Annotated in this window: 50 protein-coding genes (1 of these 50 running past the window's edge); 12 read left to right on the top strand and 38 right to left on the bottom strand. The window is 46.9% G+C overall.

Annotated features, from left to right (window positions below; all coding sequences use genetic code 11):
• From B9N89_RS02655 to ubiE, 15 genes are all read right to left on the bottom strand, one after another.
• Positions 1–836, bottom strand: partial view of an amino acid permease gene (locus tag B9N89_RS02655; RefSeq protein WP_132315645.1) — the start only. The gene continues 1,324 nt to the left of window position 1, outside the view; only the first 836 of its 2,160 coding nucleotides appear in the window; the start codon lies at positions 834–836; its stop codon lies beyond the left edge, outside the window.
• A 10-nt stretch (positions 837–846) separates the two neighbouring features.
• Positions 847–1,644, bottom strand: coding sequence for a tryptophan synthase subunit alpha (trpA, locus tag B9N89_RS02650; RefSeq protein WP_132315647.1), 798 nt, complete (start codon positions 1,642–1,644; stop codon positions 847–849).
• Positions 1,641–2,855, bottom strand: a complete 1,215-nt coding sequence (gene trpB / locus B9N89_RS02645; protein WP_132315649.1) for a tryptophan synthase subunit beta — start codon at positions 2,853–2,855, stop codon at positions 1,641–1,643. The genes trpA and trpB overlap by 4 nt, the downstream gene beginning before the upstream one ends.
• A complete protein-coding gene (locus tag B9N89_RS02640) occupies positions 2,818–3,438 on the bottom strand; it encodes a phosphoribosylanthranilate isomerase (RefSeq protein ID WP_132315651.1) in 621 nt (206 codons plus the stop codon). Before B9N89_RS02640 ends, trpB begins: the two co-directional genes overlap by 38 nt.
• 4 nt (positions 3,439–3,442) lie before the next feature.
• On the bottom strand, positions 3,443–4,234 hold the full coding sequence (trpC, locus tag B9N89_RS02635) for an indole-3-glycerol phosphate synthase TrpC (RefSeq protein WP_132315653.1): 792 nt from the start codon (positions 4,232–4,234) through the stop codon (positions 3,443–3,445).
• Positions 4,231–5,238: an anthranilate phosphoribosyltransferase gene (gene trpD / locus B9N89_RS02630; RefSeq protein WP_132315655.1), complete on the bottom strand. Its 1,008-nt coding sequence runs from the start codon at positions 5,236–5,238 to the stop codon at positions 4,231–4,233. Before trpD ends, trpC begins: the two co-directional genes overlap by 4 nt.
• A gap of 12 nt (positions 5,239–5,250) precedes the next feature.
• Complete coding sequence (locus tag B9N89_RS02625) at positions 5,251–5,820, bottom strand: anthranilate synthase component II (protein WP_132315657.1); 570 nt, start codon at positions 5,818–5,820, stop codon at positions 5,251–5,253.
• Complete coding sequence (trpE, locus tag B9N89_RS02620; RefSeq protein ID WP_132315659.1) at positions 5,820–7,331, bottom strand: anthranilate synthase component I; 1,512 nt, start codon at positions 7,329–7,331, stop codon at positions 5,820–5,822. The genes B9N89_RS02625 and trpE overlap by 1 nt, the downstream gene beginning before the upstream one ends.
• A gap of 259 nt (positions 7,332–7,590) precedes the next feature.
• Positions 7,591–8,826, bottom strand: a complete 1,236-nt coding sequence (locus B9N89_RS02615) for a BaiN/RdsA family NAD(P)/FAD-dependent oxidoreductase (RefSeq protein ID WP_132315661.1) — start codon at positions 8,824–8,826, stop codon at positions 7,591–7,593.
• Complete coding sequence (locus tag B9N89_RS02605; RefSeq protein WP_132315663.1) at positions 8,819–10,183, bottom strand: AMP-binding protein; 1,365 nt, start codon at positions 10,181–10,183, stop codon at positions 8,819–8,821. The genes B9N89_RS02615 and B9N89_RS02605 overlap by 8 nt, the downstream gene beginning before the upstream one ends.
• Positions 10,176–11,162 (bottom strand): enolase C-terminal domain-like protein, encoded by a 987-nt coding sequence (locus tag B9N89_RS02600; protein ID WP_159455092.1) that lies wholly within the window; start codon positions 11,160–11,162, stop codon positions 10,176–10,178. The genes B9N89_RS02605 and B9N89_RS02600 overlap by 8 nt, the downstream gene beginning before the upstream one ends.
• Positions 11,159–12,061 (bottom strand): 1,4-dihydroxy-2-naphthoate octaprenyltransferase, encoded by a 903-nt coding sequence (menA, locus tag B9N89_RS02595; protein ID WP_132315667.1) that lies wholly within the window; start codon positions 12,059–12,061, stop codon positions 11,159–11,161. The genes B9N89_RS02600 and menA overlap by 4 nt, the downstream gene beginning before the upstream one ends.
• Positions 12,058–13,767 (bottom strand): 2-succinyl-5-enolpyruvyl-6-hydroxy-3-cyclohexene-1-carboxylic-acid synthase, encoded by a 1,710-nt coding sequence (gene menD, locus B9N89_RS02590; RefSeq protein ID WP_132315669.1) that lies wholly within the window; start codon positions 13,765–13,767, stop codon positions 12,058–12,060. The genes menA and menD overlap by 4 nt, the downstream gene beginning before the upstream one ends.
• The gene (locus tag B9N89_RS02585; protein ID WP_159455091.1) at positions 13,745–15,085 is read right to left on the bottom strand and encodes an isochorismate synthase; all 1,341 of its coding nucleotides are present in this window, start codon (positions 15,083–15,085) and stop codon (positions 13,745–13,747) included. The genes menD and B9N89_RS02585 overlap by 23 nt, the downstream gene beginning before the upstream one ends.
• 47 nt (positions 15,086–15,132) lie before the next feature.
• Positions 15,133–15,840, bottom strand: a complete 708-nt coding sequence (gene ubiE / locus B9N89_RS02580) for a bifunctional demethylmenaquinone methyltransferase/2-methoxy-6-polyprenyl-1,4-benzoquinol methylase UbiE (protein WP_132315673.1) — start codon at positions 15,838–15,840, stop codon at positions 15,133–15,135.
• 248 nt (positions 15,841–16,088) lie between these two features.
• Here ubiE and B9N89_RS02575 point away from each other — a divergent pair, with 248 nt between their 5' ends.
• The 3 genes from B9N89_RS02575 (at position 16,089) to B9N89_RS02565 (ending at position 20,159) form a co-directional block, all read left to right on the top strand.
• Positions 16,089–17,057 carry a polyprenyl synthetase family protein gene (locus B9N89_RS02575; protein ID WP_132315675.1) on the top strand — a complete coding sequence of 323 codons (969 nt, stop codon included), beginning with the start codon at positions 16,089–16,091 and terminating at the stop codon, positions 17,055–17,057.
• 1 nt (position 17,058) lies between these two features.
• A complete protein-coding gene (locus tag B9N89_RS02570; RefSeq protein ID WP_132315677.1) occupies positions 17,059–17,622 on the top strand; it encodes a GbsR/MarR family transcriptional regulator in 564 nt (187 codons plus the stop codon).
• Positions 17,623–17,807: 185 nt separating this feature from the next.
• Entirely contained in the window at positions 17,808–20,159 is a 2,352-nt protein-coding gene (locus tag B9N89_RS02565; protein WP_132315679.1) for a hypothetical protein, read from the top strand.
• Positions 20,160–20,207: 48 nt separating this feature from the next.
• Here B9N89_RS02565 and B9N89_RS02560 read toward each other — a convergent pair whose 3' ends face one another.
• The 4 genes from B9N89_RS02560 to B9N89_RS02545 form a co-directional block, all read right to left on the bottom strand.
• Positions 20,208–20,609, bottom strand: a complete 402-nt coding sequence (locus B9N89_RS02560; protein WP_159455090.1) for a PaaI family thioesterase — start codon at positions 20,607–20,609, stop codon at positions 20,208–20,210.
• 52 nt (positions 20,610–20,661) lie between these two features.
• Entirely contained in the window at positions 20,662–21,639 is a 978-nt protein-coding gene (pfkA, locus tag B9N89_RS02555) for a 6-phosphofructokinase (RefSeq protein WP_200820650.1), read from the bottom strand.
• 61 nt (positions 21,640–21,700) lie between these two features.
• A complete protein-coding gene (gene thpR, locus B9N89_RS02550; RefSeq protein ID WP_132315685.1) occupies positions 21,701–22,246 on the bottom strand; it encodes an RNA 2',3'-cyclic phosphodiesterase in 546 nt (181 codons plus the stop codon).
• A 3-nt stretch (positions 22,247–22,249) separates the two neighbouring features.
• Complete coding sequence (locus tag B9N89_RS02545; RefSeq protein WP_132315687.1) at positions 22,250–24,061, bottom strand: ABC-F family ATP-binding cassette domain-containing protein; 1,812 nt, start codon at positions 24,059–24,061, stop codon at positions 22,250–22,252.
• A gap of 209 nt (positions 24,062–24,270) precedes the next feature.
• Here B9N89_RS02545 and B9N89_RS02540 point away from each other — a divergent pair, with 209 nt between their 5' ends.
• Positions 24,271–25,233 (top strand): outer membrane beta-barrel protein, encoded by a 963-nt coding sequence (locus B9N89_RS02540; RefSeq protein WP_132315689.1) that lies wholly within the window; start codon positions 24,271–24,273, stop codon positions 25,231–25,233.
• A gap of 42 nt (positions 25,234–25,275) precedes the next feature.
• Here the strand turns inward: B9N89_RS02540 and B9N89_RS02535 are convergent, their stop codons facing one another.
• Positions 25,276–25,920 (bottom strand): DUF4337 family protein, encoded by a 645-nt coding sequence (locus B9N89_RS02535; protein ID WP_132315691.1) that lies wholly within the window; start codon positions 25,918–25,920, stop codon positions 25,276–25,278.
• 160 nt (positions 25,921–26,080) lie between these two features.
• Here B9N89_RS02535 and B9N89_RS02530 point away from each other — a divergent pair, with 160 nt between their 5' ends.
• The 5 genes from B9N89_RS02530 to B9N89_RS02510 all read left to right on the top strand — a co-directional run bounded on the left by B9N89_RS02530 (position 26,081) and on the right by B9N89_RS02510 (position 36,113).
• Complete coding sequence (locus B9N89_RS02530) at positions 26,081–27,082, top strand: Ppx/GppA phosphatase family protein (RefSeq protein ID WP_132315693.1); 1,002 nt, start codon at positions 26,081–26,083, stop codon at positions 27,080–27,082.
• A 624-nt stretch (positions 27,083–27,706) separates the two neighbouring features.
• The gene (locus tag B9N89_RS02525; protein WP_132315695.1) at positions 27,707–29,512 is read left to right on the top strand and encodes an OmpL47-type beta-barrel domain-containing protein; all 1,806 of its coding nucleotides are present in this window, start codon (positions 27,707–27,709) and stop codon (positions 29,510–29,512) included.
• Positions 29,491–32,544 (top strand): OmpL47-type beta-barrel domain-containing protein, encoded by a 3,054-nt coding sequence (locus tag B9N89_RS02520; RefSeq protein ID WP_132315697.1) that lies wholly within the window; start codon positions 29,491–29,493, stop codon positions 32,542–32,544. Before B9N89_RS02525 ends, B9N89_RS02520 begins: the two co-directional genes overlap by 22 nt.
• Complete coding sequence (locus B9N89_RS02515; RefSeq protein WP_132315699.1) at positions 32,544–34,376, top strand: hypothetical protein; 1,833 nt, start codon at positions 32,544–32,546, stop codon at positions 34,374–34,376. The genes B9N89_RS02520 and B9N89_RS02515 overlap by 1 nt, the downstream gene beginning before the upstream one ends.
• A gap of 15 nt (positions 34,377–34,391) precedes the next feature.
• The gene (locus B9N89_RS02510; RefSeq protein ID WP_132315701.1) at positions 34,392–36,113 is read left to right on the top strand and encodes a tellurite resistance TerB family protein; all 1,722 of its coding nucleotides are present in this window, start codon (positions 34,392–34,394) and stop codon (positions 36,111–36,113) included.
• Here B9N89_RS02510 and B9N89_RS02505 read toward each other — a convergent pair.
• The 11 genes from B9N89_RS02505 to pilM form a co-directional block, all read right to left on the bottom strand.
• Positions 36,100–36,417: a hypothetical protein gene (locus B9N89_RS02505; protein ID WP_132315703.1), complete on the bottom strand. Its 318-nt coding sequence runs from the start codon at positions 36,415–36,417 to the stop codon at positions 36,100–36,102. The two genes, B9N89_RS02510 and B9N89_RS02505, sit on opposite strands and share 14 nt — an antisense overlap.
• A 197-nt stretch (positions 36,418–36,614) precedes the next feature.
• Complete coding sequence (locus B9N89_RS02500; RefSeq protein WP_132315705.1) at positions 36,615–37,313, bottom strand: purine nucleoside phosphorylase YfiH/LACC1 family protein; 699 nt, start codon at positions 37,311–37,313, stop codon at positions 36,615–36,617.
• Positions 37,310–38,161 carry a ParA family protein gene (locus tag B9N89_RS02495; RefSeq protein WP_132315707.1) on the bottom strand — a complete coding sequence of 284 codons (852 nt, stop codon included), beginning with the start codon at positions 38,159–38,161 and terminating at the stop codon, positions 37,310–37,312. Before B9N89_RS02495 ends, B9N89_RS02500 begins: the two co-directional genes overlap by 4 nt.
• Before the next feature lie 93 nt (positions 38,162–38,254).
• Positions 38,255–38,725, bottom strand: a complete 471-nt coding sequence (locus B9N89_RS02490; RefSeq protein WP_132315709.1) for a type II 3-dehydroquinate dehydratase — start codon at positions 38,723–38,725, stop codon at positions 38,255–38,257.
• Positions 38,703–39,644, bottom strand: a complete 942-nt coding sequence (locus tag B9N89_RS02485; protein WP_165931688.1) for a tetratricopeptide repeat protein — start codon at positions 39,642–39,644, stop codon at positions 38,703–38,705. Before B9N89_RS02485 ends, B9N89_RS02490 begins: the two co-directional genes overlap by 23 nt.
• A 26-nt stretch (positions 39,645–39,670) precedes the next feature.
• Positions 39,671–40,222, bottom strand: coding sequence for a hypothetical protein (locus B9N89_RS02480; RefSeq protein WP_132315714.1), 552 nt, complete (start codon positions 40,220–40,222; stop codon positions 39,671–39,673).
• An 8-nt stretch (positions 40,223–40,230) separates the two neighbouring features.
• On the bottom strand, positions 40,231–43,440 hold the full coding sequence (locus tag B9N89_RS02475; protein WP_132315716.1) for a secretin N-terminal domain-containing protein: 3,210 nt from the start codon (positions 43,438–43,440) through the stop codon (positions 40,231–40,233).
• The gene (locus B9N89_RS02470) at positions 43,427–44,344 is read right to left on the bottom strand and encodes a pilus assembly protein PilP (RefSeq protein WP_132315718.1); all 918 of its coding nucleotides are present in this window, start codon (positions 44,342–44,344) and stop codon (positions 43,427–43,429) included. The genes B9N89_RS02475 and B9N89_RS02470 overlap by 14 nt, the downstream gene beginning before the upstream one ends.
• Positions 44,344–44,934: a type IV pilus inner membrane component PilO gene (locus B9N89_RS02465; protein WP_132315720.1), complete on the bottom strand. Its 591-nt coding sequence runs from the start codon at positions 44,932–44,934 to the stop codon at positions 44,344–44,346. The genes B9N89_RS02470 and B9N89_RS02465 overlap by 1 nt, the downstream gene beginning before the upstream one ends.
• Before the next feature lie 5 nt (positions 44,935–44,939).
• A complete protein-coding gene (locus B9N89_RS02460) occupies positions 44,940–45,701 on the bottom strand; it encodes a PilN domain-containing protein (protein ID WP_132315722.1) in 762 nt (253 codons plus the stop codon).
• Entirely contained in the window at positions 45,698–46,780 is a 1,083-nt protein-coding gene (gene pilM / locus B9N89_RS02455) for a type IV pilus assembly protein PilM (RefSeq protein ID WP_132315724.1), read from the bottom strand. Before pilM ends, B9N89_RS02460 begins: the two co-directional genes overlap by 4 nt.
• Positions 46,781–47,120: 340 nt before the next feature.
• On the opposite strand from pilM, the gene B9N89_RS02450 reads away from it, so the two are divergent.
• Together B9N89_RS02450 and B9N89_RS02445 are read left to right on the top strand one after the other, a co-directional pair.
• Positions 47,121–48,467, top strand: a complete 1,347-nt coding sequence (locus tag B9N89_RS02450; RefSeq protein WP_132315726.1) for a cystathionine beta-synthase — start codon at positions 47,121–47,123, stop codon at positions 48,465–48,467.
• A 48-nt stretch (positions 48,468–48,515) separates the two neighbouring features.
• Complete coding sequence (locus B9N89_RS02445; protein WP_132315728.1) at positions 48,516–49,082, top strand: cyclic nucleotide-binding domain-containing protein; 567 nt, start codon at positions 48,516–48,518, stop codon at positions 49,080–49,082.
• Positions 49,083–49,125: 43 nt separating this feature from the next.
• Here the strand turns inward: B9N89_RS02445 and B9N89_RS02440 are convergent, their stop codons facing one another.
• The 7 genes from B9N89_RS02440 to B9N89_RS02410 all read right to left on the bottom strand — a co-directional run bounded on the left by B9N89_RS02440 (position 49,126) and on the right by B9N89_RS02410 (position 57,211).
• Entirely contained in the window at positions 49,126–51,474 is a 2,349-nt protein-coding gene (locus B9N89_RS02440; RefSeq protein ID WP_132315730.1) for a FliG C-terminal domain-containing protein, read from the bottom strand.
• Positions 51,475–51,610: 136 nt separating this feature from the next.
• Complete coding sequence (locus tag B9N89_RS02435) at positions 51,611–52,588, bottom strand: DsbA family protein (RefSeq protein ID WP_132315732.1); 978 nt, start codon at positions 52,586–52,588, stop codon at positions 51,611–51,613.
• On the bottom strand, positions 52,585–53,595 hold the full coding sequence (locus B9N89_RS02430; protein WP_234996066.1) for a L,D-transpeptidase family protein: 1,011 nt from the start codon (positions 53,593–53,595) through the stop codon (positions 52,585–52,587). Before B9N89_RS02430 ends, B9N89_RS02435 begins: the two co-directional genes overlap by 4 nt.
• Positions 53,596–53,652: 57 nt before the next feature.
• Positions 53,653–54,681: an RluA family pseudouridine synthase gene (locus B9N89_RS02425; RefSeq protein WP_132315736.1), complete on the bottom strand. Its 1,029-nt coding sequence runs from the start codon at positions 54,679–54,681 to the stop codon at positions 53,653–53,655.
• Positions 54,648–55,442 (bottom strand): helix-turn-helix domain-containing protein, encoded by a 795-nt coding sequence (locus tag B9N89_RS02420; protein WP_132315738.1) that lies wholly within the window; start codon positions 55,440–55,442, stop codon positions 54,648–54,650. The genes B9N89_RS02425 and B9N89_RS02420 overlap by 34 nt, the downstream gene beginning before the upstream one ends.
• Positions 55,443–56,516 carry a MinD/ParA family ATP-binding protein gene (locus B9N89_RS02415; RefSeq protein WP_132315740.1) on the bottom strand — a complete coding sequence of 358 codons (1,074 nt, stop codon included), beginning with the start codon at positions 56,514–56,516 and terminating at the stop codon, positions 55,443–55,445. It lies immediately after the preceding gene.
• A gap of 152 nt (positions 56,517–56,668) precedes the next feature.
• Positions 56,669–57,211 carry a hypothetical protein gene (locus B9N89_RS02410; protein ID WP_132315742.1) on the bottom strand — a complete coding sequence of 181 codons (543 nt, stop codon included), beginning with the start codon at positions 57,209–57,211 and terminating at the stop codon, positions 56,669–56,671.
• Positions 57,212–57,287: 76 nt separating this feature from the next.
• Between B9N89_RS02410 and B9N89_RS02405 the strand changes: the two genes are divergently transcribed.
• The coding region (locus B9N89_RS02405; RefSeq protein WP_132315744.1) for an FAD-dependent oxidoreductase at positions 57,288–57,671 on the top strand (384 nt) is incomplete at its 3' end.

The raw sequence follows: 57,671 nt of genomic DNA, 5'->3' as shown, positions 1-57,671 counted from the left end.
ATGGACGTCAGAGTGAGAACTCCTAAAATACCTGCGACCATCCCAGCGTACTCACCACCAAGCTGATGGGCTAGGGTATAAACTGGCTTAAGGTCTTTAGCAAAGGACTCTGCCTCGAAGTTTCCAACGAAGACAAAGCTCAAGCCGGTGTAGAGGGTCGTGATGATCGCAAGAGACAATAGAATCCCTCTTGGAAGGTTCTTCCCTGGGTCCTTCACTTCCTCGGCAATCGCTGCAACCTTATCAACACCAGCGAATGCAACGAAGACAAAGCCAGTCGCAGAAATCAGGCCATAAGCTCCCTTGGGGAACAACGGACTTAGATTAGATGGCTGGAAGGTAAAACTGCCACCAATAACTAGGGTGCCTAATGCTACCAGAACCAAAGTGACAATAGCCAAAACCGCCTTGCTCAGCTTACTGATACCGACGAGGTTTATACCTACGATAAAAATCAGCAGCCCCAAGGCAGCATACTGAACAGGAGCATCGGTAAATACAGAAAGGTAGGCTCCAAAGCCTACCAGAGAGAAGGTACTCTTGAGCAATAACGAAAGCCAGAGTCCAAGCCCCGCAATCGTACCCACTAAGGGGCCAAAGGTTCGCTCAAGATAGATGTAGGTTCCGCCAGAGGTTGGCATAGCTGTCGATAGCTCAGACTTCGAAACTGCTGCTGGAAGGATACAGATCCCAGCACATAAGTAAGCTAGCCAAACCGATGGCCCTGTAAGTTCAGAAGCAATTCCAGGTAGAACGAAGATTCCACTGCCGAGTGCTGCACCGAGACAGATAGCTACGACAGAAAGCAATCCGATTCTTCGCTCTAGTTGACTCAACCCGGCTCCTTCAGCTCTTCAGGACGTTAGAGATACCCTTTACAAAATCTGCTATCTTGTCAATCGTATTAGCTTGATCGTGGTAGTTTTCTACCATCTTTACGATAGCACTGCCAATGACAATTCCCTCTCCTAGAGCTCCAACTTTCTTGGCTTGCTCGGGAGTGGAAATACCGAAGCCGATCACGACAGGCTTCTTAATGGAATCTTTAAGATTGGCAATCTCTTGGTCGAGAGTTTCAGAAACATCTTGTTGTACTCCTGTGACTCCCGTTCGCGAAACGTAGTACACGAAACCGCGAGACTCCCTATTGATCAATTCTAATCGCTCCCGGGTGGTCGTTGGAGAGGCCAAAAATACCGTATCGAGTTCTTGACTCCGCATGGCTTCTATGTAGTCCTCCGCTTCTTCAGGGGGAAGATCGAGAACCAACGCTCCATCCACACCGGAGCTACGGCAAGCTTTCGCAAAGCCTTCGAAACCCATCGCAAAAATGGGGTTAAGATAGGAGAATAGGACGATTGGAGTATCGAATCCCTCATCGCGAAGTTCCTTGACGGTTCTAAGGATGCTTTTTAAATCCGTTCCTGACGCTAAGGCTCGCTCAGAAGCTTTTTGGTTGGTAGGTCCATCGGCCAAAGGATCGGAAAAGGGAACCCCAAGTTCGATGATATCCACTCCTGAAGAAACTAGAGTTCGGCAGAGTTCCTTTGTGGTATTTAAGTCAGGATCTCCCGCGGTGATATAAGCGACAAAAGCCTTTTTTTCATCGCTCTTAAGCATTTCGAATACTCTGCTGATACTCATGATGCAACTCCTTCCAGATCCTTGTCACCGCGGCCAGAAACATTGATAATCATAATTTTGTCCTTGGCTAGCTCGGGAGCACGTTTCAAAACATAGGCTACTGCATGCGATGTTTCTAAAGCAGGGATAATGCCTTCGTAGCGAGATAAGGCTCGAAAACCATCTTTTGCTGCCTCATCGTCAGCATAGGTGTAGGTCGCTCGCCCTAGCTCAGCTAGGTTTGCGTGTTCGGGTCCCACTGCCGGATAATCGAGACCAGCCGAAATACTATGGGTTTCCTGAATCTGACCATCATGATTTTGCAGCATGTGAGTGTAGGTGCCGTGGAGGATTCCAGCGCTACCACCAGAAAAACGAGCCGCATGCTTGCCGGAAGCGATACCATAGCCACCGGCCTCGACCCCCACCATGGCCACAGACTCATCATCAAGGAATGCATGGAATAGGCCGATAGCATTGGAGCCACCACCCACGCAGGCGACTAGCTCATCAGGCAGTCGTTGCTCAGCCTTTAAAATCTGCTCACGAGCCTCTTGTCCGATCACCCGATGAAAATTGCGAACCATTTCTGGATATGGGTGTGGACCAAGTGCCGAACCCAAGCAGTAGAACGTGGTCTTGACATTCGTCACCCAATCCCTCATAGCCTCGTTAATCGCGTCCTTCAAAGTTCTTGTACCACTGTCAACTGCAACGACTTTGGCACCTAGTAGATTCATACGCTTGACATTCAAGGCCTGACGTTCCACATCAACGGCTCCCATATAAACAATACACTCAACACCTAGCAAAGCTGCCGCCGTTGCAGTGGCCACTCCATGCTGACCAGCACCAGTTTCAGCGATGATGCGATGTTTACCCATTCGCTTCGCTAGCAGAACTTGGCCAATGGCGTTATTGATTTTATGAGCGCCGGTATGAAGCAAATCCTCTCGCTTCAGGTAAATCTTCGCGCCACCGAGATGCTCCGTAAGTCTCTTTGCATAAGATAATGGAGTCGGTCGCCCTACGTAGTCGCGGAGAATTTCATCTAACTCTTGTTGGAAGTCATCATCACCACAATACTTGCGAAAGCCCGCTTCAAGCTCCTTGACCGGCTCCACTAAAGTTTCCGGTACAAAGCGGCCACCGTAGCGCCCAAAATAACCTTTTTCATCTGGAAATTGCTTCACTTTATATCTCCTCTCGGAAAAGACGTCGTAATTTTTCATGATCTTTGATGCCTGGTTCTTGCTCTACACCGGAAGATAAGTCGAGCGCCCAGGGCTGAACAGCATCCCAAGCAGCCTTGACTGTTTCAGGATCCAGCCCACCGGAAAGAATCAAAGGCGCGCTGCTTGACTTTGCCTTTTTAGCCAGTTCCCAATTAGCAAGTTGCCCAGTTCCCCCATACTGCCCTTTCACTGCTGCATCAATCAGTAAATAGTCAATGATCCCATCAAAGGCGGCTACGGACTCAAGATCAGTCTCGCTAAACAAACGCACAGCTTTGATGGATCCAGAGAATTGCGTACAAAGCTCAGGGGCTTCGTCCCCATGGAGCTGCACGCGATCAATTCCAGTCAGTTTTTGGATCTTCCGTATATCGTCCACATTTTCATTCACGAAAACGCCGATACAATCGGGAGGGTTTTGTGAACGCCGTCGCACCGCTTCGATAATTGAGGCAGCAGCTTCTGGAGCCACATAGCGAGGGCTTTTTGGGTAGAAAATGAATCCTAAAGCCCAGGCTCCAAGGTCAGCAGCAAGCAGAGCATCCTCTTCTTTGGTAAGGCCACAGATTTTGATCCTCATGAGTCTATCCTTCGATGAGTTTTTTTAGTGCCGAGCCCGGTGTGCCAGTTTTCATAAGGCTCGTACCAACCAAAAAGCCTTGGTAGCCAATGCTTTGAAGGCTCTTTATATCGGAAAGAGTTTCTATTCCACTCTCACTAATGGCTAGCTGATCGTCTGGGATAAGCTTTTTCAACCTGCGGCTCGTTTCTAAGGTGATGCTCAGATCTCGTAGATCACGATTGTTGACGCCAAGTAAGTCAGGTTGAAGAGATAAACCGCATGCAAGCTCTTGCTCATCGTGAACCTCCACCAGCGTGGTGAGCCCTAAGTCTTGTGCCTGACTATGAAGCTCTAAGGCTCGCTCCTTACCTAACAATCCCACAATAATCAGAATCGCATCTGCACCTGCGTCGAGGGCCTGATAGAGTTGATACTCATCGACAAAAAAATCCTTCATCAAAATCCGAGCTTTTGGATGGGCAGACCTTATCTGACGAATATAATCCAAATCACCGCGGAAGTAGCTTGGTTCCGTCAGGATCGAGAGTGCTGTTGCGCCAGCATCTAAGTACTGGCCGGCAACGTCTAGTGGCTTAAGCTCCGGCGCAATATCTCCCTTTGAGGGACTAGCTCGCTTAAACTCCGCAATCACTGATACTCTATCGGCCTCCCGAAAAGGAGCTGTGAAATCTTGGGGTTTATAAGATCGTTTGCCTGCCTGTTCTTTGAGTTCGGCCAAAGATGTCGTCGTTTTTAAATCATCAATACGGCGTTGGACGGTGGCACCAATTTTATGCAGAATACTTTCGCTCATGCTCCACCTCCCCTTACAGCTTGGAGAACCTCCCAAGCCTTTCCTTGATCCAAGATATCGTGAACAGCCTTCAAACCTTCTCCAAGGTCTGAGACTTTCCCACCAACAAGCAATGCTGCAGCCCCGTTGATGGCGACGATATCCCGTTTCGGGCCGTGATCATCACCTCGTAGGATTCTTGTGATGATATCCGCGTTTGTCTTCCGGTCTCCCCCTGCTAAGTCCTCGGCTCTCGCCAGATCGATGCCATAGTCTCTTGGGTCGATGGTATATGTTTTTACCTGGCCATCTTTAAGATGAGCAACTTGGGTGGTTGTTGTTGTCGTGATTTCATCAAGACCATCATCTCCAGTCACAAGCATCACTTCCTCAGCACCAAGTGAAGCTAACACATAGGCGAATGGCTCAAGCATCTTGCGATCGTAGACTCCCATGACCTGCCTTTTGGTAAAGGCTGGATTGACGAGAGGCCCCAGCAAGTTAAAAATGGTCCGGGCCCCTAAGTTGCGACGAATGGGTACCACGTGCCCCATAGCAGGGTGAAACTTGGGAGCGAAAAGAAAACCGAAACCATATCTATCGATGCTTTCTGCAACACGTTCAGGCTCAAGATCGATAGGCACTCCAAGCTCTTCCAAGACATCAGCACTACCGCACTTGCTAGAAATCGAGCGATTGCCGTGCTTGCATACACCCAGGCCAGCAGCCGCAATCACAAAGGCGTTGGTGGTTGATATATTAAAGGTGTTGGCTCCATCGCCACCGGTGCCACAGGTATCGATCAGATCGGTACGCTTAATCCTAAGAGGAATCGCATGATCTCGCAACGACTTGGCACAGCCAGTAATTTCCTCAATGGTTTCGCCCTTCCCGCGCAAGGCCCCGAGAAATGCTCCCACCTCTTCAGGGCTAACCCGCCCCCCCATCAGGAGGTTCATCGCCTCATTGGCCTCTTGCTCACTCAAGGATTCACGAGCAAACAGTTTGTTCAGATATTGCTTCATGTCTCGACTCCATCAGGATAGCTGTGCACAAAAATTTTCAAGGATCTTCAAGCCACTATCCGTCATGTAAGACTCGGGATGGAATTGAATGCCCTCGATAGGAAAACGCTTATGTTTGATGCCCATAATAACCCCATCCTCTGTCTCGGATGTGATACGAAAGCATTTCGGAAGACTTTTCCTTTCCACAATCAACGAATGATAGCGAGTCACAGTCAAAGGCTTAGGAAGGCCTTGAAACAACCCACGCCCTGTATGCGATACCGGTGACGTCTTGCCATGCATCATCGTCTTGGCCCGGATAACCCGGCCTCCGAATGCCTGCGCAATGGATTGATGACCGAGGCAAATTCCGAGAATAGGAATGCTACCAGCAAACGTCTCAATGGTTTCTAAGGTAATTCCAGCTTGGTCTGGATTCCCAGGCCCCGGAGAGATGACAATCGCATCAGGCGCCATACGCTCAATATCGCTCATCGCCATCTTATCATTGCGAACAACCTTCACCTTCTGCCCGAGCTGGCATAGATACTGATAAACGTTAAATGTGAAAGAATCGTAGTTGTCTATGAGAAGAATCATCAGGCCTCTCCTTCCGCTAGCTGGGCAATGGCAACCGCACTACGAACAGCTTTGGCTTTATTGAGAACCTCTTCCCACTCTTTCTCAGGCCGAGAGTCAGCGACAACACCTGCTCCGGCTTGGACATAAGCCTTGCCGCCCTTGATGTAAAGGCTCCTAATGGTAATGCATGAATTCAGGTTGCCGGTAAAATCATAGCAGACTACCGCCCCACCGTAAGGCCCCCGCCTCTCAGGCTCTAAGTCAGAGATGATTTCCATGGCGCGAATCTTAGGTGCGCCCGAGAGAGTTCCTGCAGGAAAACATGCTCCCAAGGCTTGCCACGGGGTAAGACTACGCTTGAGCTTGCCCTCAACAAGGCTAACCAAGTGCATCACATGAGAGTAGCGTTCCACTTTCATAAACTCAGAAACCCGCACTGTTCCTGGTTTCGACACTCGCCCAATGTCGTTTCGACCCAAATCAACAAGCATCAAGTGCTCTGCTTTCTCCTTTACAGATGCCAGCAGATCAGACTCTAACTTCTTGTCTTCCTTGTGGTCCTTTCCCCTTGGTCTCGTTCCTGCGATGGGGCATGTTTCTAGCCTACCATCGTAGGATCGCACCAACATCTCTGGTGACGAACCCAGTAGGTACTCATCATCTTCAAGAGCCAGATAGAAGAGATAAGGAGATGGATTGATCATCCGCAGAATTCGGTAGACAAGAAATGGATCTCCCTCGAACGGAAAGTGAAAGCGATCCGAGAGAACGCATTGAAAGATATCTCCAGCACGGATATGCTTTTTGATGGTTTTCACACCAGCACAAAAAGCCTCTTTGCCCAAAGTCGCTTCCGCCTCAACAGGCTCCACCGAAGCAACTTCACTTAGGCTAAGATCCAAGACCTCTTTATCTGTGCTTTCAAACAAGCGCTTTCGAATATCTTGAATTTTAGCCTCCGCATCTCGATATAGCGGATCAAGGTCGGCGTCATCATCTGTCTCGATATGAGTCACGATATAAAGCCGATGCTTAAGTTGATCAAAGGCTATGATATGTTTGAAAAGCATCAGGTAGATATCGTCTGAGTCCAGACCTTTGTCTGGCATAGGGATATCTTCAAGCTGCTGAATAGCATCGTAGGCGACGTATCCCACAGCACCACCAGTAAACGGTGGAAAGCCTTCGAGGTGCATGGACTGATATTCTTTGATTAGTTTTTCAACAGATTGAAAACTAGCGCGATCTTGGATGACTTGAGATGAATTATAATGGGAAAAAACTAGTTGATCAGAGCGGCTTCTGAGACTAGCAAAAGGATCTATGCCAAGGAAGGAGTAGCGACCAACTTCTTCGCCACCATCGGCACTTTCGAGTAAAAAGGCTTGCTTCGAACCTGAATGTCGTAATCTGAGGAAGGCACTCACTGGGGTCAGCGTGTCTGCCGGCATCTCGATCCCCAAGGGAATCATCCGGTAGTCCCGCCGCGCCATGAGCCGTACCTGCTCTAGGCTTGGGTAAATATTCACTTTGTCTCCACCACTCACTTAAATCCAAAACGATTTTCCTATCGATGTTATTCTATCGAGTATTACAACTCGCTGCAGATTGTAGGGACCTACAGCTGAACCAATGCCTGTTAACCCACAGGTCAGAGACTTAGCTCAGCTTTTGTCTGTACAACGATTTCGGGGATATCGCAAGCATGCATTTATGGCTTACACCAAATCAGAAACAACGGGACTCCAGGCTAATCACGCCATAACTGCTTAAACGTCAAGGTGAAGCCTATTTAGCCGACTGGGTGGCTTTTGCAAAGGATTGAGCCATGATCCAACTCGTGGTCCAGGCATTTTGAAAATTAAAACCACCTGTTATGCCATCAATATCGAGGATTTCACCACCGAAGTAGAGATTAGGACAAACCTTGCTTTCCATGGTGCGAAAATCAACCTGATTCAATTTAACACCTCCGCAGGTCACAAACTCTTCCTTGAATTGCCCTTTTCCTTCAACCTTAAAGCTGTACTGGGTAAGAGTCTGTGCGATGCGCCTCAAAGTCTTCTTATCGAGGTCATTCCAGATGGTACCGGAGTCACGCTCATGCACCTCTAGAAGCCGCCCCCAAAAGCGCTTGCTCAAACTATCAAGGGGAGTTTTAACGAATTGCTTTTTGAGATGTATCTTTTTAAGCTCCATGAGCTTTTCCAAGGCTCTGTCTTCTTGTAAGCGCAGAAAATTAACTTTTAACTCTGCTTTGTAATCGCTTTGATACAACTGGCGAGCAGCAAACGCAGACAGCTTAAGAACCGCTGGCCCGCTCAAACCCCAATGGGTAAACAGCAGCGGACCTGTTTGCAGAAACGGTTTTTTACGCCCGTCTACTTTTAGCTGAACATCAACTGCTTCAAAACTCTGTCCTGCCAAGCCATCTATTAGGGCATCTTCCACATTAAACGTAAACAGAGACGGAACTGGATCCGATAGTTGATGACCCAGATTCGATGCTATCTGATGCCCCTTGGGAGCACTTCCCGTGGCGAGCATGACAGCATCAGCGCGGATCACACCTTCGCGCAGATTGACAACGAAACCCTGTTCATTTCTTGTCAGTTCTTTAACTATAGCTCCCAAGCGCAGCTCGATATTGAGGCGCTTCACTTCTCCCAACAAGCAGTCAATGATGGTCTGAGAGGAGTTCGTGGTTGGGAACATTCTGCCGTCAGCTTCCACCTTCGTCGCGACACCTCGATCTTGAAACCATTGGATCGTATCTTGTGGCTGAAAGCGATGAAAGGGCCCCAGCAACTCACGGCTACCACGAGGATAATTTGCCACAAGCTTCTTAGGGTCAAAGCAATGATGGGTCACATTACAGCGACCACCGCCAGAGATTTTAACCTTATTGAGAGGCCGTCTCGTACCTTCCAAAATCACGACATCTAAATCCGGGTTCCGAATTTTGGCATTGATTGCCCCAAAAACACCGGCTGCTCCAGCCCCAATAACAATGAGATTAGCCATATCGCTCCCATAGAACTTCTAGCTGTTTCAATTCGATTTTTTCAAGATAGCTTTGCCTCTGGAGCTTCTGCTCAAGATTTCGAGCAGGGTCCCAGTATATTTTCACTGGTCTTTTAAAAGGCGCAAGTTGCTTGTCCATGGCCTGCAAAACTCGCTCTAAGTTAGGCTTTTCTCCAACGACCACCAACTGAGGAACCCAAGTCAATCGCGGATCTGCGAGCGGCAATACAAGATAGCGGGCTCCACTATCAAGGTGATTCAAAATACTCTCAATCTCGCTTGGTGCTATATTCTCGCCACCTGATTGGAAAACAGTATCTTTGCGACCCATGAGGAACAAATCACCGCCTTCAACGCGGCCTAGGTCTTGACTTTGATAAACCTGGTCGTCGGTAGCTTCAAAGTGCCCGGTCCTCCAGTATCCGAGCATCACGCCAGCACCTTGAACCAACACACAGTCGTCCGCAATGCGAACCGATCGGCCTGGCATGATTTGCCCCACATGCTGGGCTGATGCTGGAGGCTGACCTGGAGGGAGAGCCGCAACCTGTGCTGCTGTCTCTGAGCTACCGTAACACAGTGATATAGGTATGGTAAGGGCTAGGCTTTTCTCTATGAGGGGTTTGGCCGCGCTCGCACCACCGATAAGAACAGCCTTAGATTTCGATAGGGTTTGTGATGCTGATGGGTTCTCCAGAGCATCGTGGAGTTGAGCAGGTACCAAGGAAACAAAGTCTGGCTCTGAAGCTATCAGATCAGTCTTAACAGTTTTTGCCCCACCACCGATAACAAGGACTCCCCGACTTTCAAGTGCCCGCATCGCAATTATAAACCCACCGATGTGGAATAGACCCAGAGATAGAAGAAATCGATCCCCTTCCTTCGCCTGATAGAAGGATATAAATGATTGCGCACTCTCTTGCAGGCTCGCCAATGAGTGCACGACACCCTTCGGCTGACCACTGCTTCCCGACGTAAAAATAATGAGCCAGGGATGATGAGGCGCCAACGCTTTTGCAACAATGGCCAATCGGGGTCGGTTCGGGCCAAGGAGGGGCTCCGATAGTTCTTCATAGCTGTCTAAGTTTTTTAAAAGCTTTTGCTTCTGCCCTTCAGGAAACCGTGGGTTTAACAAAACCGCTATCCTACCTAAGGCTAAACTAGCCAACGAAGCCAGCCAGGTTTTATAGGGGCAGGAGAAGGTCATCACCAATTTTTGACTCGTGCTGTTCTCTGCGATCCAGCAAGCTACTTGCTCTAAATGCTGGGTAAGAACCCTCGTTGTGATACGCTCATCACCCACTTCTATAACCACTTGATCGGAAGGAAGCTCAAGAAAGTTCGCCAAGCTAGTCATAGCTATAACCCTCTTCTAGCTTCATAGTCGAGCCTTCCCAAGGCATCCTAGATTCCATAACATCATGTGCCAAATACTCGTAAGTGCCGAGCCCATGACTGGCACTTAGCTCGAAGTGTTGAATAAACCTCAGATAGGACCTAAGAGCGATTCCAGAATCAAAGCATGATGACAAGATTAAGCGATCTTTTGGATGACCTTTAGCAAGCCATTCAAAGGCTCGTGATAGTCCGAGGCGCATGGGCTTTACAACGACATAAACGTCCTTTGCCAGCTCATCAAGTTCGCGGTCCCAAAGACATTCATCGAGCGCAATGGGAACACCATCAAGGGCTAAGTTCTGCTCTAAAGATGGAAACGGCTCTTCAAAGAACTCAATTTGATCATAAAACTTATCCCATAGTTTCCGGACCTGCGCGGTGCTTAAGCTCTGATTTGCATCCAGACGCAGTCTAGTGCCACTGGCTAAGGTATCGACAAGCTGCTCAAGCGCCTTCAGCTCAGCATCGAACGAGTCTCGGCCCAATTTCACTTTGATAGACTTGAAGTTCTGCTTAAGCAAATCCTGCAAGGCATTTGACTCTCGATCTAATGTTATTAATCCTGCTATAGGAGCTGTAAATTCGGATTGAGAGCCCTTGTCATCTAACCAACGCTGAAACAAGACCTGTTCCCAGGCGCTATCAAGACTTGCAATCCCTGTGTGATAGGGGCTACCAAAGGCATGCCGATGCAAAGGCCAAGAGCCAGACTCACCGAGATCCTCTGGCTTTTGCTTAGATAACGCAGAAATACTTTCCCTAAGATTTTCTCGGTGAACCCCAGATAAGGGACCGATCTCACCGCGGTAGAGTCGCTGATGTTCATCGTATACAGTGAGAATCGCGAGGTCTTTACCCAGTATGTCGCGACCCTGGTGACGAAAACTACGAACAAAGGGCAGGTGAACCTGCTCCACTTTGATCTCGTGAATAATCACAGCACCACAACCAGAGCATAAACCGCACAGTAAACCGCAACAAAGATTGATGTGAGCTTCAGGGCTTTATTCAATAGATCTGCCCTAGGGAAGATCAGAGGCTTGAGGCTAGCGCGAAGCAACCTAAGCATCACGAAGGACAAGATCAGCCCCACGAGCCAGATCTGATTCCAGAGAGCATAGGCAAAAAATACGGCGACGCTGGCCAACACGAGATACCAAGGCAAATGCTGCCCAAGACGATCCCCTAACTGGATGGCGAGGGTTCGTTTCCCGGTGCGTTCATCACCTCTACGATCTCTTAGGTTGTTGATCGCCATTACTGCACCAGCAAGCAACCCTGGCCCCATAGACCAAAGGAGATCCGACCACTGCCAAGTTAGACTTTGCAAGTAGGCACTGCCCAGGACTGCTACAGGGCCAAAAAAGACAATAGCAACAACCTCCCCCAAACCAAGGTGAGAAAGAGGTTTGGGCCCCCCAGTATAAAGGTATGCAACTGCCGCACTTACGATAGCCACAGCCAACACGGACCAGCCACCATGGATCGTCAGTAGTAGGCCAATAAAAACTGCGAGCCCAAGCATGGCTTGGTAGGCGTCCTTCGCCTTGCGCTGTGACATCAATCCTGCTTGAACAACACGCAACGGGCCTCGCCTAGCGTCATTGTCGACTCCAGATGCCGCATCTTCCGCATCGTTAACTAAATTGGCGGCAGATTGCATCAACACCACCACAGCTAAAGCAGCTAAAAAGGTGAGGCCATTGATCCAACTGGGATTCTGCCCTTGCTCGATCAAGTGCTGATAGCCAAGAGCGCTTCCCAGGATGACAGGGCTAACGCCTAGTAGTAGAGTTGCAGGTCGGATGCCCATCCATAGAACTTGCCAATAAGTCAAAGCACTTTCCTCCTCGGAAGAGTTTTAATCGCATCAAATAGCTCCAGATCATCCTCGATCTTGACGGGAACTTCAATCAATTCCGGAGCCCTAGGGGCTTTCTGCAGCAGGGCTAACAGGGCGTCCTTAGTCTCTACCACTTTATACGCCAGTCCAGCAGATTGAGCGACACCTTGAAAGTTAAACTCATGGGGTGTCGTCACTAATGGATTAAGGACGCTTGGAAACTGTCCAAGAGGAAGTTTTCGGAAAATTTGCCCACCGTTATTATTGACTAGAAAAACCCTAAGAGGAGCTGGACTGATAGAAAGTTGAAAAAGTGAGTTTAAGTCATGGATCATCGACACATCACCAAGCACCACATCCCAAGCCTCACCACTTGCCAGGGCAAGCCCTGTAGCTGTGGAAACCAAGCCCTCAATACCACTTGCCCCTCGATTGGCATCCACCCTCTTGACATGCTGAGGAGAATCAAAGTACCAGGTATCGAAGGCACGAATCGAACTAGAGTTGCCCAAGAATAGATTCTGGGAGTGCGAATGTTTCATAATTAACTGGGCTAGCCCCGGTAATGTTAGATGGGGATACCGCGCAACTAGCTCAGAAGCATTCTCCATCCAAGCCCTCATCCCCTCAGTTGCGCTCTTTTGCTCCGGTAAAGCAAGTCCATCTAAAAACTGATAGTCCTCGCTTCGAATATGGGTATAGGCTGTGAACGCCGGGTTCTGGCTGCCCGCTTCAGGTGACACAACCACGTAGGGAAGATTTGGACGCTTTTGCAGATATATATCCCAGTACTTACTCACGAGATGGCGCCCCAAATGAAGCACGGCATCTGGCTGGTAGGTCTCTAGCCACTCTTGAGTCTGAGGAAGTTCTGCATCCACAAGGTTATCGAGATGTCCTTTAAAAGACGAACCGATATCCGCAAGGCAAGGCCAGGATAAACCTCGCACCAGCTCTTCAATCGCAACCCGGTCTGCTGATTCATCCAAGCGTCCCAAGATTATAAGTCCTCGTTCGGCACGATGGATTAAATCTTCTAACCTCCCCACCTTTCCCTTAGGTTCACGAGTCGATTGTCCTTCAATTATCGTAGGCCGTAGGGAGGCCATTGAATTGATAAAGGCTTGGGAACGATCCGTTTTATATTCTTGCGGCTCCAAGGGAGCTCGCAGAGGAACATTGATATGAACCACCCCTCTTGGAAAAATGAGGCCTTGCTCTAGACTTCGGGTTAACATCGCCCGCAAGGTAGGTGCCGAGATCTGATCTTCGGGGCTAGGCAAGCCAAGGTAGTCTTTCAAAAAAGCACCAAGCACCTGACTCTGATCGATCGTCTGATTGGCTCCCGAATGAATCAGCTCAATAGGCCGATCGCAACTCAATACGATCAAGGGGATGGATTCTTTGTGGGCCTCAATCACTGCTGGTAAGTAGTTGGCCACCGCTGTTCCTGAAGTGCAGATGAGAACAGCAGGACGCTGATGGGCTTTTGCTGCTCCCAAAGCCATATACCCAGAGGCGCGCTCATCCATGCACGAGACCGTAGTCAAACGCGGATGCTCCTGCAAAACAGCTGCAAATGGAGCATCGCGATATCCAGGTGACATAAAAACGTGGGATGCTCCCGTATCTGCTACGGCATCTAAAATCACCTGGCACCAGGCAAGGCTCAAATTTTTAGTGTAGTTGGCTTGTTTCATCTTGGTCTACCGTCATGCCAAACAAGTCAAGAAAGTTATTCATCTTGATTTCTGTTTCTTGCCACTCAGCATCCGGTGTCGATAACTCTACGATTCCAGCTCCAGCAAAGATAGTCACGAGACTGTTTTCGACTAAGGCCGAACGGATTCCAATTGCAAAATCTCCGGCCTCTCCTGCGCAGTAACCCAACGCACCGGCAAACAGCCCTCGACCAAATGTTTCGTGGTTCGCTATGGACTGCCTGGCTTCCTCACGTGGAGCCCCCCCTACAGCAGGGGTCGGATGAAGTGCCGATAGCAACTCTAAAGGATGCACCTCATCTCGCCGCCGAGCCAGATACTGCGAACGCATATGTTGGACGTGCTTGAGACGGAGGATCTGCTCTCGCTCTTTCTGAACCACGTCATCACAAAAACTCTTGAGAAGCTGCTCAACATAATCACTCACGAAACGATGCTCGTCGAGGTCTTTGTCTGACCCTTGCAAATCTTGGCCATGCTCTAGATCCGCTGTTAAGGATGTGAATCGCTTTCGGGTGCCAGCGATAGCATCGACTTGCACCTTTGTTCCTTGCCAGGCCAGCAAACGTTCTGGAGAACGGCCGACAAAAGCTTTTCCACCTGGCTCCACAAATGCAAATACATAGCTCCGCTCTTCGATGGCCGCAAGCTTGGTCATCAACGTACCTAAATCCAAGTCATGAGCTAATTGCAGCTCCTTAAAACGACTCAGCACGACTTTCTGATAGAGGCCTTGCTTGATCTCATCAACGGCTTGCGAAATCATTTGATGCCAACCATGTTTCGAAGGTTGGTTGGTGCTGCGAACCATCGGTGGCAGCGAAGGCATCGTTCGCCCTAGGTTTGCTGGAATGTAATTGCGATAGATGACAGCAGCGCGTTGGCCTAAGTCTTCCTCACTGATTGTCCCATCAGTGGAAAGCCTAAGATTTAGGAAAGTTTCACCTTCAGAAAACGTCCACTCGACTTCGGGTAATATAAAGAAGCTGTCATCAAAGCCGTCCCAAAGCCCCTCTTGATCCTGACCATCAGGAAACTGAAGGCCACCAAACAACCGGAAGTCTCTGAGTTGCTCTAACCGAGCCCGATCAGCTGCACCGAGCTTGACCAGAGATCCAAGACCTACGAAGATATCTTGAGAGTCCTTCGAGCGCCAAAAAAACTTCCAGCAAGGTCTGCTAAAGTTGAGCAGCCCGAATGGATCGATGGAGCCTTGCCATAGAACCTTAAGATTCGCAATGACAGAACCGTCAAGCTGGTGAAAGCTCCATTCTCCTGTTGCCAAAAGCTGTTTCAAACTCTGAGAAGGGGCGATCTGTCTAGCGGAAAAATATCCGAGATCACTCAATTCTTATCACCCCAATAGATATTAACAATCCCGCCAGTCAGCTCCTCGAAACGGTTATTTTCTAGACCGCTATCGGCCATCAACTTGGTGAAACGTTCGCCGAAAGGAAAGTCTTCAATGGTTTCATTAAGGTATTTGTAAGCCACTTCGTGGCCTGAAAGCGCTTTGCCGATTTTAGGTAGTATGTTTCTCAGATAGAAGAGATGGCCAGCACGAACAAGCTTGGACGATGGTAGAGCGAACTCTAAAACGATCAAGCGGCCCCCTGGACGAAGCACGCGATAGCACTCTTCGAGACATAGTGGCACATCTGGGATGTTGCGTATCCCAAACGAGATCGTAATAGCATCATAGGCGTTATCGGGAAATGGCAAGGCCTGAGCGTCACCAACCTTAAGGTCAATTTTCTGCTTCAGGTTTTTGGCCTGCACCTTTCTACGCCCTTTTTCGACCATGCCAATTGACATATCTAAGCCATCGACGCGGGAGACCTGAGGAGCTTTCACCAGCTCAAGGGCAACATCACCGGTACCCGTTGCCAGATCTAGAACTTTTATGTTATTACGCCGTGGCAGGGTTTTGCGAATCAATCGCCGCCACTGGTAGTGCAATCCAAAGGAAAGAACCGAGTTAATTAGGTCATACCGACCTGCAATTTCATTAAACAGCTTAAATGACTCAGTTTTAGAATGGGATAAACTCATATTTCAACTTCCAATTATCAAAGTTCACGTTTATATAAACCATTTGTTCCGCGTGGTTCAACTGAAAAGGTCGGTCTGCCGCCACGAATCACGCTAGGAAAAGAAACGTAAAACCCAGAATTTGCGGCACCTAGCAGGAATTTGCTTACATATTTGGCTTAGTCTTGTAGAATCGCAAAGCCTCGCCCGATCGTATCGAGTCCGGCAGAGTCAATAGTTTATAAACTCGTAAACTTTAGGAAGAACCCGTGAGCATCCCAGCTATCAGTCATGCCATTTCCCCCGAAGTAAACAAGAGCCTCTCCGGTCTCGACTTTGATCTCTCCCAGTGGGATCAAAATCCTCGCATCGGCGGATTGTTGAGTCGGACTGTTCTCGCTGGTGGAAAGCGTCTAAGACCTCTTCTGACTCTGCTTATGGGAGACCTTTTCGGCGCTGACCACGGGAGCATGACTCCTTTTGCCAGGGTTGTGGAAATGGTTCATGCCGCAACTCTCGCCCATGACGACGTAGTTGACAACGCTGACGTGCGACGGGGAAAGCCATCTATTAATGCTGTTTCTTGTAACAAGAAAGCTGTCCTCGCAGGGGATTACCTACTTGCTTACAGCCTTGCTGAAGTCGCGCGGCAGGGGCGCCCCGAGCTGGTCACATGCCTCTCAGAAATTATCAGCGACCTGGCCGAAGGCGAGTGGCTACAGATCGAAAATAGCAAGCGCACCGACCTTTGCAGAGACCATGTGGATCAGGTCGCCTTGAAGAAAACTGGCAGCGTTCTGCGTTGGTGTAGTGAGGTAGCGCCTTTATACTTAGGCCTTGATCAGACCACTGTTGCAAAGGCTCGGGAGTTTGGCGAATGCCTAGGTATTGCCTTTCAGATGACCGACGATATTTTAGATTTCAAACGCCGCGATGGCGCCGAGTTTGCCGACCTCAAAAATAAAGTGATCAACTCAGTGATCTTCGAAACCTTGGCACTGCAAGGGGACCAACAAACTTTGAACGTTCGAAGCCTCGACGAACTCACGCTTGAAGAGAAGAGCCTCAAAATCGCTCTTGAAGTGGTAGCAAAAAATGTTGCACAACGATTGCAGCGCTGTCGAGATCTTCTGTTGGAATTCTCGCAACGAGAGCTTGATGAAAGCCAAGTCAAAGCACAGCAGCAAGCTTTCTTAACTATAAGCTGCATCATCGAATACTTAGCGAATCGTGTGTGACATGGATGCCAAGCAGATAAAAATTACCCCAGAATTGGAAGATCTCTCCAACCAGATTGGTGAGTTCATGGAATACTGGGGTTTTAAGAAGGTCCACGGTCAAATCTGGTGCCACCTGTTTCTATCCTCAACACCCCTTGATGCCTCAGAACTGATGAGCCGCCTGGCGATTTCAAAAGCCTTGGTTAGCATTTCCTTAAAAGAACTTTTAAAATATGGTGTTATTTTCGAAGTTGGCAAAAGCCCGCGGGGAACTCGATGCTACAAAGCTACAGAAGATATCATGACCCCAATTCTAGAAACCCTTCGTCGCCGTGAACAAAGAATGATCTCGCGAGTTATGGGTGCCCATTCACTGCTGTCTCGGCTCGATAGTTCTGATTTTGAAGAGATGGGTATCGAGCGCAAGCGGCTTGATTATCTGGGACAAGTGATTCGACTGGCCGACCTCAGCTTAGAGAACATCATCAAAAAGAAATGGGTAGGCATTGCCGACCTCTTGTTGATGCGTCACCGCTTGCGGGGCAAGTCTCAAAACGCCTCTTCGGAGCACTCCTCAAGCTAAATCCTACCTCCAGCAGCCTGCAACTTGTGCCTAGATAAACCCAGTATTCTAATACTATAGCCAAAGACCAAATCAAGGTAGCCATGTCTCTACTTAGATGTGCCTTACATCTATGTCTCTTTTCGTGGTTTCTACTGGGTTGCTCGCCGAAAGATCGGAGCGAAAACCTAGCGGACACCACTCCCATGTCTGTGTTTTCGACCTCTTCAGAAACGATCATCCCTCCTCAAGAGCCCACCCTTGATTGGCAGTCCTATAAACCGGGTCAAGGATACCAGCCTACAGATCCCACCCACCGTTACCTTTGGATTAAAGTTCCCCTGCCTTCAGATCGCCCTCAGAATAGTTTTGTCGCGCTTAGACGCTGCATGATCGTTTTCCAGGTCTATCTAAATGAAAAGCAGATTGCCCAATGGGGTCGCTATAATCCCCAAGCTATCGATGGCATTGAGGCTAGCCACTATTTGCCTATAGTCTCAGTCCCCCCAGAACTCAATCAGAATACTCTTTACCTCAAGGCCTATCGCTTTGGGCGGCAGAACGATTCAGGACGCTGTGCAACAGTCGCGCTGGGAGAGCACACCTCACTTATACTGGAGCGCTTCTCACTGCTAACCCATCAGATGGCGATCGGTTTTATTTTTATTGGTATCGGGCTGGGAATGCTACTCTATACCTTTTTTATACGCCAAATTATGACACTAACATTTTCACTCTTCACGCTCATCATGGGAGTTTCATTTTGTGGCGGCGTGCCCATTATCTCATTCTTAGGCAGCTCAAACTGGGAATACTGGGCCTTTTGGCAGCTAAGTCTGTTTGTATTTCCAATTTTCTTTATATGGTTCTTAGGCACCCATAATGAGAAGCACTTTCGTTGGTATCTTTGGGGAACCAGCCCTAATATGGTCCTCACCATCTTTCACATCTCAATGTGGAATGGATATGCGGGCTATCGACTCTATGCCTTACGTGACATTAATATGGTCGTCTTGATCGTTCAGGCCCTAGTCCTCATATGCGTCGGCATCTATCAGATACGAACAGCAAAAGGATATACGAGGATTATCGCATACACATTTCTTGGTATTTTTCTCGTTACAATGTACGACTCACTACTTCTACTAACAGCAACATCTCGGACCACCCTGTCTCCTTATGCATGCTTTCTGATGGTAAACGTTCAGCTCACAGTCATTTTACTTCGACAACGAGATCGCGTTCGCGAACTCGAACGAGCGAAGCGGGAGCAGATTGAATTAGCAAGGGATAAACTTGAACAGGAGGTCCATTTACGGACCAAAGACCTTCATGCCCAAAAAGAAGCCTTGGCTCAAGCAAACCAGGAGCTAGCTGAAGGTAACAACTTGCTAAAAACCAGCAATTCTCAATTAGAGACATTAAATTCTAAGAATCAAATCTTACTTAAGCAGATTTCCTATATCGACGACCACAGCCTCACCAAGCTGATCGATATCGTAGGCCGAATCCCCGACTCCAGCGGCCTGACGATCGCTGCCGTCGATGAATTGTCGCGACTCAAAGACTCACTCGCCCCACTCGCCAGCCTTTACCAGTCAGAGCAAGAAATCAGCAAGAAGAAGATTATTCACCTTGCTCAATCTAAGGGCGAGCAGCGACTGCTTCGATTCTCACTCGGCGGAACACTTATAAAGCTCGTTCAAACTGATAGCGTCGAAACGAGCAAGGACCTGCTCAAGCAAGGTGACTTTGAGTTGCTCATCATGGGGCCAGAATTTTTAGATATGGCCGCCTATTGCCAAAAAGAATGCCCCAACACCAAGACTATTCTGATGACCTCGGAGGATTTCTCCAAGCATATCGATATTTTGATCAAACGGGATGAAATCTCGAATCTTGTATTTAAAGATACGAACGACCCCACTTTTAGTATGAGGACCATGGCCACAACCGTTGCTAAGATTATCAACGACGATTACTTTGGAATTAGCAAATATCTGGCTTGGGGCACTCGAATCCAAGAAGTAAAGATCACATCAAGCGATACTAGGCATCAGATCATTGGTATGATGGGCCGGGTTCTGAAAGACATGGGGATGAGAAAATCAGTAATCAATCGCAGCTTTTTAATTTGCGATGAAATGCTGATGAATGCGATCTATGATGCCCCCATGGACCAAGACGGTAACCCCAAATACAACCACCTCCCCCGCACGGAAGCTGTTGAGCTAGAAGAACACGAGCAAGGCATGTTCTGTTATGCTTCTGATGGTGCAACCTTGGCAATAGCAGTGCAAGACCCGTTCGGTGCTTTAACCCGAGAAACCATGCTTCGCTATGTAAAATCTTGCTATGATGGTGAATATGGCGCGATCAATGAAAGACTAGGCAAAGCCGGCGGGGGCATGGGGCTTTTTCAAATCCTGTCAGCATCAGACTTGGTGATCGTCAATGTCAAACCCGGAGTTCGCACCGAATTTATCTCGTTAATCAACATTGGTGCGAAGTCAAAATCGAATCGCCAGGCGGTGGCATTCCAATTCTTCAATGTCTAGCCTAGGAGAGGCAAGCAGGCTCATAGCCTTACTCCTCATGGCTTACGCCTACTTTTTAGAGATGATCGAAATCGTCAGGATAACCTGAGAAATTAAATCATCGCCGCGGGTAAGATCCACGTTCCATACCTGACTGCGATTGCCAGAATGAACATTCCTCGCGGTGACTGTTATCTCATCGCCAGCTCTCGCTGATCGGATGTGATTGGCCGTGAGGCTTTGCCCAACAGCCGCTTGGTCTTCGGCAACAGAGAAGTTCGCAGCCATAGAAGCGATCGACTCTGCCACAAGGCAGGAGACACCACCATGGAGCAAACCGAAAGGCTGGGTATTATGATCGCTCACCACTAGCCTACCAACAACCGATCGATCCTCTTCCCGAAAATCAGTGATTTGAAAGCCAATAAACTCATCCACTTTGGGACAAAACTTTTCGTGGATCTGGTTCATATTCAATTTGGCTTTCAATGTCTCTAGCCTGGTAAAAAACGCCATATATTTCCTATAGTGCTAAGGTTCTTAGAATTTCTAGCAACTCTGGATCGAAGTCATTCTTCTTTTCTAGACATTCCTCAAGAGGTGCCAGGCAGAACTTGCCATCCCGAACCACAGTTACCTTGCCACTGTCACCACGTTTGATCGATTCAACCGCCATGTAGCCCATTCTTGCCGCCGAGAATCGATCTCTTGGAGACGGATTACCACCCCTTTGAATATGCCCTAGGATACAAAGCTTGGTTGCTAGCCCGTACTTGGATTTAAGGTCTTTTTGGTAGCTATAACCTAAGCCTTCATGATCACCTTCTGCGACTATGATAATCGATGATTTCTTGCCCCTCTCAATCCCACGTTTAATATTCGCAGCTACATCATCGAGGGACTCCACTTGCTCAGGAAAAATCACACATTCGGCCCCAGTTGAGATGGCAACGGTAATCGCAATCATTCCTGAGGAACGTCCCATGACTTCCACCAGAAACGTTCTATCATGGGAGGTTGCAGTATCTCGAATCTTGTCAATCGCTTCCACTGCGGTATGTAATGCCGTGTCGAAGCCAATGGTATATTCTGTGCCAGAAATATCGTTATCGATAGTTCCTGGAATACAGATAATTTTGATGTCATGCTCTTTGAAGAGACAATTGGCACCTTGAAACGATCCATTGCCGCCAATTACTATCAGAGATCCAATGCCACGCTTTTTCAGGTTCTCAGCAGCGACCTTGCGAGCCTCAGGATCATGAAACTCTGCACAACGGCTAGTGTAAAGCACCGTTCCGCCCCGCTGGATGATGTTACCAACGGAAGAAAGATCCATTTTTTCAAAGTCGTCGGTTAGGAGACCAGCAAAACCTTTGTAGACACCATATACATCGTAACCTTCACTAATCCCTGTTCGCACCACTGAGCGAATGGCGCTGTTCATCCCCGGTCCATCACCGCCACTGCAAAGTACAGCTATTGCATTATTACGTCCCATCGCTTTAGACCTCCCATACAACATAGTCTCAGTGCTGTTTTACACAATTTCCTGATAGGCATCAGCAGCAAAAATTGAAGGTTTCTACGATCCGGTACAGGTTTGGGTGCATTCGCTGCTCGCGAGCAGGCCATCGTTTCATTAGTACCGCAGAGTTTGCGCACCAACTAGGGCCACGCCAGTCCTTGAAGCTAGAAAGATTATTGGAATCGTACAAAGCCGCCTCCGTCACCCTACCTAGTGTCAAATGAGCCTGAAATCTAGATTTGCTCACACCTGGGAACCGGTCTAATAGGAGCTGGTGAAGATGATTAAAGGGACTTTCCTCGGTCACAGAGGCCCAGATCACCCGATCACAGCCTTGTCGGCTAAACGTCCGAATGCCTTCAATACTGACAAAGAACGGATCTCCCCATGAGCAAGACCTTGCTGAAGATACAAAGCTAGAAAGGTTTTCCGATGGGACTCCACCAAGGAACAAAAGGGTTATATGAAGGTCATCAGGATGGACCCAGCTCACTCCTGGGATGGCATCTCGCATCCGATCAAGCAGGTCAACAAAATCTGGTTTTGCTACCTCTGGGACGAGAACAGCAAAGAAGGCCATGGTCTAAGCCTCTTGCTGCTTTTCTTCTAATTCAGTCCACCTCGCATAGAGGCGATCCACTTCAGCCTGGGCAGTCTGAAGGCTTTCGTACGCCTTCTGCATCTCGTGGGCGTTGCTTGCTAGTTCTGGATCTTCAACTCTTGCAGTAGCAGCTTCCAAGTTTTGCTCTGCATCTAGAATTAAGCCCTCCATTTGATCATACTCTCTTTGTTCCATGTAGGAGAGCTTCACCTTCTTTTTCAAAGGTGCTTTCGGCTTACTCTTGTCTTTGGTTGCAGATTTCTTAAGGGGCTTTTTAAGGCCTTGAAGTTCACGCTCCCACTGCTCATAGTCAGCAAAAAGCCCTGTTTTACCGTCACCAAGAAAGCCAATACAAAGATCTGTTAAGCGTTTCATGAGATAACGATCGTGAGAAACAATCACAATACAGCCAGGAAAATCAGCCAGATTCTGCTCAAGTAATTCTAGGGTTTGGATATCAAGGTCGTTCGTTGGCTCATCTAGAATCAATACATCAGCCTTCTGCTGCATCAGACGAGAAATCATCACCCTAGCCTGCTCGCCACCAGAGAGGGCCCCAACTTTCTGTGTGAGTTGCTCATTGGTAAATTGAAACCTTTTCGCCCATGTAACAATATGCACTGACTGATCTTGGTAGATCACAGAATCTCCACCGACCTCACTTAACGCTGTTTTTAGAGTTTCGTTGGGATCGAGCAAGCGACGATTCTGGTCGAAGTATACGATTTTTAAGTCCGGAGCATGAGTGACCTCTCCAGAGTCAACTGAAATCTCCTTCTGAAGTGCTTTGAGAAGGGTAGATTTTCCACAGCCATTTGGCCCTAACACACCGAGTACCATGCCCGGCGACAAGAGTAGATTAACATCTCGGAAAATCGTCCGCCCGTCATAGGACTTTTCAATCCCATCAATAACCACGAGACGCTTGGTTTTTCTTCCTGTGCCACCAAAAGATATCTGCGATTCACTTGATTTCAACTTTTGACGGAGGTCAGCTAGGTCGCTGATGAGGCGCTTGGCATCATCGATCCGATACTTAGCCTTCGTCGTTCTCGCTTTGGGGCCTCGCCTCAGCCACTCTACCTCGCGACGAACCTTATTACTCAGAGCTTCTTCTTGGCGACTCAGCCCTTCGAGGTAGTCTGCTTTGAGGTCTTGAAAGCTAGAGTAGTTTGCTTTTTGAAGAAAAATGCCTCCAGGGAAGGCCTTATTTACTTCAGCGATAGTATTGACTGTCCGATCTAAGAAAAAGCGGTCGTGACTCACCATGACCCAGGCAAAGCTAGCCTGAGTTAAGATACCTTCCAGCCAGAGCACGGCCTCGAAGTCAAGATGGTTCGTCGGCTCGTCAAGAAAGATCAGATCAGGCTCTCCAAGCATCGCTTGAGCGATGGCCAGACGTTTACGCCAGCCGCCCGATAATTCGCCGGTCTTTACATCATAGCGTTCAAACCCGGCCTTGCTGAGCAGCATAGGAGCTTGCACCATGAGATCCGTTTCAGAAAGCCCCAAGCTTTTCCCCTGAACCATCATCACTTGCTCCAGGGTGTCCTGAGGGTCAAATCGAGAGTCCTGTTCAACATAAGCTGTTTTCAGAAGCTTGCGTCGCGAAACGGTGCCCTCGTCGGGCTGAACACTGCCCCCCAAGATCTTTAATAGCGTCGATTTTCCAACTCCATTAATTCCAATGATCCCAAGGCGAGCCCCCTCCTCGATTCCCAAGGTGAGGCCTTCGAATAAATGTTTCGAAGCAAACGACTTTCCAATCTCATGGCAATTAAGTAATAACGACATATAGGCTCCTCATTAACGAAGGCCAAACTATCACACAAGAACTCAAAGTACCAAGCTGTGCCTTCTGTAGCACACCTGTAGCTCGCCGCGTTCTATCAAATCGACTGACTTTCACAGAATATACAATATTTTCAAAAAGTTAAAAACTAGGCACAAGCCTTGCTGAAGTCCTAACGCATGGTAAATGGACCACAAAGAAAGGAATGACCATGAAAACACAAATGATTAGCCTAGCACTACTCGGCGCTCTTACATCTACTATGGTCACTGCAGCACCATCTTCACAAAATGAGTTCGGTGTCGACCAAGTTTCTCCAGCACAACGTTATGGCCGATCCACTGGATCCGCTGGCCAAGTATCAATTACCCAATCAGAATCCACTATCACCGATAAGGCAAGTAAGAAGTCTGTAGAACTAGATGTTCAGCAAACGTCCGTTGAAGCTGTAGGCCAATACAACCTACCTTACCGAATTTTTGCGGGCCTTAAGGTTGGCCTTGAGAGCCAAAGCACCGATACCACAACCAAAAGGCTGACTAGCAACAATAGCTTCAGGATCTTAAAGTCCGATGCTAGAGCCGATGGCTACAACTTAAACCCATTTGTAGGGGTAAACATTACCCCCAACATCACGGCAGCCTACGAACTTGGCTACCACAAAGCTAGTGACGATGACGACTCCTATGACTACATGCAGCAAAAAGTTGGTGTTAGCTATCACAAAGACATCTACGAGCTAGGAGCTGTTTATCAAAGCCAAGTGAAGCAAACCGAGGCAAATATCGCATCCTCAGTGACTCTTCATGGCCAAGCGATGGTTACAGATCAGCTCGCTGTAGGCGGTTTAATCAAACGCAGTCTTGAAAACCGACTGGATGACAGTCGCAACGACACTCACTATGTTAAGCTAACTAGCCAGTACGCACTCAATGATAAGTGGGACCTGGAAGGAGCTGTAGGCTTCCAACCATCCAGCGCCAGCGACAAGGATCAGGTCGATGTGGCGACAGCCCAATCATTTGACACGCAGCTTGGTGCCTACTATCAGGTTCAAAAGAACCTTCAGCTAGGCTCTGCTGTTAAGTATGGCACGTTCAAAGATGAAACGGATGCAAATGAAGTGGATGCTAAGGCCCTAGCCTTTAGCGTTAAAGCGAACTACCTATTCTAAAAATACTTAGAGGAGGGGCCGTGTGCCTCCCCTCTTTCGTACCTACTTGAAAAATGGAGACGTGAGGGATTGGAGTTGAGCTTGCACCGTAAACGTGGCCCCTATGACTCCAATAATGATCGTGGTACAGAAAAATATCACCTTCGTTTTTTTCTTATTAAGCATCATACCCACTGCACCTAGCACCATCGAAATTTGCAGCAGCATCGAAGCATAATCAAACTGATCTTCAGCATCGTCTAAGATTTCTAAACTGGAATCATACTCCTTAGCACCAATAATCTTGCCCAACTCGCCATCTATATCTTGAATCCAGTTTTCCTTACCCACTTTCTCTGAACCGAGCAAGATTTCGGTTTTTTCCATTTTATATTTCTTGGCTTTGCGATTGAGTTGATCGAGCTGCTTATCCAGCACCTCTTTTTTGCTATCAGAAATCGACCCTGAATCCACTAAGACCTTGAGAAGGTCGTGCTGACCACGAACTACAATTTCCTTGATACCTTTAGACTGAAACCACTGGAAGGCGTCATTCCTCTGATTGCCTAGCTTTAGCTGCAAAGATGCCACGTTATCAGCCATCAGATCGTTGATTGCCAAGACCGACGCAAAGATTGCTATCATCAAGGGGAAAAAGGCTTCCCAGATTCCGCCACCAGATGGTGGAGGCGTTGGAGTTGTCTGCATCACGAACACCTATTGTCAAGCAAGTTCCTCTGTTGCTCTATTATAACTGACCACCTCAGTTAAAAACCTGGTGTTTTTTTCCTAGGTCCACTATTTATAATTCCGCTATCCTTGAAGATGGGGACACCTGTCGTGAAAGGTATCTTGGAGAATCTGATATATGGCTTTTTTTCATTTGATTTTGCTAACGATTCTTTACGAGACGTTGGCCCATGGGAACCCCTGTATAGAGACAAGAGGTGCCTTTGACATTGGTTCACGGCGAACAAAATTCCAACTAGCGCAGGTCGATATCTGCAAGGGCGAGATCAGGAAAGTTCTGATCGACGAATCGACCTCAGTCCCCTATGCCGATGATGCCTTGCATAACGATATGAAACTTTCCGAAAAGATCCAAACTACTGGTATTGGGGCTATCAGAAATTATGTTAACCGAAGCAAACCCCATAGGCCCAAATTATTTCAGGGAGTCGCCACTTCGATCTTTCGCAATGCTAAGAATGGACCTCAGTATATCGAGATGATTCAACAGCGATTTCCTATTAAGGTCAAGGTTATCGATCAGAATTTTGAAGGGCAACTGGCACTCCGAAGTGCCGAGCTTTTGCTTTCTAAAAAACCAGATATTGTGTGGGATATTGGTGGTGGTAGCATGCAAGTTGTTTACCCAAGCCAGAAGCAGCTAGCAAAGGTCTCAGGATGCCGCTGTGGATCTGTAGAGTTTCATGAGTACCTCTTGAAAAAAATGGGCCGTACCAACCAATCAATCAACCCGATAAAACAAGAAAACATCGAAAAAGCGCGGGCCTTTACGCAAGCCTTTCTCAAAGAGCGAGGACTCGACACTAAGCTACCTCAATTGGGCCAAGATGTAGTAGGAATCGGCGGAGTTCTTGGCAAAGGCATCCCAGAACAAACCAACACTCACAGCCAGACCATCGAGATCATAAGTAAAACGTTGTCGAACCGTATCAACTTGTCTAATGCCGAACTGGGGGGGAAATATGCAGAAACAGCTATTTCAAATCTACTTCTTGTAGAACAGACTATGAAGGCACTTAAAATCTCGAAATTTAGATCCCTCGAAGCCAACCTCACCGGCCCCCTACTTGTAGATTCCTTTAACGACAAGCCCGTGAATCGAGGCCCCTCCCCTAAATAACTCCTGACATTTGCCGACATCGGAACCAGACACGTGAAGGCAGGTCATGAGAATAAACCACCAATTTAGTCATAAATCTACTCGGCTTTGTCGCAGGTCGGTGCGGGTGCGGCGCCGTGCTCCGAGTCGTGGGAACGAATCTCACCATCAAAGCATAAATGAAGTGCTGGACTACGGCAAAAAATTCTTGTCGTGGATCAGAAATAACCCACATATACTCCTTATGATTTCGCTATTTTCTTTGTTATTCACCTTTGATGTATTGAATCTTATCAGTTCCCTATGTCTGGGGTTTGTGGGTACCTCCCTCTCCGACCTTCTCTTTCACAACTACCAGGATTGGCGTAAATCTCGCCTACGGTCCCCAGAACCTTCCGAGAAAAATAGTCTGGAATCAATTCGTCCTGCAAAAAATATCGACTACATGTCTACTCGTCACAAAGCTCCCTATGAGTCATTGAAAGAACGTTCGAAAAAGCTATCAGCCTAAATCTCTAGACAGTCCATTTCACTAGTATCGGATGCCATATTTTAAAATGAACCATGGCGACTCAGCTCTGAAATAGTTGAGAATTCCAAACTCTTACCGAATAACAAAGGGAACTAGAACGAAAGGCTACTGATTTGACGATCTGGTTTCGAACCATTTCTATGATGAGCTCTTGGCTGCTTCTCTCTAGCCTTGCACTTGGCTATATCGTGGGCAAAAGTCCCGACGAAGTGAAGAAGGTTATCGACTATATCAAAAAAGAAAAGCAGCTAAAGGTATATGTAGACCCTAAAAAACGGGTTTTCTGGCCAATTGATTTACCATTTTATGTCAGACTTGCCACTGGCAACGATAGCGACTCGGACTCATATCTTCTGAAGGATGTGATGGTCAAACGCCTCGAAGGAGCACAAGAGCAGATCAACGAGGGTGTTCGCCTTGATATACCCGGATCACAGTTTCTCAGATGGGTAAATCATGTCTCTCAAGAAGAGGTCATGTTTCGTTTCATCGCTGATGCTGGAGCTCCCACCACATCACTCAAGTTCAATGATGCTCCCCGCTATAGCGCTGGGGATAAGATATTTTTCGGCAAAGGCCTTTCTGTTGCTGTTTTATCCCAAGACGAACACTCCGGAGTTAAACAAGTATTCTATACCATCGACCAGGACGATGTCGCCGAGTATCAGAAGCCATTACAACTGCGCAAGCAGCACTCTTATCGCTTCGGCCATACAGCAGTTGACCACGTAGGCTATCGTAGCCGAATCCAGACCAATTATTTCACCGTTGACACAAGCTCTCCGTCAACGGACGTCAGCTATGAAAAAAACCACATCAGTACGACTTTCTCACAGGACACCCTCATCAAACTCAGTAGCGCAGACAATCTTTCAGGAGTTCAAGACATATTCTACAAGTTTAACAATCAGGACAAATTCAGAAAGTACTCTCCCGAAGACGGTATATCAGTAGCGACTCTATCCACAGGAAGTCAGATTCTAAAGTTCTTTAGTATCGATAATGTTGAAAATCGTGAGCGGTCACAGGAGTTTCAATTTACCTTAGATAAGGAGGCACCACAGATTGCCTATACCTTTCTTGGTGACTTTCATGTTGACAAAAATACCCGTTTCATATCCCCAGACACCCAAATTTCTCTTGACGCCACGGACTCACTTTCTGAAGTGGCTGGCATTGAGTACCAGATCAATGACAGTCCAAAACGTGCTTATGCCAGTACCTTCTTGCCAGCGATCAATAACGGTGAGTTCAGCCTCAAATATGAAGCGGTTGACAGCCTTAAGAATCGTAGCCAGCAAGAGACTGTAAAGATCATTGTCGATGGAACTCCACCTACATCATCTCATAGTTTTAGCGGACCTCTCCATAATCGGAAGAACGGGGGTGTTTTCTATATATCAGGAAACACCAAGCTGAGCTTTAAAGCTGAAGACCAGCACTCCGGTGTTGCCAGAATTCTATCACAAATCAATACCCAAGCGCCCATGGCCTATCAAAAACCGATTCAACTGGGCAAAGAGGGTCGCTACCTGGTACGCTACTGGGCTCAGGACAAAGTCAATAACAACGAGCGAATCAATCCCATTTTAGTGATAGTGGATAACACACCCCCTGAAATCGTTGAGAATTTTAGTTTCGATCCCTTGGGTGAGGAGCAAGAGGGTAATGAATCTATCCCCGTCTATGATCGCCAAATATCGATTGGTCTAACAGGGCGGGATAGCGCCTCTGGAGTGCAGACTGTGGAATATAGCCTAGATAAAAAGACCTGGAACGAGTATCAAGAGTTTCTAAAATTCGATAAGCCAGGCACCTACACTCTACTAGTGCGAACTCAAGACCAGGTAGGAAACAGCAGTCAGAAAACGATCAAATTCAAGGTTGCAGGAGAAGGATGGGGTACCTACGCACATTAATCTTGCTCTTATTCGGCTTGAGCGGCACTTTAGGTAGGGCTGAGAGCGATCAGTCTGAAAAGCTATGCCCGGTGACCAGCTACTTCAATAAAAAGGATCACCAGCTTTTCATTCCTAGTGCGCTCGACTATGGCATCTTATTATCTACCAAAGTTGAAAACCTAGACCACACCCTCAATCTAAAAATTACCGAAAAGGCCCCCGTTGATGCTCTTCAATTTAAGGAGGGCTCTTACGAATTATCAATCAAATCACGTACTCCACAAAACTATCGCTTTATTTCAGACGCTACTCCGCCCAAGACCAAGGTGCAGATTTCTGCCGCTCCTCGCACTGAGAAAGATGGTCATATATTCTATGGCAAGGGCTTCAGTTTGGACTTCGAAGGTCAAGATGATCTATCCGATACGAGAGGCGTTTACCTCAGAATCAATGAGGGTAAGGTTACAGATGTCCACCAGAAGAATTTGGCAATGAAGGATGATGGCAAATATCAGCTCGATTACTTTGCTTGTGATTTTGTGGGAAACCAGGAATATCCACGTAGTCTGAAATTCATTCTTGATACAACAGCACCGACCACCACAAGTCAGATCAAAAGTCGTCATCCTAAATACCTCAGTCCCAAGACACTTATTGAGCTAAGGTCCAGCGATAAACTGGTTGGCACGGATAAGATATTATTTCGCTTGAATGATGCTGAATTTAGTGAGTACCTAAATGAAATTAGTCTCGGTGAACTTGCATCCGGTAACCACACACTTGAGTACTACAGTGTCGATCGGCTAAACAATCGTGAAGAGCTAAAAAAACTTGCTCTCATCGTTGATAGTCAGCCCCCTGAAATATCGATCAAGTATCCAAAAACAACGTTCACCGAAGGCGACCTTGTTTACGTCGCGCAAAGTCAATCATTACCCATCGTTGCTAAGGATGATCTATCGGGAGTTGACAATATCATGATCACCCTCAACAAGAAAGCCATCACTCTCGAAAAAAAACAGATAAAAGCTCCGAGTAAGGTCGGACTACATAAGATAAGCTTATCTGCCAAAGACCTAGCCGGGAACAGCGTCTTGAACGAAGCCAATATCTATGTAGACCCTAATGCTCCACAGGTACGCCTTCAAACCGTAAGCTCAGTTTCAAAGCGAAAGGAACGCCTAGTAGCAGTGCCACCTCTTCGTTTTTCATTTCATGGGGAAGATAACGAGTCGGGCCTAGCAGATATTTACTACTGTGTTGATGATGCTGAATGCCAGCCTTATAGCGGGTCAGTTGTAGAAATTTCCCAACTTGGCCAAAAAAAGATAAGCTTCTATGCCATAGATAGAGTGGGAAATCGCTCAGAAATCATATCTCGCACCTACTTCGTTGAAGAAAACAAAAGTATTACTGCCAAAGCTCAAGTCGCAGACGAAGAAACTAAGTGGGTTTACGACCAAGTCAAAGGCGCTATTGGACCGTCTGATAAAGGATTTACCTTAACCATCAGTGATAGCCTCAGCGGTGAAATTCCAGGTTTCAATCTCGTTCTCCCAATTGATGCCATCAAGGATCAATTTCTAAATAGGGACAAAACTGAGAAACTCATTCGAATTGCACTAGCTGGCCACGAAGCGACCATTTCACTGCCCATAGATGACAAAGCCCCTCAAAGCCAACTGATTCCAGAAATTGCAAAATCATACCAGGACCAGGAAACCCTATGGTTTGGGCCCGGTCTCAATATTAGACTGATTTCTGCTGATACCGCTGCAAGCCTTCAAGCGGGGGTAGATCGAATCATGTACTCAATTAACGAAAGCCCCTACAGAGAGTATACCAAATCCATTACCGGCCTTGAATCTGAGCAGGAATACTCTATTTCCTATTATGCAATCGATCGAATCGGAAACAAAGAATCATTGAAGACTTTTCGCTTTAGCCTTGATGCATCGCCACCTATTTCGACTGTGACCTTTCAAGGCCCATCCTACCGAAATTCAATCTCATCTAAAGGCCACCTCAATATCTCAGGAGAAGACCGTCGTTCAGGAGTGGCAAAAACCTACGCAAAAATAAATGATGATAGCTTTTTTGAGTATCAACCAGACAGCTTCATTGCTGCACTCAGAAAGCTCCCTGCGGGGGAACATCAATTGACCTACTATTCTATCGATAATGTTGGCAATCAGGAAGCCTATAAGACTAAGGAATTTATACTTGATATGGATGGCCCATTGCTAAGCTATTCTTTCGTCGGACCTCACTTTGCAAAAGGTAGAACTCACTATATTAACCCGAAATCAACCATGTATTTGGACGTTCGCGACGAATATGGAGGAGTTGCATCGACAAGTATCAACCTTGGCAACTCTACTCAGGAAGTTGAACGTACAGTCGATATCGGCAACTTGATCAAGGATGAGCCTTCGCAATTCGCGCTCTCGGCCTCAGATAACTTAGGCAACCGCTCGTCGTCTGAGCCGATTGACATTATTAAAGACACCACGCCACCACGATCTAGAGTTGAGTTTATCGGTCGATATTACTCCTTTGGCGATGTCATCTTCCTTAACACGGCAACAAAGATCGATGTCATATCCCAGGATGAACAGTCGGGCGTTGCAGAAATCAAGTATCGCCTTAAGGCAGGAGATTTCAAAACTTTCGTCGATTCTCTAGCATTCTCCAGTCAAGGGGAAACATCTTTAACCTTCTATGCAGTGGATCAACTTGGAAATCGAGAGCGACCACAAACATTTAGAATCATTGTCGACTCGGAACCACCGCAATTGTCTTTAAGCGACCGATCTGGCAAGAAGCTTCCTACTCGGGGTGTTCTCAATACTGGTGAACTCTTGCAGATAAAAGCCTTTGATAGCCACTCAGGAATCCGCGATGTTCTTTTTCGCATCAACGGTGGCAAACCTTCCCTGTATCGCAAACCAATCGTTCTGAAGGAAAAAGGTAAGATTTCTCTGGTTGTTGAAGCAGTGGACTGGATGGGCAAGAAACATGAAGAAGAATTCTCATACTTGGTGCAGTAATGCGAAGTTTACTACTGATCATACTCTTTAGCTGCGAGGTCGCCCGAGGCGACCTGAGACTGAGGCATTTCAGCTCTGCTCAGCATAACTTCGGCATTATTTCTGATAGCCTAGAGGACCATCGTGGTTTGATTTTCGCTGCAAGCGATCAAGGTGTTCTTGAGTTCGACGGTATTGACTGGCGAACCATTCCGGTGCCCAGTGCTATCACAACATTGGGGATGAATCGAGAAGGTAAAGTCTATACTGCAGGCCGCCATATCATGGGCTACCTTTCTCCTAATCGTGATGGGGATATGGAATTTCAGGAGATCAAGCTACCCCAAAACAAAGATCTTGGGGATATAGTAGCCATTGAGCCATTAGGGGATGATGTCGCCTTTATCAGAGAGCGAGGCTTAGTCGTCATTCATGACCAGCTCACGGTTATCGAAAGCGTCGGTTTGATCAAAGCCACCTTTCATGACGACAATGCTGTGTATGTCATCGACAATAAATCAGGGCTTATGAAAGTTGGTACCGACAGGCTTTCAGAAGTCCCTGGCGGCGCTGAACTCGGTGCTACAGCCTTTGCAAAAACCAGCAGCGGAAAATGGGTAGGAGCCTCACTGAGTCTTGGTGTTTTTGACCTTGTGCTAAAATCTGAACCTCAAATTCGCTCTTGGAAGGGCATTGATCGGACTCGCTTCAAAGGCTCTCACATTTCTGATCTCGCCTTCAACAACCACTATATGTTTATCGCCACCCTAGGCGCGGGGCTTCAAATTTACACTTTGGACAAGATCGAATGGGTTCCCCTGACTGACGAACAGATGGAGTCAGTTGGCACCATCATACAAAGTCTTCATATCGACAGCAAAGGACAGCTATGGATTAGCGGTCCCCGTGGACTTTTTGTGTTAGCAGATCGAGAGTTTCTCGTTACGGATGAAGCAGCGAAGGACCAAGTGGCTTCGTTCACTTCATACCTACGAAGCTGTATTGATACAAAGACTCAGGAAACCATTTTTGGTGGTGCATTTTTTAAGGAGCTTGGAGGAGTTCAGCTTGCTAAGGCAACGGAGTTGAATCGACCAGTACTAGAACATACAACAAATGCTTTACGATTCAACTACTCAAGTAGTGAGATTGTTCTCGCTGACGAGATTGAGTACCAAACCTATCTCGAAGGTTTTGACCCGGAATGGAGTCAGTGGTCAAAACGCACTTATCGAGAGTTTACTAACCTGATGTGGAATGATTATTCATTCAAGGTGAGAGCACGCACCCCGGATGGTGTAGTTTCCGAGATCGTCTACTTTGACTTTGAAATAAGTCCACCGTGGTATGAGCAAAATTGGTTCTATCTCATCCAATTACTCATTCTCGCAATCTTGTTTGGAATTGTCGTCTACCTAAAAGGCTGGACCAAACGTAAAAAAGCCAGCAAAAAGATCAACGATGTCATTATGGGTACCGTCTGGGGTTACTCGTTTGCAACCATTGGCATGCAGGGGATGGTCTGGGCTCTGAGTGGTGGTGCGGCTTTTCTCGCGATCGTTACAAAAATATTAACAGGTATTTTCCTGAAACCTCTGCAAAAGAAAGTTGAGGCTAAGATGATAGGATTTCAAGATGACCTTGCCCAGGACCTTTCTCAACGATTGAAACCAAAGGAAAAAGATCTAAAGAAAAATAGGGTGCCTCCGAGCATCTGCCGAATGCGCGCTAAAACATCGCAGCAGCGCCTCAAAGATCAAGGTAAAACAACCTCTCAGGTGCACTATATGAGAGCTAAAAACCCACGTTCTGTTCGAACAGAATCAGGCGTTACTTATAAGGAAAGTGCCTAAAAGGAGACAAAAACTATGGGCGAAGCAGCAGAAAAAGAAGAACAAATAATCGATGAAATTGATGATACCGGTGAAGAGGAGTCTCATGAGGCTATCTCATCTGCCTTTTGTCATATTGCAGTCACGGATAATTTGGATTCTGAGCAACAGAAAATCCTCTCATTAATTGCCATGTCACTTGCCTATGCGGATCACGCTAAGGTTCGCGAGGACGACATTTTCATCCAAAGACTTAAAAAGGTTCTATCTGAGTCCGTCGAAGTGGAACAACTCTGTGATATGTACCTACAAGAACGAGATAATTTTCCCCTGTTTCTAGAGAAATTTGAAAGCGCCCTACAGCAAGGCACCATTATAGAAGCACTTCATTTTATAAGAACCGGCGAAGAGTCAGATACAAAAAAGGTGGATACTGAAGAAGGACTCGACTATCATGCCCTACAAAAAAACCTTTCCAGCGAGGATATTCTTAAGGATATTATCTCGCTATTTCTTCGAACATCTTACAAGAAGCATAAGTCAGACACATCGTCAAAAGATCCCGTTACCCCTACACTTGTTCTTCAAGAGTTGGCGCCGAACGTCTACAAGGACTACAAAGCCAAAGAGCTACTTCGTCATCAGCATGTAGGAAGCTGGATTAATATGCTGGATCGAAGTAAACCGAAGATCACTCAACTTAAGGAGAAGCTGTCCCGAGGGGACTCCGATCTGAAACACAACTACGTGCCGTTTACGATATCTCATAACGAGATCTTAAATTCCCTGGATAAGGCTATCGGCTTTCCAAAGGAGATGCACGAGAACACCATCTATGTTCTATTAGCCATCATGGGCCATACAGCTTCGTCAGACGGCCAAATTGCAGAAGTTGAAGAAGCCAAATTCATCGGCGGATTTATCCATCGAATGGACCTGAAGATCGATCAGGAAATCTTTCGTGAAAAAATGGCGATTCCGATCAACGACCTTCTAGAAACAGTCAAAGAACCCGAGATTGCCTTCGCTGTGTTCTACGAAATGATGGGAGTGGTTTTCTCAAATCTTGAAATCGACGATGAGGAAAAGAAGTTACTCGATTCTGTTCAAAAACGTTTCAAGATCTCGGATGAAATGGTAAACCTTATGTATTCTAGACTCTACCTTGATGCCTCTCTAAAAGGAGTCGAAAGCAGCTTGATTGAGTCTTCCAATATGTTTGGTGATCAAAACACTAACTTTCATGAGTTTCATAAACTTTTCGAGTGTTTCGAGTCAGTAGACGTGAAAAATCTGATTCAGACATCGAGGAAATTTCTAGCTGAATTTGATCCTATCGATATTCCAACTATAGCTCCTAAGAAAGTAAAAGTCGCAATCGTGTCTCTAGTCGGCAATGCACTGGGTTTGGATGGGGTTTTAGATTCTGAAGAGAAGAAGCTTCTTGCGAGCCTGATGCAGAAGCTAGAAATCACGGGCCAAGATCTGAAGACCTATCCTGAATTGATGAAAGGCTGCTCAATCAACCAGTTATGCCGGGCTCTCGATAAGTGGTTCATCAGCAAAAACTTACAGAAACACCTACCAGCGGTTGCGTTCTATGTTTTGCAGGCAATTGGCAGTGATGGAGTCATTGATGAGAAAGAAGAAGTCTTCAAGAACAGTCTTTTCAAAGAATTAGGTCTTCACTCATCTCAGTACGCTCGTATGATGCTTCGGGTTTTTTGGGATTACCACCTGGGATCTAAAGAACCTTAACCTTACAATCATAGTCATTTTCATTTTCTGAGATATGAATCGCAATGTACTTTGCAATGTCGTGGCTTTTGATGTTACGAACCAACTTGCCTTTGCGATAGAACTGATAAAGAAGTGTGGGGTTGTCTTGATCAGGAGAGTAGATGCTGCCAACCGAGCAAACGATGCGATTGAAGCTCTTTTCTATCTTAACCTCGTCGACAGCGGGCTGATTATCCATGCCATAACTTGCGGGGGCTCCAAACAAGCCTGTGAGAGCTGCTGCCATCAAAATTTGTCCAACGATTGTCTTTAGATTTGTCATCACTTTGCCCTCCCAAGTTACAATACCTTTAACGCCAGATAGGCCTTCAGGACTAACTAAAAAACCTTAAGGGAAAGCTAAAAATAAGCCACTGATATAACTAATTAAATTCACGGCTATCGACCTTACAGGCACGTAAACTTTCTACGCCCCTAGAATGATTATTTTTTCCAAATTCTTTCGGCTATGAAATAGTTTTAAGAAAGGCAAATCCAAGACCAGTTCCGCCCTGCCTCAACTCCATCCCGTCGATAACTGTGCCATTGATCTGTAGCCATCATAGTGCAGGTTCGCATCAAAGCAACCCGACTTCCAGAAACCCCACTAGCGGCGAGTATCAGTAAGACAATGGTAGCTAAGTCACAGTGCCAGCGATCTGCAACTCCCCGTTGGAAGACAGATTGCCATTGTCCTTCAGAAATAGGTAGGTCGGAATTCAGAAACTCCTCTACCACCTCAAATCCGATTTCGAACTTGTGATAAGAGATACAAGGCCCTATCCCCACCTGAACTCGGTCGCGCGGTAAGATTTCCAAAGCCTTGCTCACAATTCCAGATTTCAATCCACGCCAGCCAGCGTGAACAGCCATAACCCGACTTTCACTATGCAACAAAATAGGCACACAGTCAGCGGTCTTCACGGCTACAGGACGTTTGCTTTCGTTTGAATAGATACCATCCCCTGCAATTCGTGCTTCGCAATTCCAAGCCGTATCTTTTCCTGCTTCATACAAGGCGGTTCCATGAACTTGATCGCAGTGATGGTACTCTTGCAAATGCCCACCAACCCCTTCAAAGCCATGCTTGATTCCCTGCTCCTGCCAATGCCTAAAATGGGAGCCAGCGGGGCTAACGGTCACTGCTTTCATAAAATTAAGATACTCATCAAGAGTCATGTCATATCCTTTTGAGCTCCTTTGGAACGGGTTTTCCGGCCTTTCTTAGGATTTGAAGCATCAGTCCCCGCTTTATTCTTCATGAGTGCCTCTGCCAGTCCCATAAAATCTTTGCTCAGCTTGTGATTGCTCTTATAAAACGGCAGAGGAATTCCCGCACTATGACTTTCCCTCATCACCACTGATGACGAAAGGTAGGGCTGTAGAATTTTTAGTTCCTGCTCGATCAAGCTCTCTATGATTTGCTGAGGTAGCTTTGCCTGGGCTTGAAAGTGATTGATAATAATCCCTTCCACTTCAAGATTAGGCCGGTGGTCAGCTCGCACTTCTTCTACAGCTTCCATCACTTGAAGGATGGCGTCCGCACTGAAAGCATCACAGTCAAATGGAATAAGAACGGCATCAACTGCCATCAATGCCGACATGGAATAGAAGTTTAGAGCAGGCGGAGTATCAAATAATACCTCATCAAATCCAAGCTTTTCCACCGCTACATCGATTGCTTCTCCAAGCTTAAAAATCTTATAGCGACCTTCAAGCTTTGGCTGGAGTTCCTTCAAACTATCATCAGAAGGGATCGTGTATAGGTTGTCATAGTCAGTGGGGTAAATGGTTTCTTGCAATGAATCTTGGAACAGGCGGAAGCTAAGAGTTGAAGCAAAGAAATCAGACACCGTGTGACTGATGGTCTCCATGCGATCACCCAAGAGATACTTCGAACAATTCGCCTGTGAATCTAGATCTACGACAAGAGTCTTCTTCCCGCTTTTCGCGAAGGCTGCAGCTAGGTTACAGGTTATGGAAGTCTTGCCAACGCCACCCTTTTGGTTGAAGATCACCCGTTTCATCCGTACCAGGCCTCCTGATGATTTACTTTTTAAAGATTGCATCACCATCTTATACGGAATTTCTTTAAAAGCAAATCTTGAGCCGCTTGGGGTTCATAGCTTAGTGTTTTGAAGGTGGTGAATTAAACCAAACAAGCCGGTATGGTAGGATTGCACTCCAAATCCATAGGTAACCCCCACGGCAATAGGTGCTGTATGAGAATGTTTTCGAATGGCTTCACGACGAGAAATATTTGATATATGAACCTCCACAAAAGGCACAGCCAAACCGGCTAATCGATCGGCTAAGGCTAAGGAGGTGTGAGTCCATGCTCCGGGGTTGATTAGGACCCCGTCCCACCCCTCAGAGAGCTTATCTAGTAAAACTCCCTCATGATTGGTCTGAAAACACTCTAGATGAATACCAATCTGAATATCCTTCGAAAATCGCTCAGCAAGGCCCTTAAGGCTCCTGTGAACATCATCTAACGTTTGATGACCGTAGATCTCTGGCTCTCTTTTTCCCAAAAGATCTAAATTTACCCCACTGGCCACTAATATCTTAAGTGTCTCTTTGTGCTTCATAATCTTCCAATTTCACTAGCAAACGATTCAGAGCAGAAATCTTTGCGTCGACTTTCTGAACCTGGTCGAGGCGTTCCACCAAATCAGGATCGATGTGTTGTTCCTGCCGATGCTGCTCATCGCGGAGCGACTTTAACTCTTCGACCTGTTTTTTAAACAAGTCGTTGTTCGGAGCCATATATAGCAGCCTTTGATAAATCTCTAAAGCCTTTTGGAAGCACCCCTGCTTGCGATAGACCTGGGCCAGGGTGACTGCATCCAAGTCATGCTTGTCGGGGTCTGGGGTTGCTTCCTCATCGAGCTTGCTAAAGATTTCGCTCACGGGAGCCACGTAAAAACCTTCGATCAGACGATCCAGAAGCACTGGATCAGGCTCTTCTGTCAGTGTCCCAGAACTAGGGTTCTCAGAAAACTGATCCGTCGCTACCTTGGGAGTATTTAGCTCGCCAAGCTCGTACCCTTCTGCCCTTGCTACCTCTAGGAATGCTTGCCTAACATCTTGGAAGCTTTTTGCTTTCAGTTCGTCATTGAGTTGTCGCAAAGCCCCATCGAGCTGCCCACGAACATCCATGTCCTGCCTGAGAAAAACCAACTTCTCTTCGTAACCCAGGAGGAGAGCGAGGCGGAACTTCAGAATCTGTGCCGTTTTGTTTTCTCTGAGGGATACAGGGCTCTGATCGAGAATTTCCCAAGCTTCCTGAAAGATCGAACTTTTAAATAGCCGTTTGGCCAAGACAACTCGCGCCGCGCTGTATGTTGGATGCTGCTGCACCCCCTGCATCAGTAATTGCAAGGCATCGTCTTCGAACCCATGCTTGTGAAGAATTTCAGTAATGGCAAGGAAGACCCGACCGTTGGGGTTAGCTTTGAATGTCTGCAGAGTTTCTCGATCCAAGCTAGAAAGCGACAAATCTTGCATTATTTCGATATATGACTCAAACATAACTAGTTAGCATCCTGAGTTTGAATCGTCACCGATGCTGGCTCGGAAAACAATGCACCGGAGTGAATCTGAACGTTTACTGTACTTGTTTCACCAGCAGGAGGACAAAGAGGAAAAACCTCTATCGTTGCGACGCCACAGGCATCCGTACACCAATTGGAACTTGGGGTGATAATTCCTTTATAGCGAGCCGGGGTAAACGTATCGCCATCGATGACGACGTTGGGGTTGTGAATGGCCTCTTCAGACATCAATCCATTGACAATAGGTTCAATGGATACACTTGGCTTAGGCAGTATTTTATCTGTGCCATCATTATCGAATGTTTCTATCATGCGGAAGTAAAACGTTAGCGGGTCATTCAACGCCGTAAGTTGGGCTCCTGCGGCACAAGTCACACCAGAAGATTGAGCCATAATCTCTATACTTCCCTCAATCGGGCCAATAATTGCACTGGAGCAATTTAAATTACATAGCCCAGGATCTTCAGGCTCTTCTGAGCAAGAATAGAGGAGTATAGCTGATGCGAATAACCATGATAGCCCTGTTCGCACATTGCCTCCTAGAAATTTATATTATCAAAGTTATTGCCTTCGCTTCGCGGAGCACCTGCCGTATTTCCACGATCCTCGCTGCCATCTGTTGTAACAATCGTTGGCGTTACCATGATCAGCAGCTCTGTCTGGCTTTCTTCAGTGATGGTTGAGCGAAACAAGGTGCCTATTATGGGTAAGTTTGAAAAGAATGGTATTCCAACAACTGTTTCAGTTTTGCTCGTGTCGTAGATTCCACCTATGACTCCGGTATCACCACTTTCCCGCACCATTTGAGTATTTAACTCCCTTGTGTTCTTATCGGCAAGGACTTCACCAGTTGGTGCACCGGGGGTATCGCTCTTGATTTCTAGGTCCATGATCACCGAACCATCAGCAGTGACCTGAGGCTTTACTTGCAAGGACAAATTAAACTTCACTTCCGACAGCCCCTCGGCACCTGCCCCACCTGCATCTCCAGCACCACCTCCCACAACAGCACCAGCAGCTGGCCGGAAGAATTTTGAGTTGCCTGCAAGAATCAGCGCATCCTGCCCATCTAGAACGAGAACCCGATTGGATTGAAGAACATTGGTCGTACCGCGACGCTCCTCCATCCTGAGTAGCAAATCCAGATCGATAAACTTATTGATGCTACCAAATTTAAACTGGGCATTGCCGACGGCAGGTGCCGCCCTGATCCCAGGGTCAACAGCAAAACTTGAAGTCAAGCTATTCGGAAAATTGAGAGAGCCAAACCCTAGCCCGCGACCAGGATCAAAGTTGAGTAAGGCTTGATTGAGCCAAGACACTCCAAATAAGTCGCTGTTAGTTTTCTGAACTTCAACAATACGTGAGGCGATTTCAACCTGAGGAGTCTTCAGATCGAGACGCTCTATAATGCTTTTGCTCTTCGCTAAAACATAGTCGGGCGCTTCCATCACAACCGAATTGGTTCTAGGATCTGCACTGACTTGGATTCTTGGGTCGATCTGTTTGTCGCGAGCAATCAACTCGTTGATCCGGTTGACAATGTCTGCAGCCACTGCATTATTTAGCCTAAAGACTAAAATTTTCGTAGGCGTCCGCCTAGCTTCGAACTGTTGAGCCCGCTCTAAGGTTTGTAGGTAGGTGGTCAAGCGATCCACTGCATCAACACGCACGATACTCTCCCCAACCCGGACCATCCCTAATGAGTGAGTCTCAAGAATGGCTTTTAGCGCTTCATCCCAAGGAACTCCTCGAAAGTGTATGGAGACGGTTAGATCGCCAACAGAATTCGGAAAGATAAAATTGTTGCCTGTCTCTTCGGAGAAACTTTTAAACACGAGGCTGAGGGGGGCATCCGTAAACTCCATGTAGACTAATTTCTCTTGGTCACTTCTCCTGGGAGACCTGGTGGAATTGACTGGGCTGGGCTCTGCTATGACATTGCCATTTTCGTCCATAGCCTCTAGTTCGTTGACCATCACATTGTCTACCATACCAGAATTATTACCCATGGGAGCGTCATTCTCGAAGTTGAGGTCCTCATTGAGTGCCTCATTGCCAAAATTCCCAAGGTTTTCCTGGTTAAACGCCTGAATGGCGGCATTATCGCCACTATTGCCAAAAAAGTCCCCATTATTCCCCTGATTCATAGGGCCTAAACCCGCATTATTAGCGGCCTCTTGATTAAAATTGCCATTCAAGCCTTGCAGATTCTCGTTGTTCAGACTATTTTCCTGCTGGGCCTGCTCTTGTTGAAACTGACCGATCTCTTCCTGCTGGTTCAAAAACTGATTCTGCTGCTGATTTCCTTGCTGAAATTCCTGCTCCTCTTGCTGCTGACCGAGATCCTGCTCCTCCTGCTGCTGACTTTCCAGGGCCTCTTGAGGAAAATTATTTTCCTCCAGAAGCTCGCCATTATCCTGACCAACTGATAGAACCGAAAACGAAGTTACTGCAAAGAGCGTTCTTTCAAAGACGGGAGCATCTTGCCACGAAAAATTATCCGGCAAGCCACTGCCGTCGATCCCTTGTTCAGGGCTAATCACCCGATCAATCATTTCACCCTGTTCTGGTTCTAGATCTTGATCCCTTTGGTTGCCTAGATTTCGTGGCTGTTGGCTATCCTGCTCCAGAAGCAGGCTGATTTCAGCAGAACCGAGCTTTTCTGCCTTGTCTCTCAAACGATCTTGGACAACTCTTAAGTTGCCATAGTAATACTCAGGAATCGGAAAGTTCAGAGTGATGTTGCTATCCTTCGCCAGGAAGCGCCCCTCAACCGGGTCGCGAAAAGTTAAGATAACATCTACTAGCCCTCGCACCTTATCATCCCGCATGCGAATATAAGCCACAGGAGATCGAAACTCGCTAGCATCGATATCCCATTTAATCTTTTTTCTCAGCTCAGTTTGGAAAAAGCGAATAACCAACTCTGGTTGGACAGATTGATTTTGTTCCTGAAAAATTTCAAATTCTGGTGTGCCGCGAGTGATGATACTAATCATCAAACGCTTGCTTTCATCATCAATCTCATAACCAACCCAGTTGAGCTTGTGATAAACTGGTGCGATCTCAGCAGCTCTTGTTTCTACACCATTAGCTGGAACTACGGACTGCGAATCAACTGCCGTACTTTCTATCGGGGCTGCAGAGCCAAAGTCATCTCCTCCTATAACTGAAGGTGCATTTCCCACATTAGAAAAACTGTTTTCAACGGGAGTGTTTTGTTCGAGTGGGATCTGAGTATTCTCATCAGCAAACATATTACCGTTATTGGAAGCAAATTCTTGCTGACCTTCGATCCCAATGCTATTGCTTTGATTCTCTGCAAAGATGTTATCGTCCTGGCCTTCAAAATCACCTTCGTCTGCCAGGGGTTGAAAGTTAATATTTTCTCCCGAATCATCGAAAAGAAGATCATCGTTTTCGCCGAATCCTACATCTTCCTCAGATCCAGTCTCAGTATCTGCAAAATCTTCAAACTCATCATTGCCAAAGCCATCGGCTTGTTCATCACCCTCTTGATTGTTAAAATTATCGTTTTCCTCTGAATTATTATTCTGCTCAACATCGCTATCGTCTTCGTTAGCCTCAAACTCTTCCTGGTCACTAAAGTTGTTGTCCTCTTCCTCCAATGCTTCCTCTGGATTGATAGCATCATCAGGTGATGTGGAGCAGGAGCCCATCAAGCTCAGAAAGAGGATCAGAGGCAGGCCAAAGATCAGGCCCCACCCATTGCTACATCTGACCATTATTTGCTCCTTTCTGTACTCCTTGAGCTGGTGGTTTGGGATCATTCGCCAAGCCATCAGGAATATCGTTGTTCGGCAATGGCACATCTCTGAGCTCTCCGGGCAGTGGAGGAAGACCCGCCGGTGGACGCTGGTTCCCTGCAGGTAGGCGCTGATTCCCAAGAGGCTGATTGCGCTGCCCGCCTTCCGCTGCAGCTCCAACATTCATCAAGGGATTCGCTGCCCCAGCTGCCGGTGCTGGATTGAGCACACCTTGATCAACAGGTCGCTGATCAGCAGGTTCGTTCACTTCGAAAACTGTTTCACCGCCGGGCCTCAAACGAATGGTTCCTCGCTGCTCTTGCTCTGGTTTGCCCATTCCAAGTTCAACGTCCTTAAATTCCCTGGTTCCATCGGCCCGCAAACTATATTGTCTCACTAGCACCCGTCTTCGATTGATATCGATCACCTTTCCGGCAGAAATGGGGTCGCCTTCCTTAATCACAATGCCCTCTTTCTTGGGAGTCATGACAACCGCTCTCGTCTCTCCCGAGCGATGAACCCAAACGCCCTTCACTTGTAGTTGCTCAAGAGGATAAGCTTGCAATGGGCTAAGAATCGGGATAGCTGTCTCGCCAGGGCCTTGGGCACTTGGATCCTCATTCAAAGGAGCTTCTGATTGACCTAAAGGCGGACGAGCAAATGGATCTGGCCGACCAAACGAGGCATACTGGTAGTCCCCAGAAGGCTCTAGAATATCCTCGACTCTAAGGGCATCATTTTCCGGCGTGTTATCTTTTTCAAGCTCCTCAAGGTCAAGCTCCTCCTCTTCAAGGTCTATTTGACTCAGATCCAATACGTCAACCTTAGCTTGCCCAAAGCTAGCTTCACTAAACAGAAATATGATCGCTAAGATTCGTCCCATCACATTCCTTTAAATAAAATCAATTTGGATCGCCCCACAACCATGCGACTTGCTCCCTCTCCATCAGCATCACCTTCAACATTCTCCAACGAGATATTCCTAAGATGAGTGAGGTTTGGTAAGTGAACAAGGCTATCGTAAAACTGCATGATTTGAGGAAATCGCCCTCTTACTTCCAGAGTTACAGGTACCTCTTTATACTCAATTTGCGGATTGGGCTGAACCTCCTGACCAGGCTGAAAACGGGTGATTTGAATATTGAATTCTTTCTCCAAAGTTCCCACGGAAGCTAAAATCGTATCCATTTCCACTTCATCAGGCAGGATTCTCTTCGCCTTACCTAGCTGACCTTCGATATCAGACAGCTTGCTAAGCAAAGCTGGTAATTGAGCGACCTTACGCTTGCCATTCTCAAACTTTGATTCCGCGCTTCCCTTACGACTCACCGCCGAATCCAGGTCATACTGTATTCTCTCACCTTCATCCGTCCAGTAATAGAGCGCCGGCAAAAGTCCCACGACTACCGCAATGAGCAGGCGGACATTCATCTTTGCGCCGCGATATTTATCGACAATATCTTCTAATTCCAAAGAGGCTACCTCATGATTGCCTGACCATTGTCCTTAAACGACTTAATAAACTGAGTAAGTTTTTCACGATCTGCCGCCGTGACCAATCGCTCTTTGAAGCCCAAATTTAGCTTAAACGACGTGATATCAGTGGATCCATCACCTTGCTGAACAGAGGTGATCTCGGCGATGTCGATAGCTACCTTATTGAAAAATAGCTGGGTTCTAACATCACTGGCATCTGCCTCCTGATTTTGAGTTGCCTTTAGAGACGTCATGAATTCAGCAATGATGGTATGGCTAAAGGCAGCACCTTCGATCTCGATAGACACAGGAAACTCGCCGTTTTTAATTTCAGCTAGGTTGGTTCCACCCTCAGGCTGATTGCGACGCTCATTACCTTCACCTCCCTGATCGATAAAAGACACACGATTAAACCATAACCCTTCTGGACGCAAATTCTGCAAATTTTCGATCAGAATTACAGGTAGGTAACGAATCAGCTTGGATTCGGTAATTCGCTTGAGTGACGTCTTCTTGGATTCCAACTTTGTGATTTTATCGTTGAGATCGTTAAACTGATCGATATCACTACGCATGGATCGAAAATCTCTTTCATAGCGTGCGATCTCTTCATTGAGATCATCCACTTCAGACTGTAGGCCATCTAAGTAGAGCTGAACCGTAACGATACTCAAGAGGAGGGAAACACCAAGTGCAACAGCATCTGGAATCCACCAATACTGATTTTCTAATTCTTCAACAGGTGTGAGATTTATGCTAATCAAGGCTTATTTCCTTGTCCATCATCTGGTTTTCGTAGGCCCAAACCTGTGGCTATGCCATAGATCGCACCATGGGAAAGCAAATACTCCATATCGACTCCCGACGGTGCTGTATCGATTCGATTGAAGGGATTGATGATCTGCACTGGTGCCTGGAGTAGGGAGGATAGGCTGGGGGCTAGGTCAAGACTCATTGCAGCGCCACCAGATAAAAAGATATATTTAACTTCAGAAAGGTTTGGAATATTTTCATGCTGAACAAAGAACTCAACAGTTTGATTGATCTCACTATTGATCTGATCATTGATGTCTCTTACCGAGGCACGAATTTTATCGGCAATCGCTTGATCACCCCCAGATGCTGATATTTTTAGGCCTTCTGCATTCTCGAAATCTATCGCAAGATCTTCCGAAATTTTCTTGGTGATTAAGTTGCCACCCAAATAGAATTCACGGCTATAGAGATACTCCCCTTCGTAGGTCAACACTACCTGGGTTGAGTTAGCCCCTACATTAGCGATGGCAACTAGGGATTCCGCAATGGGATAGTTGAATTCAAAGGAGTTTGCTAAGCAAAATGTGTCTGTGTCGATGACCCCAACTTTCATCCCAGCCTTATGAATGACATCAACATACTGTTCGATGATGTCGATCCTCCCCGCAACAATCAGAAAAGCTTTTTCACCTTCCTGAGTAAACTTGCTCGGCAGCTCTTGGTAACGAAAATACATATCACTCATATCGTGATGAAACTGCTGCTTTGCCTCTTCAAAGACTTGCTCCGAAAGATCCGACTCGTCGTCTGGCATGAGAACCATTCGCTTAAGGATAACAGCTCCCCCAGATAGTGAAAGGCCCACTCTCCGGCCCTTTGGCTCGATGTTCATAGAAGTGAGCAGCTTTTTTACCACCTTAAGGAGTGCGCTAGCGTCTTGGATTTCACCATTCATCACAGCTCCCTGGGGGATCACCTCCAAACCCAAAGTTCTGAGTTTGCGCGAGGCTCCCTTGCCGGAAAGCTCTGCAAGCTTGACGGATGAACTACCAATATCCAAGGCGATCAATGGTTTATTAAAAATCATAGTTAGTTCCGGTACGGCCTGGTCGACAAGATCACTCGACTGGCGGTCAATGAGGGCACTACTCCTATTTTTTCATCCAGACCGAAAGGTGTCAATAAAGCGCACATGTCAGGTATTTTTCGGTATTTTTCGACAAATTCTTGACGCTTTCCTACGAATCAAACCTGCTAAAATGGCTATTATGAGGCAGCCGTTGGAGATGCTTTGATCGCTCCCGATGATATCAGTGACTTATGAGTTCAACCCTACGAAACTCCTTGAAATTCGGCCTTGCGTCACCACCTTGCACTAAGTATAGACAAGGGGTGGAAAGCGAAAACTATCTAGAAGGAACGTCCATATGTTATGCGATTCAATATTAGACACGGTTGGCAACACCCCCTTGGTGAAACTTAATCGCGTCGGATCTCACCTGGCTTGTAACCTCTATGCAAAATGCGAATTCTTTAACCCAGGTGGTTCCATAAAAGATCGCATCGCCTATCAGATGGTGATGGATGCAGAAGCTCAAGGCCGCATCAAGAGAGGCGACACTCTTATCGAGCCGACAAGTGGTAATACAGGAATCGGCCTCGCCCTTGCTGGAGCTGTCCGGGGCTATCGTGTGATCATCACCATGCCTGAAAAGATGTCTCGCGAAAAGCAGGTTGTACTGGAAGCCCTTGGTGCAGAAATCATTCGGACGCCAACTGAAGCCGCATGGGATGCACCTGAAAGTCATATTTCGGTCGCGAAGCGTTTGCAGCAGGAGCTGCCCAATGCTCACATCCTCGATCAATATTCCAACCCTTCAAACCCCAACGCTCACTATGAAAACACTGCGGCTGAAATCCTTAGAGACCTCAATAACAAAGTCGATATGGTTGTCATGGGTGCAGGAACTGGCGGTACGATCACAGGTGTTGCAAGAAAGATCAAAGAAGCTTGCCCTGATGCCATCATTGTCGGCGCGGACCCAGAGGGCTCGATCCTAGCTGGTGGATCAGACGTGGGGACCTATAAAGTCGAAGGTATCGGCTATGACTTTATCCCAGAAGTCTTAAATCAGAAAATTGTCGATCGCTGGATCAAAACAAAGGACCGCCAATCATTCCAGCTCTCTCGACGATTGATCCGCGAAGAGGGGCTCCTTTGCGGTGGTTCCAGTGGCTCAGCACTCTACGCTGCTCTAAAAGAGGCTGGAACTCTTAAAGAAGGTCAAAACTGTGTCGTTCTTCTTCCAGATGGTGTGCGCAACTATATGACAAAGTTTGTCGATGACCGCTGGATGAGAGAAAACAACTTCACTGGCCCCGAAGACTTTGAAGGGGATGTTTCTTCGATCCTAAGTCAAACAAAAGAACGAGACTTGATCACAGTCGATATTTCGTCAACTCCAGAGGCTGCAATCCAGGTGATGAAAGATAATGGAATCTCTCAATTGCCTGTTCTAGCTGATGGCAGATTAGTCGGCGTCCTTACTGAAGATAGCCTTTTAGAATACCTCAGCTCATCAGAAGCTCGCTCGAAGTCTGTCGAGTCGGTCATGAATCGCTCTGTACCAACTGTTGAGCGCCATACACCGATTAAATCACTCCAGAATACAGTGATTTCTTCAGGGCTAGCGGTCGTAATTGATTCTGATAAGAAACCTTCCCATATTTTAACCAAGATCGATTTGGTAGAATGGATGTCAAGCCATCGTTAAACTCCCTTGGATCGCAGCCCAAGGGCTTGCGATCCAAAGGAAGCCGCGATGAATAAAACAGGCGTCATATCCCCCGAGCTCTTGGAGCAGTTTCGCGATCCCGATTGGGGTTCCGATCGGCTCCAGCAAATATCCCTATTCAAAGCTTTTGATCCCGATATTTTAAGAGATATTTATAAGTTGGGAGAGGTACAATCGATTCGCAAGGCCTCCCACGCCGTCATCGAGGGAGAGCCTTCTCGGGGACTCTACTTGATTCTACACGGTTCTCTATCAGTCTACAAAAATGACCCTATCACGGGCGACTCCCACCGCCTGGCTACGATGGAAGAGGGTGATAGCTTTGGTGAGCTTAGTCTGTTTGATGATGCCCCCCGATCAGCCACTGTCATGGCAGATATTTTCTCCTACGTATTTTATCTTGATGCAGAACGCTTCGAAAGGTTTCTAGCTCAGGCTGGAGCGCATATCATGGCTCTTTTTTATAAAACTTGTGCGATTTCTATGAGCGAAAAGTTTAGAACTTTGAACAGCGAGTACATCACATCTCAGCAGCTGCTCTGGAAGTACGCTCTTCGCAAAGATAGAAAGTCTGATAAGGCAAGCTCCTCGTAGCATTGCCTCAAAACCATTGCTACCAGCCCAAGCTTCTCTTAGTCTAGGCAGCAACCACATGAGAATCTAGCGACGGCATGTAGTCCTGATCTTCTGGAGAGCCATGATCCTGGGAGAAGATCATATCATTGATCTCTAGCAGGCTGATGACCCCGTTATTTGCAAGGTTACGGATACGATTCGTTACCTTCATCGATGCCATGCGGCTATTACCCTCATCCACGGCGCCGATGCTTTCAAGATCTTCTATCCAGCTATCAGCAAGCTCTTCCGGTGCTTTGTTGATAAGTAAGTCGCGAATATGATCGGGACATGCAGCCAGGAACATGAGCAGGGACTCTCTCTCCATACCAAGGATCACTTCAAGCAAATGACCATCTTTAAGATAGGGCAAGATTTCGACTGTGACTAGCTTCATTTTTAGGCTCCTTGCTGTTTCCGCATTGTTCTCTTGCAAGGTCGACATCAGCTTTTTCTGTTCTTGCAAGGAAGATCGCTCAAGCAGATCGAGGAGAATATCAGAACTTCTCAAATTTTCTGTGTCATATTCAGGGCTCGCCTTAACTTTCTTCTGCAAGGCCTGGGCAACATTAAGTAGATACTCTTTTGGAATGGCATCGGCTTCGGATAATTCAGCAAGGAGCTTCACTTTAGATTGCCCTTGGTACATTTCGAATACCGCAGTTCTCTTCTTTCTATCTAATTGGGTTAGAACAATACTCTGAACCTGAATTTTTTCATCTTTAATAAGATTGTAGATCTGTCCGGCATCTAATTTTGTCAAAAACTCAAATTTTTCTGACGACTTCTGGGTCAAAACTCTGATTTCACTGGCTGTGACTCTTGTCTTTAGAATTGATAACAGGTCGTACTCTTCCTTTATAGAGAAGCGATAGTCGCTTCGGTGATAGTACTCACTCAATTCATACAAGTCACGCTGTAAAGTTGGATCACTAAGTAGCTCGAATACCACAATATGACCAAAAACGAAGACATACTTCGCTGTCTCTTCAATCCCATCTTCTCGTATCATCCGCGAGAACGTATCCTTTGCTACCTTAGGCTGCTCCATAAACATCTTAAGCAGCTCTTCCTTCATAGCCTTAACTTTAAGATTGAGACGTACAGACGAATCTGCCACTACCGCATCAGGACCTTCGCGCACAACGGTGTCTCCACCCATTGCAAACTCGCCCTCCTCCTCACCACCACGGGATAGACCTCCTCGATGATGGGCGCCTGGGCCCTGACTTGCCACGACCATTTCATTCGCTGCCTTGTTTGCTCGACTGAACTTCATGAGGGCTATTGCCATCAAAGTCAGAAGCAAGATCAGACAAGCTACATAAATTGCGATTTCCTCTGTGCTCATGGATTCCACAGAGGACTCAGAGTTGATATCGAGCCTCTTAGCGGTACTTGTGTTATTTGAGGCCGTGGTTTCACTGCTTTCCGAGGAACTTGTCGATTCCGAAGAGGTTTCAGAAGAAATACTTCGATCCAATTCAGACTTGGTATTTGTAATGATCTCCTTCGTGCCCGCTAGATCCCGGAACATGATAAGCATCTGTCGCAGCTTTTCCAAGCCATAGGGATCTTCTTGCTCCATTTTCTGTCTTTCCTTCACCGATAGATAGGTTTCTGGAAAAGGGGTAACGTTGATACCGAACTCAACGGGGGTCACAAACCGAGTCCTAGCTCTTAGAATCTGGGCAATCTTTTCTCGCTGCACCTCAGCTAAGGCCTCGTCCATTGTCATGTCGATCAATACTTGATCGACCCGCATATTCATGTCACCTGTCAAGCCTTTGACAACCCGTCGTTCAGGGAGTGCTTTCGATTGGTCCAAAGTAAGTGGTTCGCCCCGGACGCTAATTTGTTCTAGAATACACTGGTCTGGGCAGTAGCGATTGATAACCTTATTGATTTGGGTTCTGAGTTGACTATCCAAGTTGCTCTTAAGCGCATCAAGGGAATCATTGTTGCCGCCGATCCGCGGAATCATAATCTGTGACCAATTAACTTCAGCCGCGAGGGCGAAAGATCGTAGGTTAAGTATGATGATGCGCTCTAGGCGTTGTTTATTCTCTTCAGTGATACGACTATCGATCTGAATATCCATCGAAATCTTTCGAACTTCAAATTCCTGCGGCCTGACATCATCCAAAGTGCCTTCGAACCCCATATCTTGGCCATCGGAAACCTTGGGCTGAATGTCCACCTGAACTTCAACAATTTCACAGTTACCCGAACACAGTCGCCGCAGTATGGGTTCGATCCGGCTATTCACCTGATTTTTAGTTTTTAGTTCGAGCCGCTGGGCGCTGACATTTGTTTCTTGCGCTAGGCCGATTGCAGTCCAAAACAAACTTAAGACTAAAAAATACTTCATGGAAGTCCCTCGAATCAGATCATAGATTCGTGAGACTCTTCGGTTTAGGTAAGAAAGGCCTAAAAGGAAAAAACTACCTAGTGTCCAGTCGATTTGAAGCCTCGGCACTACTGGGGAAGCAGTTCTAGAGCAAGGATCAGTGGGATGTTTTTAGCTCTTGATCGATCAGCCTTGTTAGCTCAAGTTTCGAGGTATTGAGCACCAGCTTACCATTAACGAAGAAGCTTGGTGTTCCCGAGAGACCCAAGCGATCAGCCTCTTGTGCTCCCTTATCAACGAAGTCCGAAGCAGCCTGACTGGATCGGCAGGCGTTGAAACTGTCTAAATCAAGGTTAAGCTCCTTGGCCAAAGTTTCTAACTCAGTAGGGTTAAGACTTGCCTGGCGCTCGAATGCTTTCTTGTGATAAGGCCAAAATTTTTTCTGTTCTCCTGCACAATAGGCGGCCTTCGCAACGTCGTGAGACAGACCCTTCAAGACGGGAAAATCAATAAAAACAAACTCAACGGATTTTCCATAGGCCTCATACAAGTCTTCAAAAAGAAGCGAGGCAGAGCGACAATGAGGGCAGCGGTAATCAGCAAACTCCACTACCTGGACCTTGCTTCCTTTTTTGCCCCTGCTAAAAAAAGACTTTGTCCGGATTTCAAACTTCGGTTGTTGCGGTTGATTTAAAACCACCCGGTAACGACCTTTCTTCTCCAATCTAAGAAGCAGATCCTGCTTCGCTTCCGCTTCTTTGCGCTGCTTCAAAAAATTACGCAAATCGTCTCTGATGGCATCTAAGGGCTGACGAATGCGATCTTTGTTCTCCTGATAGAAAGATTTCAGTTCGGCATCTGCTGGGTCTTTAACTTGAAGAATATCGGCCTTCAACTGCTTCTCATCGAGTTTCTTGCGACGAGCCTCATCTTGAAAATACTGGTCCAGCAAAGCGTCCTCAAGAATTTTTTTTTCTTCCTCATAGGCTTTCATCTGGACCCGGTACAGTTGGTTAGCATAGCGAGGTGCGACGTCTTGAATCGATCGCTGCTTGCCATCAACTAGAAGATTGGCTGAGGCGTTGACCGACAAGGCCAGACAGCCAAGAGAGACCCATACGCTCGCGTATTTCATAGCTTAGACTCCTCGATTTTCTTTGAGAACGCCTTCGCACTGGGAGAATTTTCATAAAGCTTCGCAAAAAGCTCTCGTGAGTAGCTTTGTCTCTGGAAACGTCGATTCTCAAAGATTTCATGGCTAATTTTCCAACCACTATCATCTTTAGTCCAGTAGAGAATCTTCCTTCCTTGGGACACATAACGATCATCGCCATTAAAATCCTGGTTCATAATGGATAAGGCATAGGACTCATGAGTAAAAACTCTCAAGTTCGAGAAGTTCACTACCATCTGATGGTAACTGTCAAACACTCGGCCTTTGTACTCGCGATAGCCTTGCAAGCCATTGCCCCGAAAGCGGAAGTTACTCCGGTAGTGGCTGATATACTGATCCAAATTTCGCTCTGCCCAGTTTTTCTGCCACCCCTTAGTCAGAGATGTAACTTGCTGAATATCTGATGGTCGATTCACCTCATCACGGCCGTCCGAGATAAGTATCACGGTTTGCTGGGGTTTCAGCCACTTCGCGAGGGCTTCAATATCTGCATTGTAGAAAGCGACACAACCCTCTGTGACCTTAGCTTCTTCAATGCGAGCATCCTTCTCAACGCCATGCAACCAGATGCCATAGCCTGTTTTGCCTAGGTGGCGATCGAAGGTATTGGGAAAGTTAATGGGAATTGCAAACGGGCCGTACTTTGCAGGTAGGGTACGACCATCGATTAAGTCCTGGGCAAAGTAGATACCTTCGGGAGTTTTGTTGTCTCCCTCAACTTGCTTATCGCCCTCAGCTTTCCCAATAGCAATCTTCAGAGTCATCAGGTGTTCTGATGACTCATAGGATTCTGGCCACGTGCGCAGTTCCGCCTGCAAAGACTGCTTGTCTACATGAAGAAAAATAATATCCTTCTCCAGACCTGCTTCCATCGGGTATTCAGAAGCACCAAAGAGGCTTTGAGCTAGAACCGCTGTTGTAGCCACAAACAGCGTCATCGCTTTAATCATGAATTCGCTCACTAACATAGTTTCCACTGTGCTCCTATGTTGACCTAAATTCGCAAACCTCTCAAGGCCTTATTCCTACCGCATTATCGACTCTAACTCGGCCACAACCTGCTTGAAATCCTCTGGCAGCGGCACCTCAAACCCGAGCTTTTTGCCGGTCCTCGGATGGGTAAAACCTAGCTTTTTGGCATGCAACATCTGTCGCTTGATACCTGCAATGGCCTTTTTTGCAACTCCAGGAAAGTCCGGTGGAAATTGCAACTTCTGGCCATAGGTATCGTCCCCAAGAATCGGCATCCGTAGAAGCTTGCTGTGGACTCGGATCTGGTGGGTCCGTCCGGTATCTAATCGAACCTGTACCAGCGAGAAACGTCGTCCATAGCTTCGACGCCGAAAAAAGTTGGATTTCGCGTACTTGTACCCTTGTCGGTTCTCCTCGTCCAGAGCTTTATAGTCTTCGACTGCTAAACTCTTATATCGGGTGCGATGGCGAGGGTCGCGATATAGGTAGCTTTGAACTTCGATGGCTTCCTCCGTCATAAAACCATCAACTAACGCAACATATTCCCGAAGATTCGTTTTTTCTTTAAATTGAGATGCCAAGCTCGCTAGGGCCGTTGAGTTCTTTGCCACTACCATAACGCCCGAGGTATCCTTATCCAATCGATGGACGATACCTGGCCGTAAAGACTCACCTGGAAGGGTTACAGCCCCCTTCTGTCCTAGGTTCAGATAGTGAACAATTCCCTCGATTAGCGTTGTTTGATCTCCGGTTCCAGCGCCTGGGTGGACGACAACTCCAGCAGCTTTATTGAGAACCATAAGGTCTTCATCTTCGTAAACGATCGAGAGATCCAATGGGGCGGGACGGAATGTAGGTCCTGATGGTAGTGCGTCTGAATATAACCAGATCTCCTGGCCTTCCTTAACAGTATCTTTAGGTCTGCTGGGTTGCCCTTCGATCAAGATTCTACCCGTCTTGATCAACTTCTGCGCTTGACTCCTCGAAATGTCTAAGTTTTCAGCCACAAATTCATCTAATCTTTGTGACGCAAAGTCTGCTGCTACCTCTAGGATTGTTCGATGCCCTTGCTCTTCTGCCAATGCTTCAAGTACTCCAAATACTTATCGATCATTTGTTCAGTATTGGTCCGCACCCCTAGGTATTGGAACAATATCTTGAGAAAGCCCTTAACATACACAATCGACGGCAGAGTATGGAAGTCGTTATTTTCCAAAGCTATGATGTACTGCAAAGACACTTTGGTACGCTCCTGAAGCTCGTCTAAACTGACTCCCTGAACCTCTCGCAAAGCCTTGAGCACTGAGCCTTCGCATTCTTCACTCTGGGTGATAATCCGCGAGATTTCTTCTTGGATATTTTCAGAAAGTGCTGAACCTGCAAATCTCATGGTGTTCGCTGTCTCCTTACGGGGTTTGTTAGCAGCTTGCTTTCTTTCCCCCCAGACATCCTCCTCACCCTCAATAGCTGCCGCAGGCTCTTCCGTTAGCGAAACACTTTTAGGATCATTGGCAAATGGGTCTAGGGCACCTCGCCTCTTGCTCTTAGCTTCGAGTAGAGCTTGGTCATAGTCTTTGCGAAGTCGGTCATCATACAAAACTCGATACGCTTCCTCTAAACTATCTAAAGACTCCTGGGCATCTTCTTCGGAAATCAGTGAATACAGGGCTTGGTTGCCTTGAGAATAGGTGTTTTTCAAGCGGATATATGCTTCCCGAATCTGGATGCGACTTGCATCGTGGGATATTTCGAGTACTTCATAAAAGCTTTGACCACTCAGGCTCCCCAGCGCTGCAGCCTTGATATCATTGCCGTATCCTGAGTCTTTTTCAAAACCACCCATTCACACCCTCCTTTGGATTCCTAGCAGATTGAGACAATTAGATGCTGCGATCGAGATCCTCTTAGCAATCATACTATGGGGAAAGTCCGCTATCAAAAGCCGTCGATTACGGAGCGATTTGAGAACAGCCTCATCATGGTTTAGATAACCTAAATATTTCGACTGAAGTCCGAAGTACTTAGCACAAATGTGTTCCATCGAATGTCCGATGTCCATATCACCCTGATCTCTTGTTTGATTCACTAAAATACCAGTGTAGCGCCCTGTGACGGATTGCTGGTAATTATGAACAAATCTAGGATAAGAGATTTTCATACTCCTGATAAAGTGAGCGTAGCCTTTGTTCAAGCTACCACCGCTCATCTTGCCAAGAGCCTCGACAATATCGTGCGCAGTTTCCTGCTGCCGAGTATTCTCTCCGATATTCATCATCATCTTCATGAGCACCATCTTCAGAAATACGTAAGCATTTTCGATCGAAGTTGGTTCTGGCAACACTGTAAGTATTCCTAGGTGACTTCCAACGAAGAAGTCTAAGGTGTGACGATGGGTACCAGCCCCCAGATCTAACAGAACGATATCAACCTTGAAATTTCGTTTCGAATCGTAAATAGCCTCCCAAAGCCGGACAACCGCTTCTTGAGACGACTCAATTTCGTGCAACAATTGATCCTCTCGACCACCCGCTACAAAGGCCACACCTTGAATCGGAGCCGGAAGGATGATATCCCGAAAACTCAAGCGTCGACTAATGAGAAAATCTGCAATCGATTTTTTAGGCATCGAGACTCCAAAATGAGAATGCAGATTGGAGCAACCTATGTCGAGATCGATAACGAGAACACGGAACCCAAATTGAGCGAGCATCGATGCGATGTTAGCACTTACTATACTTTTACCAACTCCACCCTTACCCCCTCCGACAGCACCAATAATGGGAATGTTATAGGGACTTGTGATGTTAGTCCGCACAGAAGCAGCCATTTGCCAGCTATCGAAATGATCCACTACGAATGGACTCACTCGACTAGAGTTTCCGACTTGTTCTTTCTGCGATCGATTAATATCGTACATAGTGTTTCCTGACTCAATGGGTCGGACACATGAAGGCGATCTTCGGCCTAGCCGAATGGAACCGGTTAAAGCAAACACCTGCTCATCTATAATTATACGACTAGGCACTAGGCAAATTCAATGCCCCCCTTGTCAAGGCGGCTCGATCCTGCTTAGGAATTTAACATCCATTGTGTAACTATCGACGTGATCAAGAGCATCGGAATGATGGCAAATCGTGCGATTAACCAATGCATATTATTGGGCCTTGAGGCGATCCAAGCTACTAATACTGCATGAAGGACGAGGGTGTAGATGACATTCTCAGAGACTTTAGTGAGAAAGCTTATCATCCAAGGGCTGGAAAAATCCGCATTGGGCTTTAAGTTTTGCACCAAAGGAATCATTTTCACCATGATTGGGGTTGCAAACCACTGATAATATGCGCAGATGCTAGCCATAATCAAATCGATGATCGCAGGCTGGTACTTGAAGTATCGACTATCTTTCAACTTGATCGAAACAATCCCCAACCCCAGGATTAAAAGCATCTCCGTCATGATCATCTCGATCATTTCAGGGCTGATGATTACCATATAGCTAGCCAGAATTGAGGCCATGACGAGGGAAGCGATAATTCCAGCTTTCATTCCCCAGAAGCGATCAATGACGACATACAAAACAGGTGGAACCACCACCATCAAAACAAGATCCATAAGCTAGGCCCTCAAAGCTCTCAATGTTCCACCCAAATGACCGATCTTCATTATAGCAATCGGTGGGAGAAAATATATGAGTTCCAAAAAATCGGACAAAGAGCAGTATGATCTCGTAGTTATCGGTAGCGGCCCAGCTGGCATCAGCGCTGCCATCCAGGCTCGCAAACTCAAACGCTCGGTCGCGATCGTCGAAAGAAACCCGGATAACCTAGGCGGTGCTTGGATTCATACAGGAACCATTCCATCAAAAACTTTCCGAGAAGTTCTCGCTGCCGTACGCTCCATCGATCGCCACGTAGGCTCCCATTGGGTTCAAAGACTGGTCAACGATCTTTCCACGGACAAGCTAAAGCAGCGGGCCGATGAAGTTTCCAATGACGAGGAAAGCCTCCTGATCAAGCAGCTTGAAGACTTTGAAATCCCTGTGTATCGGGGCTATGGCTTTGTTGACAGCAAA

This window comes from Pseudobacteriovorax antillogorgiicola, assembly GCF_900177345.1.
Taxonomy (GTDB): Bacteria; Bdellovibrionota_B; Oligoflexia; order Oligoflexales; family Oligoflexaceae; genus Pseudobacteriovorax; species Pseudobacteriovorax antillogorgiicola.
The sequence above is the reverse complement of the archived record's forward strand: the minus strand, read 5'-3'. Positions and strand labels throughout refer to the sequence as shown.

Excerpts from the sequence above, each read along its gene's own strand:
- B9N89_RS02515 (WP_132315699.1), top strand. The coding sequence starts at position 32,544 with ATGCGAAGTTTACTACTGATCATACTCTTTAGCTGCGAGGTCGCCCGA.
- B9N89_RS02505 (WP_132315703.1), bottom strand. The coding sequence starts at position 36,417 with ATGACAAATCTAAAGACAATCGTTGGACAAATTTTGATGGCAGCAGCT.
- B9N89_RS02495 (WP_132315707.1), bottom strand. The coding sequence starts at position 38,161 with ATGAAACGGGTGATCTTCAACCAAAAGGGTGGCGTTGGCAAGACTTCC.
- B9N89_RS02625 (WP_132315657.1), bottom strand. The coding sequence starts at position 5,820 with ATGATTCTTCTCATAGACAACTACGATTCTTTCACATTTAACGTTTAT.
- B9N89_RS02605 (WP_132315663.1), bottom strand. The coding sequence starts at position 10,183 with ATGACTAGCTTGGCGAACTTTCTTGAGCTTCCTTCCGATCAAGTGGTT.
- trpA (WP_132315647.1), bottom strand. The coding sequence starts at position 1,644 with ATGAGTATCAGCAGAGTATTCGAAATGCTTAAGAGCGATGAAAAAAAG.
- B9N89_RS02545 (WP_132315687.1), bottom strand. The coding sequence starts at position 24,061 with ATGTCGTTATTACTTAATTGCCATGAGATTGGAAAGTCGTTTGCTTCG.
- B9N89_RS02500 (WP_132315705.1), bottom strand. The coding sequence starts at position 37,313 with ATGACTCTTGATGAGTATCTTAATTTTATGAAAGCAGTGACCGTTAGC.
- B9N89_RS02475 (WP_132315716.1), bottom strand. The coding sequence starts at position 43,440 with ATGGTCAGATGTAGCAATGGGTGGGGCCTGATCTTTGGCCTGCCTCTG.
- B9N89_RS02410 (WP_132315742.1), bottom strand. The coding sequence starts at position 57,211 with ATGGATCTTGTTTTGATGGTGGTGGTTCCACCTGTTTTGTATGTCGTC.
- trpC (WP_132315653.1), bottom strand. The coding sequence starts at position 4,234 with ATGAGCGAAAGTATTCTGCATAAAATTGGTGCCACCGTCCAACGCCGT.
- thpR (WP_132315685.1), bottom strand. The coding sequence starts at position 22,246 with ATGGCCTTCTTTGCTGTTCTCGTCCCAGAGGTAGCAAAACCAGATTTT.
- menD (WP_132315669.1), bottom strand. The coding sequence starts at position 13,767 with ATGAAACAAGCCAACTACACTAAAAATTTGAGCCTTGCCTGGTGCCAG.
- B9N89_RS02570 (WP_132315677.1), top strand. The coding sequence starts at position 17,059 with ATGGATGCCAAGCAGATAAAAATTACCCCAGAATTGGAAGATCTCTCC.
- B9N89_RS02615 (WP_132315661.1), bottom strand. The coding sequence starts at position 8,826 with ATGGCTAATCTCATTGTTATTGGGGCTGGAGCAGCCGGTGTTTTTGGG.
- trpB (WP_132315649.1), bottom strand. The coding sequence starts at position 2,855 with ATGAAAAATTACGACGTCTTTTCCGAGAGGAGATATAAAGTGAAGCAA.
- B9N89_RS02565 (WP_132315679.1), top strand. The coding sequence starts at position 17,808 with ATGTCTGTGTTTTCGACCTCTTCAGAAACGATCATCCCTCCTCAAGAG.
- trpD (WP_132315655.1), bottom strand. The coding sequence starts at position 5,238 with ATGAAGCAATATCTGAACAAACTGTTTGCTCGTGAATCCTTGAGTGAG.
- ubiE (WP_132315673.1), bottom strand. The coding sequence starts at position 15,840 with ATGAGTTTATCCCATTCTAAAACTGAGTCATTTAAGCTGTTTAATGAA.
- B9N89_RS02415 (WP_132315740.1), bottom strand. The coding sequence starts at position 56,516 with ATGTACGATATTAATCGATCGCAGAAAGAACAAGTCGGAAACTCTAGT.
- B9N89_RS02440 (WP_132315730.1), bottom strand. The coding sequence starts at position 51,474 with ATGAAGTATTTTTTAGTCTTAAGTTTGTTTTGGACTGCAATCGGCCTA.
- B9N89_RS02560 (WP_159455090.1), bottom strand. The coding sequence starts at position 20,609 with ATGAACCAGATCCACGAAAAGTTTTGTCCCAAAGTGGATGAGTTTATT.
- B9N89_RS02450 (WP_132315726.1), top strand. The coding sequence starts at position 47,121 with ATGTTATGCGATTCAATATTAGACACGGTTGGCAACACCCCCTTGGTG.
- B9N89_RS02520 (WP_132315697.1), top strand. The coding sequence starts at position 29,491 with ATGGGGTACCTACGCACATTAATCTTGCTCTTATTCGGCTTGAGCGGC.
- B9N89_RS02510 (WP_132315701.1), top strand. The coding sequence starts at position 34,392 with ATGGGCGAAGCAGCAGAAAAAGAAGAACAAATAATCGATGAAATTGAT.
- B9N89_RS02430 (WP_234996066.1), bottom strand. The coding sequence starts at position 53,595 with ATGTTAGTGAGCGAATTCATGATTAAAGCGATGACGCTGTTTGTGGCT.
- B9N89_RS02535 (WP_132315691.1), bottom strand. The coding sequence starts at position 25,920 with ATGCAGACAACTCCAACGCCTCCACCATCTGGTGGCGGAATCTGGGAA.
- B9N89_RS02485 (WP_165931688.1), bottom strand. The coding sequence starts at position 39,644 with ATGCAAGATTTGTCGCTTTCTAGCTTGGATCGAGAAACTCTGCAGACA.
- B9N89_RS02530 (WP_132315693.1), top strand. The coding sequence starts at position 26,081 with ATGGCTTTTTTTCATTTGATTTTGCTAACGATTCTTTACGAGACGTTG.
- B9N89_RS02540 (WP_132315689.1), top strand. The coding sequence starts at position 24,271 with ATGAAAACACAAATGATTAGCCTAGCACTACTCGGCGCTCTTACATCT.
- B9N89_RS02640 (WP_132315651.1), bottom strand. The coding sequence starts at position 3,438 with ATGAGGATCAAAATCTGTGGCCTTACCAAAGAAGAGGATGCTCTGCTT.
- B9N89_RS02490 (WP_132315709.1), bottom strand. The coding sequence starts at position 38,725 with ATGAAGCACAAAGAGACACTTAAGATATTAGTGGCCAGTGGGGTAAAT.
- pilM (WP_132315724.1), bottom strand. The coding sequence starts at position 46,780 with ATGATTTTTAATAAACCATTGATCGCCTTGGATATTGGTAGTTCATCC.
- B9N89_RS02470 (WP_132315718.1), bottom strand. The coding sequence starts at position 44,344 with ATGGGACGAATCTTAGCGATCATATTTCTGTTTAGTGAAGCTAGCTTT.
- B9N89_RS02435 (WP_132315732.1), bottom strand. The coding sequence starts at position 52,588 with ATGAAATACGCGAGCGTATGGGTCTCTCTTGGCTGTCTGGCCTTGTCG.
- B9N89_RS02420 (WP_132315738.1), bottom strand. The coding sequence starts at position 55,442 with ATGGGTGGTTTTGAAAAAGACTCAGGATACGGCAATGATATCAAGGCT.
- B9N89_RS02445 (WP_132315728.1), top strand. The coding sequence starts at position 48,516 with ATGAATAAAACAGGCGTCATATCCCCCGAGCTCTTGGAGCAGTTTCGC.
- pfkA (WP_200820650.1), bottom strand. The coding sequence starts at position 21,639 with ATGGGACGTAATAATGCAATAGCTGTACTTTGCAGTGGCGGTGATGGA.